General features: G+C 70.6%; 56 protein-coding genes, 1 tRNA gene and 2 pseudogenes (1 of these 59 only partly in view). 18 read left to right on the top strand and 41 right to left on the bottom strand.

Features of this window, described 5'->3' with window-relative positions; all coding sequences use genetic code 11:
• Positions 1-19: the end of a DUF475 domain-containing protein gene (locus ACZ7GJ_RS35145; protein WP_470757613.1), read on the top strand. The gene continues 1115 nt to the left of window position 1, outside the view; only the last 19 of its 1134 coding nucleotides appear in the window; its start codon lies beyond the left edge, outside the window; it ends in the stop codon at positions 17-19.
• 130 nt (positions 20-149) lie between these two features.
• A complete protein-coding gene (locus ACZ7GJ_RS35140) occupies positions 150-890 on the top strand; it encodes a TerD family protein (RefSeq protein ID WP_365927123.1) in 741 nt (246 codons plus the stop codon).
• A gap of 57 nt (positions 891-947) precedes the next feature.
• Here ACZ7GJ_RS35140 and ACZ7GJ_RS35135 read toward each other — a convergent pair whose 3' ends face one another.
• Positions 948-1700 (bottom strand): TerD family protein, encoded by a 753-nt coding sequence (locus ACZ7GJ_RS35135; RefSeq protein WP_470757630.1) that lies wholly within the window; start codon positions 1698-1700, stop codon positions 948-950.
• 194 nt (positions 1701-1894) lie between these two features.
• Between ACZ7GJ_RS35135 and ACZ7GJ_RS35130 the strand changes: the two genes are divergently transcribed.
• The 4 genes from ACZ7GJ_RS35130 to ACZ7GJ_RS35115 all read left to right on the top strand — a co-directional run bounded on the left by ACZ7GJ_RS35130 (position 1895) and on the right by ACZ7GJ_RS35115 (position 7066).
• Positions 1895-3061, top strand: a complete 1167-nt coding sequence (locus ACZ7GJ_RS35130) for an HpcH/HpaI aldolase/citrate lyase family protein (protein ID WP_470757610.1) — start codon at positions 1895-1897, stop codon at positions 3059-3061.
• Between the two features lie 68 nt (positions 3062-3129).
• Entirely contained in the window at positions 3130-5592 is a 2463-nt protein-coding gene (locus ACZ7GJ_RS35125) for a phosphoribosyltransferase (RefSeq protein WP_470757629.1), read from the top strand.
• Entirely contained in the window at positions 5589-6410 is an 822-nt protein-coding gene (locus ACZ7GJ_RS35120) for an HAD family hydrolase (protein ID WP_470757608.1), read from the top strand. Before ACZ7GJ_RS35125 ends, ACZ7GJ_RS35120 begins: the two co-directional genes overlap by 4 nt.
• Positions 6407-7066: an O-methyltransferase gene (locus tag ACZ7GJ_RS35115; protein WP_470757606.1), complete on the top strand. Its 660-nt coding sequence runs from the start codon at positions 6407-6409 to the stop codon at positions 7064-7066. Before ACZ7GJ_RS35120 ends, ACZ7GJ_RS35115 begins: the two co-directional genes overlap by 4 nt.
• 40 nt (positions 7067-7106) lie before the next feature.
• Here ACZ7GJ_RS35115 and ACZ7GJ_RS35110 read toward each other — a convergent pair whose 3' ends face one another.
• From ACZ7GJ_RS35110 to ACZ7GJ_RS35090, 5 genes are all read right to left on the bottom strand, one after another.
• The gene (locus ACZ7GJ_RS35110; RefSeq protein ID WP_470757604.1) at positions 7107-7325 is read right to left on the bottom strand and encodes an FmdB family zinc ribbon protein; all 219 of its coding nucleotides are present in this window, start codon (positions 7323-7325) and stop codon (positions 7107-7109) included.
• A 33-nt stretch (positions 7326-7358) separates the two neighbouring features.
• Entirely contained in the window at positions 7359-8366 is a 1008-nt protein-coding gene (locus ACZ7GJ_RS35105) for a sugar kinase (protein ID WP_470757602.1), read from the bottom strand.
• Positions 8363-8980 carry a bifunctional 4-hydroxy-2-oxoglutarate aldolase/2-dehydro-3-deoxy-phosphogluconate aldolase gene (locus ACZ7GJ_RS35100; RefSeq protein ID WP_470757627.1) on the bottom strand — a complete coding sequence of 206 codons (618 nt, stop codon included), beginning with the start codon at positions 8978-8980 and terminating at the stop codon, positions 8363-8365. Before ACZ7GJ_RS35100 ends, ACZ7GJ_RS35105 begins: the two co-directional genes overlap by 4 nt.
• A gap of 234 nt (positions 8981-9214) precedes the next feature.
• Complete coding sequence (locus ACZ7GJ_RS35095) at positions 9215-9754, bottom strand: DUF4383 domain-containing protein (protein WP_470757625.1); 540 nt, start codon at positions 9752-9754, stop codon at positions 9215-9217.
• Between the two features lie 1041 nt (positions 9755-10795).
• Positions 10796-12040, bottom strand: a complete 1245-nt coding sequence (locus ACZ7GJ_RS35090; protein WP_470757600.1) for a hypothetical protein — start codon at positions 12038-12040, stop codon at positions 10796-10798.
• A gap of 105 nt (positions 12041-12145) precedes the next feature.
• Between ACZ7GJ_RS35090 and ACZ7GJ_RS35085 the strand changes: the two genes are divergently transcribed.
• A tRNA-Val gene (locus tag ACZ7GJ_RS35085) sits at positions 12146-12220 on the top strand.
• A 63-nt stretch (positions 12221-12283) separates the two neighbouring features.
• Here the strand turns inward: ACZ7GJ_RS35085 and ACZ7GJ_RS35080 are convergent.
• The 19 genes from ACZ7GJ_RS35080 to ACZ7GJ_RS34990 form a co-directional block, all read right to left on the bottom strand.
• Complete coding sequence (locus ACZ7GJ_RS35080) at positions 12284-13432, bottom strand: site-specific integrase (protein ID WP_470757598.1); 1149 nt, start codon at positions 13430-13432, stop codon at positions 12284-12286.
• On the bottom strand, positions 13432-13629 hold the full coding sequence (locus tag ACZ7GJ_RS35075) for a helix-turn-helix domain-containing protein (RefSeq protein ID WP_470757596.1): 198 nt from the start codon (positions 13627-13629) through the stop codon (positions 13432-13434). Before ACZ7GJ_RS35075 ends, ACZ7GJ_RS35080 begins: the two co-directional genes overlap by 1 nt.
• Positions 13630-14089: 460 nt before the next feature.
• A complete protein-coding gene (locus tag ACZ7GJ_RS35070) occupies positions 14090-14722 on the bottom strand; it encodes an XF1762 family protein (RefSeq protein WP_470757595.1) in 633 nt (210 codons plus the stop codon).
• Between the two features lie 53 nt (positions 14723-14775).
• Entirely contained in the window at positions 14776-16248 is a 1473-nt protein-coding gene (locus tag ACZ7GJ_RS35065) for an ATP-binding protein (protein ID WP_470757593.1), read from the bottom strand.
• A gap of 1 nt (position 16249) precedes the next feature.
• Complete coding sequence (locus ACZ7GJ_RS35060; RefSeq protein ID WP_470757591.1) at positions 16250-17104, bottom strand: bifunctional DNA primase/polymerase; 855 nt, start codon at positions 17102-17104, stop codon at positions 16250-16252.
• A gap of 92 nt (positions 17105-17196) precedes the next feature.
• Positions 17197-17337: a hypothetical protein gene (locus ACZ7GJ_RS35055; RefSeq protein ID WP_470757589.1), complete on the bottom strand. Its 141-nt coding sequence runs from the start codon at positions 17335-17337 to the stop codon at positions 17197-17199.
• A gap of 113 nt (positions 17338-17450) precedes the next feature.
• Entirely contained in the window at positions 17451-17612 is a 162-nt protein-coding gene (locus ACZ7GJ_RS35050; protein ID WP_470757587.1) for a hypothetical protein, read from the bottom strand.
• A gap of 17 nt (positions 17613-17629) precedes the next feature.
• On the bottom strand, positions 17630-18079 hold the full coding sequence (locus ACZ7GJ_RS35045; protein ID WP_470757585.1) for a DUF6197 family protein: 450 nt from the start codon (positions 18077-18079) through the stop codon (positions 17630-17632).
• A complete protein-coding gene (locus ACZ7GJ_RS35040) occupies positions 18076-20244 on the bottom strand; it encodes a hypothetical protein (protein WP_470757583.1) in 2169 nt (722 codons plus the stop codon). The genes ACZ7GJ_RS35045 and ACZ7GJ_RS35040 overlap by 4 nt, the downstream gene beginning before the upstream one ends.
• 12 nt (positions 20245-20256) lie before the next feature.
• On the bottom strand, positions 20257-20649 hold the full coding sequence (locus tag ACZ7GJ_RS35035; protein ID WP_470757581.1) for a hypothetical protein: 393 nt from the start codon (positions 20647-20649) through the stop codon (positions 20257-20259).
• Between the two features lie 29 nt (positions 20650-20678).
• Positions 20679-21149: a hypothetical protein gene (locus tag ACZ7GJ_RS35030; RefSeq protein ID WP_470757579.1), complete on the bottom strand. Its 471-nt coding sequence runs from the start codon at positions 21147-21149 to the stop codon at positions 20679-20681.
• Positions 21150-21834: 685 nt separating this feature from the next.
• Entirely contained in the window at positions 21835-22050 is a 216-nt protein-coding gene (locus ACZ7GJ_RS35025) for a hypothetical protein (protein ID WP_470757577.1), read from the bottom strand.
• Position 22051: 1 nt separating this feature from the next.
• Positions 22052-22672: a hypothetical protein gene (locus tag ACZ7GJ_RS35020; RefSeq protein ID WP_470757575.1), complete on the bottom strand. Its 621-nt coding sequence runs from the start codon at positions 22670-22672 to the stop codon at positions 22052-22054.
• A 17-nt stretch (positions 22673-22689) separates the two neighbouring features.
• Entirely contained in the window at positions 22690-23139 is a 450-nt protein-coding gene (locus tag ACZ7GJ_RS35015; protein ID WP_470757573.1) for an NUDIX domain-containing protein, read from the bottom strand.
• 22 nt (positions 23140-23161) lie between these two features.
• The gene (locus ACZ7GJ_RS35010) at positions 23162-23500 is read right to left on the bottom strand and encodes an RRQRL motif-containing zinc-binding protein (RefSeq protein ID WP_470757571.1); all 339 of its coding nucleotides are present in this window, start codon (positions 23498-23500) and stop codon (positions 23162-23164) included.
• Positions 23497-24501, bottom strand: coding sequence for a hypothetical protein (locus tag ACZ7GJ_RS35005; protein WP_470757623.1), 1005 nt, complete (start codon positions 24499-24501; stop codon positions 23497-23499). Before ACZ7GJ_RS35005 ends, ACZ7GJ_RS35010 begins: the two co-directional genes overlap by 4 nt.
• A 62-nt stretch (positions 24502-24563) precedes the next feature.
• Entirely contained in the window at positions 24564-25067 is a 504-nt protein-coding gene (locus ACZ7GJ_RS35000; protein WP_470757569.1) for a hypothetical protein, read from the bottom strand.
• 98 nt (positions 25068-25165) lie between these two features.
• Positions 25166-25435 carry a DUF6284 family protein gene (locus tag ACZ7GJ_RS34995; RefSeq protein ID WP_470757567.1) on the bottom strand — a complete coding sequence of 90 codons (270 nt, stop codon included), beginning with the start codon at positions 25433-25435 and terminating at the stop codon, positions 25166-25168.
• Positions 25436-25530: 95 nt separating this feature from the next.
• The gene (locus ACZ7GJ_RS34990; protein ID WP_470757565.1) at positions 25531-25710 is read right to left on the bottom strand and encodes a hypothetical protein; all 180 of its coding nucleotides are present in this window, start codon (positions 25708-25710) and stop codon (positions 25531-25533) included.
• A gap of 782 nt (positions 25711-26492) precedes the next feature.
• Here ACZ7GJ_RS34990 and ACZ7GJ_RS34985 point away from each other — a divergent pair.
• The gene (locus ACZ7GJ_RS34985) at positions 26493-27623 is read left to right on the top strand and encodes an XRE family transcriptional regulator (protein ID WP_470757563.1); all 1131 of its coding nucleotides are present in this window, start codon (positions 26493-26495) and stop codon (positions 27621-27623) included.
• Here ACZ7GJ_RS34985 and ACZ7GJ_RS34980 read toward each other — a convergent pair.
• From ACZ7GJ_RS34980 to ACZ7GJ_RS34960, 5 genes and pseudogenes are all read right to left on the bottom strand, one after another.
• Positions 27607-28383 (bottom strand): NUDIX domain-containing protein, encoded by a 777-nt coding sequence (locus ACZ7GJ_RS34980; RefSeq protein WP_470757561.1) that lies wholly within the window; start codon positions 28381-28383, stop codon positions 27607-27609. The two genes, ACZ7GJ_RS34985 and ACZ7GJ_RS34980, sit on opposite strands and share 17 nt — an antisense overlap.
• Before the next feature lie 137 nt (positions 28384-28520).
• Positions 28521-29294 carry a hypothetical protein gene (locus ACZ7GJ_RS34975; protein WP_470757559.1) on the bottom strand — a complete coding sequence of 258 codons (774 nt, stop codon included), beginning with the start codon at positions 29292-29294 and terminating at the stop codon, positions 28521-28523.
• 1111 nt (positions 29295-30405) lie between these two features.
• Positions 30406-31110 carry a hypothetical protein gene (locus ACZ7GJ_RS34970; RefSeq protein ID WP_470757557.1) on the bottom strand — a complete coding sequence of 235 codons (705 nt, stop codon included), beginning with the start codon at positions 31108-31110 and terminating at the stop codon, positions 30406-30408.
• Positions 31111-31122: 12 nt separating this feature from the next.
• Complete coding sequence (locus ACZ7GJ_RS34965) at positions 31123-32295, bottom strand: GmrSD restriction endonuclease domain-containing protein (protein WP_470757555.1); 1173 nt, start codon at positions 32293-32295, stop codon at positions 31123-31125.
• An 806-nt stretch (positions 32296-33101) separates the two neighbouring features.
• Positions 33102-33509: pseudogene (locus ACZ7GJ_RS34960) on the bottom strand (tyrosine-type recombinase/integrase); the annotation flags it as partial.
• 1011 nt (positions 33510-34520) lie between these two features.
• Here ACZ7GJ_RS34960 and ACZ7GJ_RS34955 point away from each other — a divergent pair.
• From ACZ7GJ_RS34955 to ACZ7GJ_RS34940, 4 genes are all read left to right on the top strand, one after another.
• Positions 34521-34997, top strand: a complete 477-nt coding sequence (locus tag ACZ7GJ_RS34955; RefSeq protein ID WP_470757553.1) for a DUF4760 domain-containing protein — start codon at positions 34521-34523, stop codon at positions 34995-34997.
• A gap of 162 nt (positions 34998-35159) precedes the next feature.
• The gene (locus ACZ7GJ_RS34950) at positions 35160-35336 is read left to right on the top strand and encodes an HGGxSTG domain-containing protein (protein ID WP_470757551.1); all 177 of its coding nucleotides are present in this window, start codon (positions 35160-35162) and stop codon (positions 35334-35336) included.
• Positions 35337-35410: 74 nt separating this feature from the next.
• Entirely contained in the window at positions 35411-36043 is a 633-nt protein-coding gene (locus ACZ7GJ_RS34945; protein WP_470757549.1) for a TRADD-N-associated membrane domain-containing protein, read from the top strand.
• A 15-nt stretch (positions 36044-36058) separates the two neighbouring features.
• Entirely contained in the window at positions 36059-36289 is a 231-nt protein-coding gene (locus tag ACZ7GJ_RS34940; protein ID WP_365927143.1) for a DUF2277 domain-containing protein, read from the top strand.
• Between the two features lie 39 nt (positions 36290-36328).
• Here the strand turns inward: ACZ7GJ_RS34940 and ACZ7GJ_RS34935 are convergent, their stop codons facing one another.
• The 4 genes from ACZ7GJ_RS34935 to ACZ7GJ_RS34920 form a co-directional block, all read right to left on the bottom strand.
• Positions 36329-36835, bottom strand: coding sequence for a hypothetical protein (locus ACZ7GJ_RS34935; RefSeq protein WP_470757547.1), 507 nt, complete (start codon positions 36833-36835; stop codon positions 36329-36331).
• A 159-nt stretch (positions 36836-36994) separates the two neighbouring features.
• Positions 36995-37606: a DedA family protein gene (locus ACZ7GJ_RS34930; RefSeq protein ID WP_470757545.1), complete on the bottom strand. Its 612-nt coding sequence runs from the start codon at positions 37604-37606 to the stop codon at positions 36995-36997.
• Between the two features lie 171 nt (positions 37607-37777).
• Positions 37778-39451, bottom strand: a complete 1674-nt coding sequence (locus ACZ7GJ_RS34925; protein ID WP_470757543.1) for an alkaline phosphatase D family protein — start codon at positions 39449-39451, stop codon at positions 37778-37780.
• Positions 39452-39561: 110 nt separating this feature from the next.
• Positions 39562-40206 carry an HNH endonuclease family protein gene (locus ACZ7GJ_RS34920; protein ID WP_470757621.1) on the bottom strand — a complete coding sequence of 215 codons (645 nt, stop codon included), beginning with the start codon at positions 40204-40206 and terminating at the stop codon, positions 39562-39564.
• Positions 40207-40715: 509 nt separating this feature from the next.
• On the opposite strand from ACZ7GJ_RS34920, the gene ACZ7GJ_RS34915 reads away from it, so the two are divergent.
• Together ACZ7GJ_RS34915 and ACZ7GJ_RS34910 are read left to right on the top strand one after the other, a co-directional pair.
• Positions 40716-41297: a TMEM165/GDT1 family protein gene (locus ACZ7GJ_RS34915; RefSeq protein ID WP_470757541.1), complete on the top strand. Its 582-nt coding sequence runs from the start codon at positions 40716-40718 to the stop codon at positions 41295-41297.
• Positions 41298-41438: 141 nt separating this feature from the next.
• Positions 41439-41960: a DinB family protein gene (locus ACZ7GJ_RS34910; RefSeq protein ID WP_470757619.1), complete on the top strand. Its 522-nt coding sequence runs from the start codon at positions 41439-41441 to the stop codon at positions 41958-41960.
• A gap of 93 nt (positions 41961-42053) precedes the next feature.
• Here ACZ7GJ_RS34910 and ACZ7GJ_RS34905 read toward each other — a convergent pair whose 3' ends face one another.
• Together ACZ7GJ_RS34905 and ACZ7GJ_RS34900 are read right to left on the bottom strand one after the other, a co-directional pair.
• Entirely contained in the window at positions 42054-42731 is a 678-nt protein-coding gene (locus ACZ7GJ_RS34905) for an HAD-IA family hydrolase (protein ID WP_470757539.1), read from the bottom strand.
• Between the two features lie 133 nt (positions 42732-42864).
• Entirely contained in the window at positions 42865-43452 is a 588-nt protein-coding gene (locus tag ACZ7GJ_RS34900; protein ID WP_470757538.1) for a peptidoglycan-binding domain-containing protein, read from the bottom strand.
• Positions 43453-44332: 880 nt separating this feature from the next.
• On the opposite strand from ACZ7GJ_RS34900, the gene ACZ7GJ_RS34895 reads away from it, so the two are divergent.
• On the top strand, positions 44333-46390 hold the full coding sequence (locus tag ACZ7GJ_RS34895; protein ID WP_470757536.1) for an MDR family MFS transporter: 2058 nt from the start codon (positions 44333-44335) through the stop codon (positions 46388-46390).
• Positions 46391-46413: 23 nt separating this feature from the next.
• On the opposite strand, the gene ACZ7GJ_RS34890 is transcribed toward ACZ7GJ_RS34895, so the two are convergent.
• Complete coding sequence (locus ACZ7GJ_RS34890; RefSeq protein ID WP_470757534.1) at positions 46414-46923, bottom strand: GNAT family N-acetyltransferase; 510 nt, start codon at positions 46921-46923, stop codon at positions 46414-46416.
• Between the two features lie 107 nt (positions 46924-47030).
• Between ACZ7GJ_RS34890 and ACZ7GJ_RS34885 the strand changes: the two genes are divergently transcribed.
• Positions 47031-47426 carry a nuclear transport factor 2 family protein gene (locus ACZ7GJ_RS34885; RefSeq protein WP_470757532.1) on the top strand — a complete coding sequence of 132 codons (396 nt, stop codon included), beginning with the start codon at positions 47031-47033 and terminating at the stop codon, positions 47424-47426.
• A gap of 76 nt (positions 47427-47502) precedes the next feature.
• Here the strand turns inward: ACZ7GJ_RS34885 and ACZ7GJ_RS34880 are convergent, their stop codons facing one another.
• Positions 47503-47856 (bottom strand): antibiotic biosynthesis monooxygenase family protein, encoded by a 354-nt coding sequence (locus ACZ7GJ_RS34880; RefSeq protein WP_470757530.1) that lies wholly within the window; start codon positions 47854-47856, stop codon positions 47503-47505.
• Between the two features lie 121 nt (positions 47857-47977).
• On the opposite strand from ACZ7GJ_RS34880, the gene ACZ7GJ_RS34875 reads away from it, so the two are divergent.
• Positions 47978-50008, top strand: coding sequence for a bifunctional glycosyltransferase 87/phosphatase PAP2 family protein (locus ACZ7GJ_RS34875; RefSeq protein ID WP_470757528.1), 2031 nt, complete (start codon positions 47978-47980; stop codon positions 50006-50008).
• 42 nt (positions 50009-50050) lie between these two features.
• On the opposite strand, the gene ACZ7GJ_RS34870 is transcribed toward ACZ7GJ_RS34875, so the two are convergent.
• Entirely contained in the window at positions 50051-51418 is a 1368-nt protein-coding gene (locus tag ACZ7GJ_RS34870; protein WP_470757526.1) for an FAD-binding oxidoreductase, read from the bottom strand.
• A gap of 259 nt (positions 51419-51677) precedes the next feature.
• Positions 51678-52922: a cytochrome P450 gene (locus ACZ7GJ_RS34865; protein ID WP_470757525.1), complete on the bottom strand. Its 1245-nt coding sequence runs from the start codon at positions 52920-52922 to the stop codon at positions 51678-51680.
• A 258-nt stretch (positions 52923-53180) separates the two neighbouring features.
• On the opposite strand from ACZ7GJ_RS34865, the gene ACZ7GJ_RS34860 reads away from it, so the two are divergent.
• Positions 53181-54350, top strand: coding sequence for a steroid 3-ketoacyl-CoA thiolase (locus tag ACZ7GJ_RS34860; RefSeq protein ID WP_470757524.1), 1170 nt, complete (start codon positions 53181-53183; stop codon positions 54348-54350).
• 136 nt (positions 54351-54486) lie between these two features.
• Here the strand turns inward: ACZ7GJ_RS34860 and ACZ7GJ_RS34855 are convergent.
• A pseudogene (locus tag ACZ7GJ_RS34855) lies at positions 54487-54561 on the bottom strand (lytic transglycosylase domain-containing protein); the annotation flags it as partial.

Here is a 54561-nt window from a genome sequence, read left to right as displayed (position 1 = left end):
GGTCAAGGCCGGGGTGTGACCCGGCCCTGATTGCGGAACGCTTCACGCGGAATCATTTTCTGTGTGACGGGGCGGCCACGCGGATCCACGGGTCCGCGCGGCCGCCCCGCCGCACATCCGGGCACAGGACCGACCTGGGGGGTTGGGGCATGGGTTTCTTCGACGGGCTCAGGGGCGCGCGCGCCACGCAGTTCCAGTCGGGCAGCGCCTCGTCGAACGCGATCGAGCTGACCAAACGCCATCCGACGGTGTCGCTCACCAAACAGGGCGCGGTGCACGGCAATCTGCGCGTGAACCTCTCCTGGCGCATGCGCACCTCGGACATCGGCGGTCGCAGTGTCGGCCCGAGCGGTCAGCTCTTCCGGCATCCGTTCAAGCTGTTCAAACCCGACATGGTGCAGGCGCACACGCAGGGCATGGTCAATGTCGACCTCGACATCGGCTGCCTCTACGAGCTGACCGACGGCACCCGCGGCGTCGTACAGCCGCTGGGCAACCTCCACGGGGACATCAACAGCCCGCCGTACGTGAAGCTCAGCGGCGACGACCGGTTCGGGGCGCCCTCCGGCGAGACGGTCTTCGTCAACCTCGACCACATCGACAAGATCAAGCGGCTGCTCGTCTTCGTGTACATCTACGACCAGACCCCGGCCTTCGACCGGACGCACGCCCTGGTCACCCTCTACCCGATCACCGGACCGCGGATCGAGATCCCGCTGGAGGAGCGGCACCCGCAGGCCCGATCCTGCGCGGTGGTCTCCCTGGAGAACATCAAGGGCGAGCTGATCGTGCGGCGCGAGGTGAAGTTCGTGTACGGGTTCCAGGCCGAGCTGGACCGGCTCTACGGGTGGGGCCTGCAGTGGGGGCGGGGCTACAAGACCAAGGCCTGACGCCCCGGCGCCGCCCCGCCGCGCCCGCCCCGCCCCCGCCGCGGCCGGAGCCCGGGATCAGCGGCGGACGAACTGCGGGCCCTGGGCCGGCAGCCGGAAGGTGGGGTCGCCGCCCGGCCCCGGGAGCGGGGCCGGAGACACCGGCTGCGGGTACCCGTACGCGGGCTGCGCGGCCGGCGGAGCCTGCGTGGGCGGCGCCGGCGGGCGCATCGCGGCGGTCTGATCGGCCGTGGGGCCCGGCGCCGAGCCCGAGGCCTCCGGGGACCCCTCGTCCACGGAGATCCCGTGGTCGGTCGCCAGCCCCACCAGCCCGTTCGAGTAGCCCTCGCCCAGCGCCCGGAACTTCCACCCGTCGCCCCGCCGGTACAGCTCGCCGCAGATCAGCGCCGTCTCCGCGCCGGTCTCGGGCCGTACGTCGAAGTAGGCGAGCGGCTCGGAGCCGCCGGTGGCGGTGGCGTCGTAGAGCAGGATCCGCAGGTCGTGGACGCGCTGGAAGGGCACGTCCTCGGCGGAGGCGACGACGAGGATCCGGTCGACGGCCGGCGTGACGGCACGCAGGTCCGCCTGGACGGCGTCGGTGATCGAGTCGCCGACCTGTTTCTTGCCGAGCCGCCATACGGCACCGGAGGGGTGGCGGGGCTGGTTGTAGAAGACGAAGTCCTCGTCCGACCGCACCCGCCCGTCCGGGCCCACGAGCAGCGCGGACGCGTCCACGTCGGGAACCTCGCCGCCGCCGGTCCAGCGCAGCACCGCCCGGACGGCCACGGGGGCCACCGGGATGTTCGAGCCCTTCTGCATCGCGTGCGTCATGCCGGTCATCCTGCCCTCCCGGGCATGACCGGGACAATGCGGCCCCCCGTAGGGCCTTGTCCAGAACGGAAGACCTGGGCATGGTGCAAGAGGGTTACCTGGATTTCATGTGCTTGGGGAACTCTTGAATCTCATTCGTACGTACTATTACCGGCCACGCCAGTTGGGCCGCCGAGGCAGTACGGGGGAAGCACATGCGTCATTTCGGGCACATATCGCCCACCGTCCGCAAGGACCTCTTCCACCAGGAGCCGGCCGAGTTCACCGCTGCCTCACCCGCCCGCACCCTCGCGGCCGCGCTGGGAGCCACGCTCTACAGTCCTGCCACCCGCCCGAACCTCGCCGGCGACATCCGCAAGCAGGCCTCCCGCGGAGTGGTCTCCATGGTCCTCTGCCTGGAGGATTCCATCAGCGACGCCGATGTGGCGGACGGCGAGGACAACCTCGTCCGGCAGTTCGCGGCCCTCGACGAGGAGCCCGCGGAGCTGCCGCTCCTCTTCATCCGCGTCCGCACGCCCGAGCAGATACCCGATCTCGTGCGCCGCCTCGGCGGCTCCGCCTCGCGCCTGGCCGGATTCGTACTGCCCAAATTCACCGAAACCCGAGGAATCGCCTTCCTCGACGCCGTGGCACAGGCCGAGGCGGAGAGCGGACAGCCCCGGCTGTATGCCATGCCCGTCCTGGAGACCCCCGAGCTCCTGCACCTGGAGACCCGCGTCGAAGCCCTCGCCGGCATCTCCCGCACGGTCAACAAGTACCGCGAGAGCGTCCTGGCCCTGCGGCTCGGCGTGACCGACTTCTGCTCGGCGTACGGACTGCGCCGCACCCCCGACATGACCGCCTACGACGTCCAGATCGTCGCGGGGGTGATCGCTGACGTGGTCAACGTGCTCAGCCGCGCCGACGGCACCGGCTTCACGGTCACCGGGCCGGTGTGGGAGTACTTCCGCAGCCAGCAGCGCCTCTTCAAGCCCCAGCTGCGCCGCAGCCCCTTCCTGGAGGAAGGCGTGGAGGAGCTGCGCACCGCGCTGATCGAGCACGACCTGGACGGGCTGCTGCGCGAGATCGAACTCGACCGGGCCAACGGACTGCTGGGCAAGACCTGCATCCACCCAGCCCACGTCACCCCCGTCCACGCGCTGTCGGTGGTCTCCCACGAGGAGTTCAGCGACGCCCAGGACATCCTGCGCCCCGAGCGCGGCGGCGGCGGAGTCATGCGCTCCGCCTACACGAACAAGATGAACGAGGTGAAGCCCCACCGGGCCTGGGCCGAGCGCACCATGCTCCGCGCCGAGGTCTTCGGGGTCGCGAAGGAGGAGGTCGGCTTCGTCGATCTCCTCACGGCCGGGCTCCAGGTGTGAGCGGGCCGTCGCAGGGGGCCACGGGCAGTCATACAAGTACTCCGAGTGCTTTGAGGAAAGGCAAGACGATCGACGAGGTGTGGTCGGGAACCTGGGTCGCGGACCGGCTGGGCGTGAGCCTGGAGGAGGGGTCAGAACCGGGCGGGCCGCGGCTCGACGAGCTGCTCGGGCTGGCGCTGCGGCGCAACCCCAAGCGGGCGCACCTGCTGGTCTCGCAGGTGCTCGGCAAGCACGTCCCGCAGTCCCCGGCAGTCGTGTACGCCGCCGGGTACGGGCTCGGGGAGCGGGTCCGGGCACTGCTCGGCGAGACCGCGGCCGCCTCGGCCGTGGTCCTCGGGTACGCCGAGACCGCGACCGGGCTCGGCCACTGCGTCGCCGACGGCCTCGGACTCGCCCCGTACCTGCACTCCACCCGGCGCCCCGTCACGGGCGTGGAGCCCGCGGGCGGCTTCGAGGAGGCGCACTCGCACGCCACCTCGCACCTGCTGCTGCCGCAGGACCCCGCGCTGCTGGCGGGCGGTGGCCCGCTGGTCCTCGTGGACGACGAGTTCTCCACCGGCAACACCGTGCTGAACACCATCCGCGACCTGCACGCCCGCCACCCCCGGGCGCACTACGTGGTCGTCGCCCTGGTCGACATGCGCTCCCCGGCGGACCGCGAGCGGCTCACCGCCTTCGCCGCCGAGCTGGGCGCGCGGGTGGACCTGGTCGCGCTCGCCTCGGGCACCGTCTCCCTGCCGGAGGGGGTACTGGCCAAGGGCCAGGCCCTGGTCGCGGAGTACGAGGCCAAGGGCGCCGCCGCCTCTGCTCACGCCTCTGCCGCGGACCCGGCGCCGGCGAAGCTGGAGCTGGACTGGCCCGCCGGAGTCCCCGACGGGGGGCGGCACGGGTTCACCCCCGCGCACCGGGCAGCGCTCGACGCGGCCCTGCCGGACCTGGCCCGGCAGCTCGCGGCCGCGCTGGGCGAGCGGCCCGGGCGGGTCCTCGTACTCGGCAACGAGGAGCTGATGTACGCCCCGCTGCGCCTCGCGAAGGCCCTGGAGGAGGCGGGCGCGGCCGACGAGGTCCGCTTCTCCACCACCACCCGCTCGCCCGTGCTCGCCGTGGACGACCCCGGGTACGCCATCCGGACCCGGCTCGTCTTCCCGGCCCATGACGCCCCCGCCGACGGACCCGGCGACCGGTACGCCTACAACGTCCGCAACAGCACGCCGGGCGCCGGCTTCGACACCGTCGTCGCCGTGGTCGACTCGGCCGGGGACACCCCGGAGCTGCGTACGGGCCTGCTCGCCGCCCTCGCCCCGCACACCGGCCGGGTCCTGCCCGTCGTCATCCCTTCCTACGTACCCGACTCCTACGTACCCGACGTACCCGACCGGCTGGAGCCGATCATGACCGAGCCCCTGCGCGGCCCCGCCTTCTCCTCGTACGCCCCCGAGGACGTCGGCTGGCTGCTCCAGGACCTCTCCGACGTCGAACTGGAGGCCCCGACCGAGGAGCGCGAGGAGGCGATACAGGCCGGCGGCGCGCACTACGCCGAGTCGCTGCCCGTCGAGTACCAGCCGTCCCCCCAGTACCAGGAGCTCTACCAGAGCGCGCTGACCGCCTCCGCCGCCCGGGTCGCCCGCGCCGTGGGCACCGTCACCGAAACCGTCCTGGCCGAGCGTTCCCCCTCGCCCGTACTGGTCTCCCTGGCCCGCGCCGGGACCCCGGTGGGCGTACTGATGCGCCGCTGGGCCCGCGAGCGGCACGGCCTGGACCTGCCGCACTACGCCGTCTCCATCGTGCGCGGCCGGGGCATCGACGCCAACGCCCTGCGCTGGCTGGCCCGCCACCACGATCCGGCCGACGTGGTGTTCGTGGACGGCTGGACCGGCAAGGGCGCCATCACGCGGGAGCTGCGGGAGGCGCTGGCGGAGTTCGAGGGCTTCAACCCGGAGATCGTGGTCCTCGCCGACCCCGGTTCGTGCGTGGAGACCTACGGCACCCGCGAGGACTTCCTGATCCCCTCCGCCTGTCTCAATTCCACCGTCTCCGGGCTGGTCTCGCGTACGGTGCTGAGGTCCGACCTGGTGGGTCCCGCCGACTTCCACGGCGCGAAGTTCTACCGGGAGCTCGCCGCCGCCGACGTCTCCACCGACTTCGTCGACACCGTCGCCGCGCGCTTCGACGAGGTGGCCGACGCCGTCGACGCCGAGGTCAAGGAACTGCTCGCGGCGGACCGCACCCCCACCTGGGTGGGCTGGGCGGCGGTCGAGCGGATCAGCGAGGAGTACGGCATCCACGACGTGAACCTGGTCAAGCCGGGAGTCGGCGAGACCACCCGGGTACTGCTGCGCAGGGTCCCGTGGAAGATCCTCGCCCAGCGCGGCGCCGGCGCCGACCTGGACCACGTACGACTCCTCGCGGAGCAGCGGGGAGTGCCGGTGGAAGAGGTGGACGGGCTGCCCTACACCTGCGTGGGACTCATCCACCCCCGCTTCACGCGCGGCGCGACCGGCGCCGACGGAAAGGCTGTGGCCTCCAAGTGACTGTCCTGGTAGCCAGTGATCTCGACCGCACGCTCATCTACTCGTCGGCCGCGCTCGGCCTGACCATGCCCGACCCGGTGGCCCCGCGGCTGCTGTGCGTCGAGGTGCACGAGAGCAAGCCGCTCTCGTACATGACGGAGACGGCGGCCGGGCTGCTGGCCCAGCTGACCGCCGATCCGCGGGCGGTCTTCGTCCCGACCACCACCCGTACCCGCAAGCAGTACCAGCGGATCCGCTTCCCCGGACGCCCGGCCCCGTACGCGATCTGCGCCAACGGCGGCCAGCTGCTGGTGGACGGGGTGCCGGACAAGGACTGGCGGCGCGAGGTCGCGACGCGGCTGCAGCGGGAGTGCGCGCCGCTGGAGGAGGTGCACGGGCACCTGCTGGCGACGGCGGACCCGGCGTGGCTGCGCAAGGCGCGGGTGGCGGAGGACCTGTTCGCGTACCTGGTCGTCGAGCGGGACCTGGTGCCGCACGAATGGCTCAAGGCCCTGGCGGAGTGGGCGCAGTCGCGCGGCTGGTCGGTGTCGCTCCAGGGCCGGAAGATCTACGCCGTTCCGCGGCCGCTGACCAAGAGCGCCGCGATGCGCGAGGTGGCCCGCCGGACCGGGGCCACGGCCACGCTGGCGGCCGGTGACTCGCTGCTGGACGCGGACCTGCTGCTCGCGGCGGACGAGGGATGGCGCCCGGGGCACGGCGAACTGGCCGACGCGGACTGGACGGCGCCGACGGTGACGGCGCTCGGCACGGCCGGGGTGCTGGCGGGCGAGGAGATCGTGCGCGCGTTCGGCGGGGCGGTTGCGAGACTGAGCGCATGACCAAGGGCAACAGCACCAAGATCACGGATGAGCTCTACCAGTACATGCTCGCGCACAACCCCCCGCTGGACGCGGTCCAGCGGGGGCTGGTGGCGACGACGTACGAGAAGTTCCCGGACGTCGCCGGGATGCAGTCGGCGGAGGAGCAGGGGCCGCTGCTGGCCTTCCTCGTCCGGCTGACGGGCGCCCGCCACATCGTGGAGGTGGGCACCTTCACGGGCTTCTCGTCGCTGTCGATGGCCCAGGCCCTGCCGCCCGGCGGGACGCTGATCGCGTGCGACGTCTCGACGGAGTGGACGGCGTTCGGCCGCGAGGCCTGGGAGGCGGCGGGCGTCGCCGACCGCATCGACCTGCGGATCGCCCCGGCGCTGGACACGCTGCGCGCCATGCCGGCCGAGCCGCACATCGACATGGCCTATCTGGACGCGGACAAGGAGACCCAGATCGCCTACTGGGAGGAGCTCGTACCGAGGCTCCGGCCGGGCGGCCTGATCGTCACGGACAACACGCTGTACCACGGCACGGTCCTGGACGAGTCGGCCACGGGCTCGGCGGCGGGCGTCCGCGCGTTCAACGACCACGTCTCGGCGGACACCCGTATGGAGTCCGTCCTGCTGGCGATCTCGGACGGACTCACCCTGTCGCGCAAGCGCTAGGGGCGGGTTCGGGGTCTGGTTCGGGTTCGGCGGCGGGGGCTCAGCCGCAGCCACCGCCGCAGCAGCCCCCGCCGCCTCCGCCCGCGCGCATGGCGGGCGCGGGGGCGCTGCTGGTGCCGCCCACGGCCACGGCGGAGAGCAGCTTGACGGTGTCGGCGTGCCCGGCCGGGCAGTCGGCGGGTGCGGAGGATTCGGCCATCGGACGGCTGACCTCGAAGGTGTCTTCGCAGGTCCGGCAGCGGTATTCGTAGCGGGGCATGCGGTCAGGCTACGCAGGGCGCACCCCGGATCGTCAATCCCCGGTGCGGCGCTCGGCCCGGGCGGGGGCGGCCGGCAACCCGAGCTCCGAGCGGGTCGGCCCGCCCTCCCGGTTCCCGCGCGAGGCCGCCGCGAAGGCGTCCGCCGCGAGGGCCCGGTCGAGGCGTCCGGCGGTGTCGAGCCCGTCGAGCAGGGCCGACAGGTAGCCGGCGGCGAAGGCGTCCCCGGCGCCGGCCGGGTGCACGGCGTTCACAGGGTCCACCGCTCGGACGGGCCGCGCCGGGGCGTGCACGAGGGCGCCGTCCTCCCCGTACGCGGTCGTGCCGTACGCGGTCGTGCTGTCCGCGCCGGGTTTGACCACGACCTCGCCGACCCCGAGCCGCACGAGCTCCTTGGCCCGTACGCCCGGGTCGTCCGCGCCACCGGCCGGCAGGCACAGCGCGAGCTCGGCCTCCGTGGCGATCAGCACGTCCACGGACGGCGCCCACTCCCGCAGTACGGAAGCCGCCTCCTCGGCCCCCCACAGCCGCGCCCGATGGCTGACGTCCAGGCACACCAGCGCGGAGTGCTCCGCCGCGAGGCGCAGGGCGAGGGTGGCCGCCGAACGCGCGGTGCGCGACAGCGCCGGGGTGATGCCCGTCAGGTACAGGATCCTCGGCGGGCGCGCGGTGAAGGCCCGCTCCACCGCGCACGCCTTGAGCCGCGAACCGGCCGACCCCGCGCGGTAGTAGTGGTCGCGCGCCTGCTCCGGCGGCCCGGGCGCGGCCGGCGCGGCCAGTGTCAGTCCGGTCGGGGCCCCGCCGTCGTCCCGGGAGGCGCCGGACACGTCGACGCCTTCCGTCCGCAGGGTCCGCAGTACCAGATCGCCGGCCTCGTCGTCGCCGACCGCGCCCGCCCAGCGGACCTCGTGCCCGAGCCGGGTGAGGCCGACGGCCACGTTCGACTCGGGCCCGGTGACCGAGACGTCCAGCGCTCCGCCGAGGCGCAGCGGGCCGCTGCCGCGCAGGGCGAGCAGCGTCTCCCCGAAGGTGAACACGCTCACGCGCAGGCCGCCTTGAACTCGGCGGCCCGGCGCCGCAGGGCGTCCAGGTCCCCGCCGTCGGCGGCGTCGCCGACGAGCGGGGAGCCGACGCCCACCGCCACCGCCCCGGAGGCCAGGTACTCGCCCGCGGCGGCCGCGTCCACCCCGCCGACGGGCACGAACGGCAGGTCGGGGAAGGGTGCGCGCAGGGCGCGCAGGTACGCCGGCCCGCCGATCGAGCCGGGGAACAGCCGGAGCGCGGACGCACCCGCCGCGTCGGCCGCGATGACCTCGGTCGGGGAGATGACCCCGGCGAGCACGGGCAGCCCCTGGCGGACGGACTCGTCCACGCCGGCGCCGAGGCCCGGGGTGGCCATCAGGTTGGCCCCGGCATCGGCGGCCCGCTGGGCGTCCTCGGCGGTGAGGACCGTACCGGCCCCCAGCCACGCCGTGTCGCCGAGCTCCTTGCGGGCCCGTCCGATGACGTGCAGGGCGTCGGTCCCGCTGAGGGAGACCTCGACGAGCGGTACGCCCTCCTCCACGAGGGTCATGACGGTACGGAAGGAGGCCTCGGCATCCCTGCCGCGAACGATGGCGACGAGCCGCTCGGCGCGCAGGGCGGCGCCGAACTCCATGGGGCCGTCGTCGATTCTGATCTTCACGGCGGACCGTGTCCTCTCCAGGTCGGGTGGCAGGACCGGGATGCGGGGGTACTACGGGTATGGCGGAGCCAGATGGAAGGAGGCGTCGACCCGTTCCGGTCGACGCGCGGGCGCACGAAAGCGCGGCTTCCCCTTCTTTCGGTAAAGAATTGCACAAGCAATCGCCAATGAGCAAACACTTCTGCTAGAGGCACCCACCCTGCCTACCTACCAGCCGCGACCTCTGAGCACCGGTGCCCGCTGCTCCATGGCCGCCTGCTCGGGGTGGCGGGCACGCCAGTACGGATTGTCGTGCGGGAGGGCGCTGCCGACCCGCCCGTACATCCCGAACCACATCAGCATCACGCCGACGACGAAGCTGAACAGCACGTTCTGGATCCTGAAGGCCAGGAAGTTCATGCCGGTGTCGAGCAGCGCGAGGTTCACGAAGCCGCTCGCGATGAACAGCAGGCCCAGCACGATGTTGAGGGTCGAGGCGAAGGTGCCTCCGATCACCGTCCCGGCGAACAGCAGCCCCCCGATGCAGATCGACAGGACGCTCAGCGCGCCGTTCGTGTTCAGGGCGAGCACCTTGTCCCCGCCGGTGTCGAAGAACCCGATGCGGTCGATGAGCCCGAGGATGCCGAAGACGACCAGCAGCAGCCCCGTCAGACCGGCGCCGACCCGGTAGATCTTGCTGAGCTTGTGGTCGGTGGGCAGGTGCTCGTCGAGCTGGGCGTTGACGGGACGCAGGAGGCGTCGCAGCATCCCGTTCCCGGACGTCTGCGGCTCGTGGGACTCGTAGGGCTCGTGGGGCACGTACGGCGCGTAGGACTCGTGGGGTTCGTGGCACCCGTAGAGCGCGTGACGGCCGTAGGCCTCGTGCGGCGTGGGGGCGGGGGGTGCCTGCGGCATACGAGGCCTGTGGAACGTGTGGGCAGCCATACCGGCCTCCTCTGCTCCGTTCGTGACCCCTCCAGCATCCGCCGATGCCCACCCCCGGACAACTCCGGCCGCGCGCTCCCGCGGCTGTACGGTCCCGCGCCTGTGCGGCCCCGCGGTTGCGGGGCCCTTCGGCTGTACGGTCCCGCGGTCGCGGGGCTTCGACGCCGACGGGCCCCTCATGCCGCACGCGTCTCGCCGCCCCGGGGCCTCACGCTGTGCGGGCCTCGTAGTCGGCGGGGCCTCTTACCGTGCGGGGCTCGCTGCCGGTGGGGGCCGATGTGGCGCGGGCGGGCCTCGACGTCGGCGGGTGCTCATGCCGCGCGGGCCTTGGTACGCGGGTCTCGCTGCCGCGGCGCCCTTGTGCCGGGCGGGCCTCAACGCCGCGGGTTCCTCATGTCGTGCAGTTCTCGCCACCCGAGGGGCCCTATGCCGGGCGGGTCTTGCCGCCGAGGGGCCCTATACCGCGGGGGCCTCGACGCTGGTGGGGTCCTCATGCCGCGCGGGGCTTGCTCCTGGTGGGGTCCTCATGCCGCGCGGGGCTTGCTCCTGGTGGGTCCTCATGCCGCGCGGGGCTTGCTGCTGGTGGGTCCTCATGCCGCGCGGGGCTTGCTGCCGGAGCGGCTCCCGTGCCGCGCGGGTCTCGCTGCCGGTGGGGCCCCGTGCCGCGCGGGTCTCGCTGCCGGTGGGGCCCCGTGCCGCGCGGGGCTTGCTGCCGGTGGGGCCCCGTGCCGCGCGGATCTCGCCGCCCCGGGGCCCTCATGCCCTGCGGGCCTCGTAGCCGGCGGCCCCCCAAGCCGCGCGGGCCTCGACGCCGCAGGACTTGCTTCTGCCGGCGGCGGCCCGTCGGCCCGCGCGGGACCGGCCTCAGCCGGCGGCGCGTCGGCCCCGGATGTCCGCCACGACCCGGCCCACCGCCCCGCGGACCTCCTCCATCTCCCGCAGGAACGCCCAGTAGTCGGGGTGGCGCCCCTCCAGACCGGCCAGCGCACGCTCCACCCGAGCCACCGCCTCGTCCAGGGGCCGCGCGTGCTGCGGCTCGGGCACCGTGCGGCCCTCCATCGCCAGCCGCTGCGCGTCCCGGATCGCGAACCGCGTCCGCTGCACCTCCGCCTGCGGATCCCGCGCCACCGCCTCCAGCCGCGTCAGCCGGTCCTGCGCGGCCGACACCGCGTCGTCGGTGGCGTCCAGCGCCGTGCGGACCGCCTCGACCAGCGCCGCGACATCGGCCCAGCGCTGCTCGTCCCGCGCCCGCGAAGCCTCCTTGAGCCGCTCCTCGGCCTGCGCCACATCCCGTACCGCCTGGTCGGGCACCTGCTGAAGGTCCTGCCAGCACGCGGCACTGAACCGCCGGCGCAGCTCGCTGAGCACCGGATCCACCCGGTCCGCCCGGTTGCGCAGGGCCTGCGCCCGCGTCCGCAGGCTCACCAGCCGCCGGTCGATCTCCGCCGCCCGCTCGGGCAGCCGCGCGGCCTCGGCCCGTATCGCCTCCGCGTCCCGCAGGATCCGGTCGGCGCGCTGCACGGTCTCCTGTACGCCGTGCTGCGCCGCACCCTGGTTCAGCTTGGTCAGCTCCGGCCCGAGCGCCGCCAGCCGCGCCGCCAGGTCATCGGCCCGCATCCCCTTGCCGCGTACGTCGTCCAGCGCCGTGCTCGCCGCCAGCAGCGCGGCCCTGGCCCGCTCCCGGGCCGGCGCCACCCGGGCCAACTGGGTCTCGGCCTTGTCCAGCAGCGGCTGCAGCCCCTGCGCGAACCGGTCCAGCTCCGCCTTGACCCGTACGAGCTCGTCGCGCGCCCGGGTCAGCTCCTCGCGCGCCCGCGCGGCGACGGCGCCGTCCAGCTCGGGCCGGTCCAGGTCGTGCGCGTCCACGGCCTCGATGTACACCTGGCTGACCTGGTCGATGCGCTGCCCGAGCGCGGTGAACCCGGCGCCCGCCTGCCGCGCCGCGGGCGACCCGTCCGCCGCGGCGATGGTCTCCACGGAGATCCGCAGGTCCCGCTGCGCACTGTCCAGCTCGTAGAACGCGGCCGCGGCGGCATCCTTCGCCGCCTGCGCATCCGCCCGCCGACTCTCGTCCCGCCCGCCGAACCACCGCCGGGATGCCGTCGTCACAATCCCTCTCCCGTACCGCGTCCGCCATGCCCCGCTCCATTCTCCCCTACGGGAACGGGTTTGCGTGGGGGGTGTGCCCGCCATGTAGGCTGTCCACTCATCCACGGGTGCGTAGCTCAGGGGTAGAGCGCTGCTCTTACAAAGCAGATGTCGGCGGTTCGAAACCGTCCGCGCCCACCAGCTAAAAGACCCCCAACCGATCATGGTTGGGGGCCTTTGACGGCTAAAAGTGACGGCAGTCCTTCACACGCTCGGCCGCCGTCGGCGCAGCAGCCGGTCCATGTGCCCCATCGCCTCGCGCCGCCCGCCGTCGGCCACGTGGGTATAGATGTTCATTGTGACGGCGATCTGCGAGTGCCCCAGGATCTCCATCACCACCCGAGGCGCCACCCCGGCCGCGAACAGCAGCGTGGCGCACCCGTGCCGCGCGTCGTGCAGCCGAATCCGCGGCAGGCCGGCCCCCTCCCCGATGCGCTCGAACGACCGGCTGATGTTGCGCGGCTCGATCGGCCGACCGGTGCGGGTGGTGAACACGTAGTCGCTCTGCTCCCACTCCTTGTCCTTCGCCGCGGCCTGCAACGCAACTTGCCGCATGCGCTGCCAGCGCAGGGGCGCCACGCACATCCGGGGGAGAGGGATGACCCGGCTCCGCCGGTTCTTCGTGGAGTCCGCGTACAACTCCTTCTGCACGCGCTGGATCTGGTTCCGCACGGTCAGGGTCCGGCGGTCGAGGTCGATGTCGGACCAGCGCAGCCCGAGAATCTCGCCGCGACGCAGCCCCAGGGCGACCGCCAGCACGAACGCGGCGTACAGCGGGTCGCGCCGACTGGCCTCCAGGAACGTGAGCGTCTCGTCGAGGTCCCACGGCTTCAACTCGCGCTGCACCACACGTGGCGCCGGCACGAGCATCACCACGTTGCGGCTGATCAGCTCCTCGCGGTTCGCCGCGGTGAGCGCGCTGCGCAGCACTCGGTGCGACTCCTTCGCTGTCGCGGCGGAGGCCTGCGCCGTGACGGCAGCCAACATCCGCCGCACGTCCGGTACGCCGAGAGTCTCCAGACGCTTGGAGCCCAGGTGCGGGATGAGGTACAGGCGGACGTGCGTCTCGTACTTGGCATACGTCGTCTTCTTACGGTCCTGCCTGACGAACGTCTCCAGCCAGAACGGCAGCCACTCGGAGAGCTTGGCAGAGCGAGTGGGCGTCGGGATGCCCTGGCGGTCGCGCAGCACGAGTTCCTGCCGCTTCGCGTCGCACTCGGCCCAGGTCTTGCCGTACACGGTCTTCCGCCGTCGGGTGCCGTCGGGCTGCGGGACGTAGACGCGTGCCTCGTAACGCCCGTCGCTGCGCTGCCAGATGCTGCCGGCGCCGTTCGGATTCCTCTTGCGTGCCATCAGGCGGCTTCCTCCAACTTGGCTTCAAGGTAGACGCGAACGCTGTCTGCGGGGATCCGGCGCGAGCGGCCCTCGGTAAAGCTCGGGAGGGCGCGAGAGCGGATCAGGTTGTAGACGGTGAAGCGGCTGAGCCGCAGGGCGGCCATGACCTCGGGAACGGTCAGGGCCTGGTGCGTAGTGGGCAGGGGGGAGCTCACAGCGGCCTCCGTAGTGGTGGTCAGTGCGTGTGTGTCCGAGGTTGGGATTTCTGCGTCATCGCGTCATCTGCGTCATTCGGGGCTCTGACCTGCGGGTTTGGGTGACGCAGGGGGTTGGGGGCTGTGTCACCGGTGACACAGCCGTCCGTCACGGGGTGACGCAGGTGACGAACGGTGACGCAGGAAATTGGGCTCTGCGTCACCGCTGTTGGTGCAGGTCAGGGCCGGTTTTCGGGGCCGTCGTGACGCAGGTGACGCAGCGTCTTCCTACTTAGGAAAAAGGGAAGGGCTTGTGTCTGTTGTCTGTGCGCCTTCGGGCGAAATGCGGAGCCGCAAGCGGCACGCCCGTTGGGCGGCGGCGCGGCCGCCGAAGAACAAGAAGAGCACCGGCCGTCAGGGCGGGGGTGCTCCTCTTGCTTGTGCGGCCGGGACCGCCGGCGCGGGGTCTAGATGTGATGTCTCAGGACGTTGGTGTCGCCGCGCGGCGCTCGCGGTAGGCGCGTTGGCGGCAGGCTTGGGAGCAGAACCGGGCCGGGCGTCCGGTTGCTGTCGTGGCAACCAGCCGCCTGCAAGGACGAGCGGCGCAGCGGTGCCGCGCCAGTCGGGTTTCGTCACGGGTTTCGTCACGAGAGAACGGCACCAAGGGCAAGGGCGGCGCGTCCCTGGCGGTGACTTCCCACAGGGTGCGGGCTATTTGCTCCGTCCCGAGACTGTGCCGAGGGCGACTCGGGGCGTCCCAACCAGCTCGTGCAGGTCGGGCAGCTGCGCGACGCCAACCGGCCGCCCGCAGACTGGCGCCACTCTCGCCCTCTTGGGTGTAGGTGATGGCCCGTCGATACCCGCTGGCCTTGGCCGTTCGCCAGGCCGCCCCATAGAGCGCGGAGCAGGCGTTCGGACTGCCATCGGTAGCCAGTCGGGTCACTTCAACCGTGAAGCCGTCGTCATAGGCGCGAGCGACGGGCCGCCCGACGATGGCGACGCCGACCAGTCGACCGTCTGCCGTGATGGTTCCGAGCGAGAATTTGTGCCCCTGCGGGGCGGCGTGATGGCGGTGGACGCGATCGACGTACGCGCACGCGTCCCGGAAGGACATCGGCACTACGGTGATAGGCATCTGTGTGGCACCAATCTCCTGAGATGGCACATCTAGAAGAGGTCCTTCTGCTCGTCCTGCGGGGGCTGGGGCCGGGCCATCGCGATGTAGCGGGCGGCGCGGGTGCGGCCCCAGTCGACGAGGACACCGCGGGCGGCGAGGACGGGCTGGAGACGCTTGAGGCGGTCGGAGAGGACCTTGCCGGTGGTGGGCCAGCCCTTGGGCTGGGGCCGGAAGTCCTCTCCGGTGTAGAGCTGGGTCAGCGCGTGCAGCCACTCTGCCGACGTCATCCGGACCTCGGTGCCCGGCTCGGTGTCGGCGGCGTGCTTGAGGACGGTCTGGGCGAGGAGGTCACCCTCGATGACGTCGTCGTTGAGGTCGTCCAGGCTGGCCCGGTAGGCGTCCAGCGCGCCGAAGCTGCGGGCAGAGTCGATCTGCGCGCACAGGTGGGCGAAGTCGGCCATGCGCAGGTCGGTGGGGATGTCGGTCTGGGCCGCCCGGACGCTGACGGCGAGGTCGAGCACGGACCCGAGGATCACGGGCAAGTCCCGCGCGAACTCCGTCCACAGCTCCGCCTCGGTCCGACGCACGCGGGGGCGTTCCAGGCGGAGGGGGAGCAGGCGTTCGGCGAGGTCGGGGCGGATCACTCCGACGTCGATACCGGTCAGCAGCAGGGGGCGGCGGTAGCGGGAGCGGACGACGTCGCCGTCGGTGAACAGGGCGCGTTTGATGTTCTCGGCGCCGGTGACGATGCAGCACATGAGGTCGGAGAGGTCCGGGCCGAGGTGGGAGAGGTTGTCCAGGCCGGTGACCCACCCGGCGGCAACGGCGGTGATCAGGTTCTCTTCGTCCTTGGGCGGGCGGCGCAGGTCGCCGCTCATGCCCTCGATGATCCGGACGAGCATCTTGCCGGCAGTGGACTTGCCCGCGCCCTGGGGGCCGGTGAGGAACGGGGCGGGGACGGGGACGTCGGGGCCGAGGCAGCCGACGAGCCAGGCCAGGGCCAGGCCCTCGCTCTGGGCGCTGGCAAAGTTGACCAGGCGCATCAGCAGGTCGATGCCCTTGCCGTCGGTGTCCTTGACGGGCAGGGGGAGTTCGCCGGTGAGCTGGGTGCGGCGCCAGCAGACCTCGCGGGGGTCGGGAGTGAGGATGTCCCAGCCGCCCGGGTGGATGCGGACGGACTGGCCGTCGTCACGGCCCAGGTCCAGCCACGTCGCGCCGTCGAACCCGGGGGCTACTCGGATGTGGACGGGCTGGACGTCCTCGGTGAGCGCGAGTGCTTCGATCAAGTCGAGTGCCTCCTTCAAGGCGGTTCCGTTGAAGACCCCGACCCGCTCGCGGAACAGACCGACCATGAGTTCCTGGCGGTGGCTGCCGGTGGTGCCCTGGGAGCGGATCGGGCGGGCCACGGGGTGGCCGTTGCGCTGGGCGTAGACGGTGCCGTCGACGGTGCGGAAGTACCGGAAGTGGGCCTGCGCGTAGTCGGTGATGACCAAGCGGGCCGGGTTCTTCTCGTCCTCGGGCATGTCACATTCCCAGAGCGGAAGCGGCGTTGGACCAGGCGTCCTCGCAGTGCCGCAGGGATTCGCCCTTGCCCTGCGCGGCGGTGAACAGGCGCTTGATGTGCGCGTCGGTGAGGCACCCGCACCGGCCATGCGCGGACAGCACCGCGAGGAACGTCCGGTACACGGCCTTGTGGATGCCCTCCACCGCCCCGGTGATGCGCTGCTCCGCCATGGCGATGCCCCGCTCCAGGTAGACGGGTGAGCGGTGCCGGCACTCCCCGCCGCCGACCGGCGCAGCCGCAGTCATGGGGCGAGATGCCGGCCGGACCGCCGCGGGCTCCCTTACGGCAAGCGCTCGCACAGCGTCTGGGAGTGGCGCGATGGGGCCGGTGCCGGGGCCGAGCCACCGGGCGTAGGACATCAGGGACTTGATGTCCACGCCAGGGCGCACGGCGTTGGGGGAGGTCATGGTGCCCAGGTAAATCCAGTGTTCCCCGCGGGTGCTGGGCACAGTCCGTGTGGTGGGTAGGTTCTGTCGGGCCCAGACGATCGCATCGGCGTTGTCGAGGTCGACGACCGTCATCGCGGCGCCGCCGGGGTGGTAGGCGACGGCCGCGGCCTGCCGCCAGGCCGGGCCCCAAGCGGGCGAGGTGAGAACGGCCGGATCAGTGGTGGCGGCAGCCCAGGCGTGGCACGGGGCCGGGCACTCGCACGGGCCGGGGGTCTTCATGTTCGGCCGGCCACCGCAGGCGTTCTTCCGGCAGGTCCGGCAGTTGGCCATGGGGCCCTTGCCCTCCCGCAGCGGCAGGACGGGGATGCCCCGCTCCGCGAGGTCGAGAGCCGCGCGCAGCTGCGCGCAGGGGGCGGGTTGAGTCATGCTGGAGTCCTCCAGTTCAGTGGACTGCTGGATGAGGGCGGCCCGGCTTTGCCGAGACGGGGCCGCCCTCGCTCGTTCACCACCGCGTGCGATCAGTCGTCGTCGCAGTCGCAGTCCTCCGGGACCTGCTGGCAGTCGGGGCAGCGGGGGCAGTCACATCCGCAGGCGTGGCCGGCGTCGGTGCAGTAGCAGTGGCAGTGCCCCTCGCCGCAGGCGAAGTCGTCGTCGGACATGTCGGTCTCTTCCTCAGTGGCGGGCGTGGTCGGCGGCGCGTGCGGACATGGGTGAGGGCGGCCCGGACTCTGGTGAGAGGGGGCCGCCCTCGTTGTGTCTGCTGGGCGGGCGATCAGTTGTTGATCTGCCTGCGCACGTCGGCGACGAGGCGGATGATCTGGTGGGCCACGTCGGCGATCGCCTGCAGCTGCTCTTCGATGTCCGCCGGGTTCGGCTCGGTGAAGGAGAACGAGCGGTCGGTGCTCGGTTCGGGGTTGGTGAAGGAGAACGTCACGGGCGGCTCCTGCCGGTTCAGATGTTGAGGCGGTGTGCGCGGCGGATGGCGGCTTCCCACACGCTGCGGACCTGCGGGCCGGTGTGGGAGTCGTTCCAGGAGGGGATCGCCTCCCACTTCTTGCCGTGCTGGCGGCGGGCCTCGTCGAGGAGGAGGTTCCCGGCGTCCCGGTAGGCGGCGTTGCGGGCGCCGGCCGCTGCTCGCAGCGCGCCGATGGAGCAGCGGGCGCCCTCGGGGTGGATCAGGCGGTGTTTGGCCCAGCCGTGGGTGTCGAGGAGGGCGAGGGCGTCGGTGAGCGTCTTCTCGACCGGCCCGGCCAGGTGCACGGGCGGGGCGGCGAGGATGACGGAATCCGGCGCGGGAGCGGCCGGGGCGATGGGTTCCGGTGCGGGGTCGAGGAGCTGGAATGCCTTCGTGTACAGGTCTAGGTCGACGGGGGTGAATCCGGTTTCGGTACGGGTGTTCATGGGGCCCTCCACAGTCCGTTCTCGTTGGTGACCTCGTCCCGCTTCTTCAGCTCGGAGAGGCGGGGCTTGACGTGCTTCGCGGACGTGCCCAGCTTCCGGGCGATGGTCTCGGCGGTCATGGGGATGGACTCCTCTCGGAGGAGGTTGAGGATGCGCGGCTTGATCAGCTCCATTCCGTCCGAGGAATCGACCGGCCCAGCAGCGCCGACGGGGCCGTTCTGGACTCGCTGCTGGGGTACTGCCGGGCCGTGCTGGGCTTTGGTGAGGAGGTCGGTGAGGCTGCCGATGAGGTTCTTGCCGCGCTGGTCGACCACCGGCGTGCTCACGATGGCCTCCCGCAGGCGCCAGGCTTCGCAGTCCTCGACCGCGACGGGCGGCAGGGTTCCGGCGAGGGAGGCCGGCGGGACGTCGAGGTACAGGGAGCGGAACTGGACGGCTTGGGAGCCGGGGGTCAGGAGGTAGCCGAGGCCGAAGGTGCCGTCCTCGGGGTTGGCTACGGCTTCGGTGTCCAGACCGGACATGTCCCGGTCGCAGACCTTGGCGTACTGGCCCGGCCACTGCGGGGGGATCTTCGACAGGTCGATGCCCTCCGCGCCCTCGACCGCGTTCGCGCCGACCAGTGAACCCTGGCCCTTGGCACAGCGCAGGAAGACGGCGCCGCCGCCGATCAGGAGCTGGGAGCGGATGATCGAGGAGTTGCCGAGGTCTTCGGCGAGCGGGGTCTGGGTGGCCAGGACCACGCCGATCCCGCGCTTGAGGGAGCGGCGGGTCATCTGCTCGACGATGGCCTTGGCCTCCGCGTGGTACGGCGAGGAGGCCGACAGCAGCATGTGGGCTTCGTCGATGACGAACGCGATCAGCGGGTCGGTGAAGGGGAAGGCCGGGGATCGGTAGCGGGCTTCGCGGTCGAGCATCATCGAGTAGGCCAGGCGCAGGGCGCCCATCGCCTCGTCCAGGCCGTCCCCGCAGTACGCGGCCAGCCCTGCTCCGGCGATGGTTCCGGCCTGGGGGGAGGCCAGGATCACGGCGATGCGCGACTTGTGGGCGGAGAGCAGGATCTGTTCGAGGATTCCGGACTTTCCGGAGCGGGACCCGCCCACGAGGTAGAGGTGGCGGGCACCTGAGCCGGGCTGGGCCAGGGGGACCAGAGCGGCCTGGGTGTCGATGTAGGTGCCCAGGCGGACGTATCCGCGCGAGTCCATCGCCAGTTCGTCGGCCACGTCGGAGAGCATCGTGCCGTGCATCAGCGTGTGCTCCTTCATCACACGCACCCCCATCTGCGAGGGCTTGTCGGTGGGAGCGAGAGCGATCTGAATGCTGGAGAGGTCCAGGTTCCCGGCAAGGTCCTGGATGTTGACCGTCCCGATGGCCTTGCGCTCCCGGGTGGCGATGCCTTCCCAGTCCAAGGGCCCGTCGTAGCGGGTGAGGGTCAGGGTGGTGCCGGGCATCGCGCCGGCCGCGATGGCCACGTGCGCGGCCCACAGCTCTGGCGGAGTGGTAGGGGCGCCGGCCGCGATCTCGGGCTGGGCGGCCGCCTTCTTGAGGTGGACGGTGACCGGCAGAGCGTTCGGGGCGTAGTGCTTGGGGTCGCCCATCTCCACGTGGGAGACGGGGATCTCGTAGACGGACGCGATGTCCGCGGCCTTCACCCGCACCTGTTGGCCTTGGGGCAGCGTGATGACCCCGGAGAACGCCATGTGCGCGTCCCCGACATCCAGAGCCAGTTGGGCCAGGACGGCGCCGGGCTGGATGAGCTTGCGGCCCTCGGTCTGGGTCGGGCCGCAGATGAACTCCCCCCACCACGCCGTGATCATCTGCGCCGGAGAGCCCAGGCCCGCTGCAACCGGGGCGGGGAGTGCCGGGGAGAGTTCACCGGCCATGTTGCGGTGGTGGGCAAGAGCCGCTGCCCCGGCCGGGACCGCAAGGGCCAGCACGATGAGCGGGTTCGTGCCGGTGGCGAGGAGTTGGTGCGCGGTGATGCCGCAGCCGGCGGCCGTGATGCCGCAGGCGATCAGGGAGCGCAGGGCGGGCGCGGATGCGCCCACGGCCCACGCTCCCGCTCCGGCTGCTGCTGCGGCGAGCGCGGACCAGGGGCCGACCGTGAGCGCTCCTGCGGCCAGGGCGGCGGGTGCGTACTGGATGAACTGCGTGCGGGTCGGCCCCATGGTCCTGCCTCCTTACTGCTGGGTGTAGAAGACGCCTTCGGCCATCTCCACGGGCGAGGTCTCCACGGCGTCGGCGATGCCGCCGTGGTCGTTCTCGGTGGTGGTCTTGGCGTCGTCGGCGGCCGCGGCCGCGCTGTCCGCCGCGGAGGTGTACTCGCCCGCCGCCGTGCGGGCGCCGAGCATGACGAGGGCGGCATCCGCGAACTCGGCGGTCGTGGCGTCGTCGACGGCCAGCGCCTTCATCGTCTCGGAGGCGTCCTGCATCTGTTCCGCGGTCTCCTCCACGGTCGCGGCGAGGGTGGTGACGGTGTCGCCGTGGACGTGGACCTTGTGGGTGAGCCAGGCGAGCTTGGTGCGCAGAGCCGCGTAGGTCACGGCGTCCTGAAGGGAATCGATGACAGACATGCGGGCCTCTCCTCGTGCGGTAGCTGCGGCTATCGGGCGTTGTAGAACTCGCGCTCGGCGGGCCTGGTCAGCGGGGAGTCCGCAACAGCCCGGAAGATCTGGCCGTGGCGGACCTCGGCGTTCGCGGACGCGGTCCGGCAGGCCTCCTCGCCGCCCTGGAGCTGGCCGTGGAGCTTCTGGGCGGCCGCCGCCTGGAGGGCAAGCTGCTCTTGCAGGAACACGCACTTGGCGATGAGGCCCTCGCCGACCTCCTTCTCCGTGATGTCGGCGATGAGCCCCTCGCAGTCCGCAGCGAGCTGCGCGGACTCGTCCACCAGCTCCAGGCACGTCTCGGAGCTGGACTGGCACAGAGTGGCTGCGCCTTCGGCGAGGTCGATGACCTGGGTGAGGTTGATGACCTCGCCGCCGCTGTAGGTGCGGGACTTCCCGGCGGCGGTGGTGACGTGGATGCCCTTGTCGTCGACGGTCGCGGTGTGCGGAACGGGCGGGTTGGGCTGCATCGCGGGGTCCTTCCTGATGCGGTCGGGGAGCGTGACCCTCGGGGGCGGAGGGACGGTGCCGGGCGGCGGGATCGTCGGACCCGGCGCAGGTGTGCCAGGCGCGGCCGGCGGCGGTGTCGGGGCCGTGGTCGGCTGCTGCGGCGGCGTGGGGGCTGGGGCGGGCTTCGGCGGCGATGCCGAAGTCGTCGGCGGTGTGGTGGGCTGCGGCGGCACGGTGGCCCCCGAGGGGGGCGCGGAGGGTGCCGCAGGAGTGGTGGCGGACGGCGAACCGGAAGGCGTGGTGCCCGGTTTCCTGAGGTAGGCGGAGCGCCACCCGTCACGCACCCCACCGGCCCAGTGGGCGCCCGCGAGTAGCCCGTAATGTGCTTTCGCTGCCGCGTTGTATGAGGCGTTGCGGAAGGTTTCCGGCGCCCTTGTCGGCTCCCATTTGGATTTCGGTTGCGGCGGGGGCTTCTTGATTCCCGCCTTCTCGTATTTGTCGTGCGTGTTGTCGACACCGACGAGGTAGGTGATGGCCAGCAGGATGAGGAGTTCCACGAGCCTCCCTTCGTGACACTGTGCAGTTGTCGGAGGGTTACCGGTTACCGGTTACAGGCCCTGCGGGCGACGGTTCGGGCCTCCTGGGGGCGGTTCGGGGCGGCCCTGGGCCTGTAACCGGTAACCTGTAACCGGTGCGGATGCTTGCTCAGCGTGACGATCCGATGTTGCTGACGGTGTCGTTCGCGGTGTTGAAGACCGCCGCGAGGGTGCTGCGGATTTCCTCGCTGAACGGCGTGTACGGGAGGAAGATCCCGGAGACGATCAGCATCAGGCAGATCGCCATCTGCTTTCCCTTGGTCTTCTTGAAGGTGAAGAACAGCGCCCAGCAGAACAGGGCCAGGGCGAAGAACTGGAGCGTCATTTCACGCACCTTTCTCGAAAGCGAATCCCTTGTCGTTCGCGGGGGTGATGGCACTGGAACCGGAGGGCGCGGAGAGCTTCTTGTAGGCGATGAGGCCGCCGCCGCCGACGAGAGCGACCCACAGCCAGGGGCTGGCGGTGAGGGAGTCGCTGGCCCCGCTCTGCTCCTGCGCCTTGGGCGCCGGAGTGCCGAGGGTCGGGGCAGCGCACGCGGGGATCTTGGAGACGTCGTAGGAGGCGGCCTTGGCCACCGCCGCCGCCCGGATCTTCGAGCACTCCAGGTAGACGGCCATCTCCCGCTCGTAGAGGGTCTTGGCGGCGGCTTCCTCGGTCTGCGCCCGCTGTTTGTCGGCCTCGACTTCGACCAGGGCGTTCGCGGCCTTCTCCTGGGCCCGCGCACGGTCCTGGGCGGCCTGGTCGCCCTGCATGCTGGTGACGGCCACGACCGTTCCGCACACCGCGAGGACGATGATCGTGCCGCACACGGCGAGAGCGGCGGTGTTACGGCGGACCCCGCCGAGCTTGCCGATCGTGGCGGAGAACTTGGCCGACGTGTTGGGCTTCTGCGGGGCCGCGGTGTTCAGGCGGGTGAACTCCTCGTCCCAGTCGATTCCTCCGGACATGGGGGGCCTCTTCACGGTCAGTGGGGGGAGTGGGCGGGGTGACTGGCCGCGAGGTGCCGGCGCCACGCGGCGTAGACGATGTCTCCGTGGTCGAACGCCAGCTCACCCGGGGCGTCCAGCGGCACCCACCGCACCGCCGCAGCGTCATCGCCGGCGGTAGCGGTGGTGCCGTCGGGGACGATGGCCGCGTAGGCGGCGGTGACGTACCGGCCGCGCGGGTCGCGCTCCGGGCCGTCCCACACACCGACCAGCACCAGCGCGCCCGGCGCGACGCGGACACCGGTCTCCTCCAGCAGTTCGCGGGCGGCGGCCTGGCGGGAGGTCTCGCCCGGGTCCACGTGCCCGCCCGGCAGGGCCAGCTTGCCCTGGTGGGGCGGCCAGCCGCGCTCGATCGTCAGCACGTCGTTGCCGCGGATGCACACCACGTCGGCGGTGTACCGGATCGTCTCCGGCATGGTCTCAGTCATGGGGATGTCTCCTCGGAGAAGGTCAGACGGTGCGCTGGCCGTCGGGGTAGGCGCAGGGGGTGCACATGCCGAGCGAGGCCGGGATCACGTACCCGGCGTCACGGCGGCAGTTCGAGCACCACCGGCGGGCCGCGTTCGCCTTCGCCAGGGCCGAGGCCCGGCGGGCGGTCATCGGCCGGACCGGCCGGGCCAGGTCAATCCGGTAGAGGTAGGCCACCAGCGGCCCGCGCCGTCGGCGGGACCGCTCGACCTGAGCGACGACGTCCTGGCCACCCGGCCGCAGGCCGAGGGCCCGGAGTTGACGGCGGGTGGCGAGTCCGTCCGGGGCCAGGCGCCACCGGTAGACGGCCAAGGCGCTCACCGGGGGCTCTCTTCCTGGGCCATGAGGGTGGCCCAGGCGCTCCGGATGCGTGCTTCGCCGCCGGTGAATCCGGACTCACGGAACGCGGCGACCGTCTGCCGGTAGGACAGCGGCGGGTCGGCGGAGTAGCGCAGGAACCTCAGGACGACAACGATCTGCTCGTCCGTGAGCGGTTCACCGATCAGCGGCGTGGACACCCCGGCGATGGCCGCGACCTGGTCGAGCGTCACGGGCGTGACGGCAGGCGTGACGCCCTCCCCCTCAAACCCCGTCAGCAGGTCGTTGACCTGCGTGTCTTCCCCGTCACGCCCACCCATGACGGACCCCTGGGCGGGGCCGAGTTCGGGTGCTGGGGGGAGGGCGGGAGTCACGGCCGCCGTGACGGCGTCACGCTCTGCCGTGACGGGCCCTGGCGGGGGTGTGACGGTGATCGCGAACATGTCGCCGAGGGCGACGTCCGCGCCGGTGGCGATCCGCTCCCGCTGGACATCCAACAACCGCGCCCCGAGCGTGACGTCCGCGGTGCCGACCTTGCGGGCAAGGCGCCACGACGCCCTATCCGAACGCTCACGGATCTTCTTGTCGGGGTGGTTGGCGGCGCGGGCGCGGTGGTAGGCCAGGGCCTGGACCACGGCCGCCGCCCTGGCTTCCGCTTCTGCGTCGCGGCCGTCGACGTGGACCACGATCCGGCGGGCCAGGAACGCCATGCCCTCCGCTGAGACCGACATGCCCAGCGGGGTGATCGCGTAGATGACCGTGCGGGGCCCGTCCGGTGCGGCGACGGCGGACATGACCGACGCAGCGGCCGGTAGCGCCCACAGGCCCGCGCGGACCACGGCCGGGGAGGACTGTCCCAGCATGGTCAGGCCCAAGAGCACCAGGGCCAGGACTGCGGTGGCGCCTTCACCTGCGGCGACCGCGCCGAGCGCGGTACCGGAGTTGTAGGCGCCCTTGATGTTGGAGTACGTACCGTACCCGCCAGCCGCGCCCGTGACGAGCATCGGGGCGAACGCGGCGGTCAGTACGGTCTTCTGGGCCCGGCTCAAGGCCCTGCCTTGGATGCTCACGACACGCCCCCGATGGCGGGCGGGTTGCTCATGCCGATCAGGGCGGCGATCTCCTCGCCGGTGAGCAGGGGCCGTTCGTCCAGTGCACGAGCCACCGTTGCGACCTCGTGCCACAGGTGGGTGACCTTGCGGCGGGCGACCCCGCGCGCCATCCCCCAGGACTTCCCTCCCGGCGGGACGTGGTCCCGGCCGAGCCGGTACCCATAGCCGGCGAGGACGTCGATGGCGTGCTCGCGATCGTGGTCAGCGGCGCAGGACTTGGCCCGCTCCGGCGTCCACAACCCGTAGGTCATGAGGTAGTGGACCTGTGCGACCTGCCCGGCCGCGGCCTGCGCCGCGAACCGCCACGGGTGAATGTCCTCGGGCCGCGCCTGGAACGAGGTCCGCCCGGTCACGGTGGACTGGCCCGGTGCGCTCATCCAGGCGATGACCTCGGCATTCAGCACGTGCATGCCGTAGGCCATGGCCAGGACAGCGTGGCCGGCCTCGTGAAAGGCCATGCCCAGATGAGCCTGCTCATGGGTGAGGCCCGACGCCGACCGTGCGCGGAGGCGGCCCCGGTGGTCAAGCAGTTCTTCCGGGGCAGGTGCGACGGCCCTCATGCCGCGTCCCCCGAGACCTGCACACCGGCAGTGCGGTTGGCCGCATCCCGGCGGGCGGTCAGCACCCGGTTGTGAGCCCGGCGGATCCGCCGACCGTCGAACTCCGACGCCGACCGGTCCAGCAGGACGATCAGCGCATCCAGCAACTCGACCTCGGCCAGGACCACCTCCATCTCGGCCTCGATCGCGTCCAGCTCCGCGTCCGACGGCTCCAGGCCGTCGGACCACGGCGTAACAACGTTCTGAAGTGCAGCGATGGTCTTCATGAGTCGTGTTCTCCCTAGCAGGTGGACGGCTCGAAGCGGCCCCGGTGTTACAGCACCGGGGCCGCACGTCGTCGGGGGTGGAAAGTCAGGCAGGGCTACTTCGGAGTGACCGTGATGCATCCGGTCGCCTCGTATCCCCTGGAGCGCAAGCTCCTCTCGACCGCCTTCTTGGCGGCCTCTGCCGAGGGTGCGCTCAACGTGCCGCGCACGCTTGTGGTCTCGCCAGGGGTGAGGATGTCGGCGACCTCTTTGACGGTGAAGCTGTACTCCTGCATCAAGCTCTCCCTCGGGTCACGGTTCCGGGCTGTCCGGCTCCCCTCAGCCCCGCCCGTACGACACCCGGAAGGGCGCCCGACGGGCGGAGGAGGCAACCGGGCCGCACCGTGTGCGGCAGGTCAGGTGACTCGAAGGGCAACATCGCCGTGCCGGTCCAGCATGGCGGCGGCCAAGGGTCTTAAGCGGTCCACGAGGACTCCTCAACGTGGGGATGGATGGGGGTGGGGCTGCTCACCCGGCGCCGTCGCTCCAGAGGCGGTCCCTGTCTCTGGAGGTCGCGCGGCCAAATGTCGGCCGGGTGGTTCTTTAGAGCCGATGGCGTGTCCCCCCGATGGGGGTGTGGGGCCCGGGTGTGACGCGGGCCCGTTCTCGATCGGCTGGTCTCCACTCGCCTCGGCCGGTGCGGTCACGGCCGTAGTGATGCGGTGGATCACTCTGTGGAGTTCTCAAACAACGACGGCTCTCCGACGAGCGCGGTAACCCCGAAGGGCTCCCGTAAGAACGGGACACGCCGGACGCCAAGAGGTATTGCGTGCACACCGGAGTTGGGCCCTTGCGAGCCATCTGGTGCGCACCAGAAGCATGGCATCTGGTGCGCACCAGATGCAAGCGCCTGGTTCGATCGGGCCTGCCGGTGTTCTTCCGGTGTGACTTCAGGAAACGGCCCAGACGGGGGGTCTCGGTAGCCAACAGGGGTTAACCTCAAGGGTGTTAACCCGCTCCCACCTGCGGCGATTCGGTTAAGCCCTGGCAGGTGGCACGGCCATCGGAGGCGATGCACGTGGGCAAGGGATTACGAGGTGTTCGTACCGCGCGGGGATGGTCGCAGGAGCGACTGATCTTCGAGATTGAGCGCTACGCGCGGCAGCACATGCTGAACGTCGCATCGAGCGCGAGCTTGAAGACCTACGTGTCGGAGTGGGAGAACGGCCGGCGGGCCATCACGGAGCGGTACGCCGTGATCCTCCGGCCGCTGCTCGGGGTGACGGACGCAGAGCTGGGCGGGGAGCCTGCACGCCCAGTCCCCCAGCAAGTCGAAGGCTACGAGGATCTGTTGAGCCGGATCGACTCGGCGCGGAGCGTCAGCGATTCCATGGTGAGCACCTTCATGGACCAGACAGAGCTACTTCGAACCATGGACCGGCAGATGGGTGCATCGGGCCTGGTGGACCAGATGAACGGCCACCTGACGACGATGGAGGACGCGCTCACCTTCGCGGTTCTGCCCGGAACTCGTCGTCCCATTGCAATGGCGCTGGCCGGAGCGGCGACCTTGGCGGCATGGCAAGCGCTGGACGCGGGTTCTGTGGAGCGCGCCTGGAGGCACTACGAGCTGGCGAAACGAGCTGCGCAGGACGCTGACGCGCCGCAGTACTTGGCTCACGCAATGGGGGAGCAGGCGTACGTGCTGGGCGATGCCGGGCGCCCGGAGATGGCGGTTGAGCTCATCCGGGACGCGCAGCGCACCCACTCGGAGCGGCAGTCACCGCGCCTTCGGGCTTGGCTGAGCGCGGTGGAAGCGGAGCTGTGCGCCGCCGCCGGCCTGAACGAGGATGCCAGGCAGGCGCTCGACCGGGCGGCGGCGACACTGCCGGAAGGTGCCCATGCCCGCGACTCCGACATGTTGAGCATCTTCCTGAACGGGGACCACCTGGCGCGCTGGCGGGGGAATGTGCTGGCACTCCTGGGCGACAGCTCGGCCATGGGCGACCTCTACGCGTCGCTCCAGACGACGGACCCCACGTTCGTCCGCGCCAAGGCAGGCCTCCATAGCGACCTGACGCAGGCACACCTTGCCCGCGGGGAGTTCGACGAGGCCCGCTCGAACCTTCAGCAGGCGCGCCTGCTGGCGAACCGCACGGGGTCCGTGCGGCATCGCCGGCGTGTGGAACTGCTTACGGGGCGGCTGTAGCCCGCGACGAGAGGAGGTGAAGGAGGGCGACCAGGGTTCCTGACCCCATGAGTTTCCCTTCGGCCATGAGTCCGGGGATATCCGCCAGGGGCACCCAGGCGATTTGCCCGGCCTCCTCGATGTCTGTGGGTTCGCCCACCTTCACCGCACCGCGCGCCACGAAAATCTCGTGGGGCGAGTCGACCATTCCGATCATGGGCTGGTACGTCACGACGTGCTCGACGTTCGTCGGGCGCCAGCCGGTCTCTTCCTCGGTCTCGCGCGCCGCCGTGGTCGCCGCGTTCTCGCCTTCGTCCACGATCCCGCCGGGAAGTTCCCAGCCCCACTGCTGCGGGACGAAGCGATAGCGCCACAACATCAGGACGCGCTGCTGGTCGTCGATCACGGCCGTGATCGCCACATGGTGGAGGCGCACCACGTGGTGTTCGAACCGCTCAACCCCGGGCGGCTCGACGTCGACGAGGTCGAGGTTCACCCACCGGTTCTCGTAGACCGTCCTGCTGCCGTGGACCGTCCAGGGCTCCTGCTCCGCCGGCGTGGCGACGGTCTCGACCTCTACGACCCGGTAGGAGCTGCGGTCGTACGCCTTGATGAGCCGCTCGCTCGCCAGGCGCGCGAGTACCTGTCGGAGGGCGGTACGGCCGATCTCCAGCTCGGCGCTCATGGTCCGCTCGGAGGGAAGCTTCTCGCCGGGCCCGTACTTGCCCGACTCGATCCACGACCGGATCGTCTGGTAGACCCTCGTCGACTTCGGTCCCATCCTCAGAGCACTCTCCCCGTTCGTTGGCTGGTACGAGCCAGCGTAGTCGGGGACCATCACAGGCGACTCGGGCATACCGATCTCTCTTCCGATCTGGTGTGGGCGCCGAAGCCCAGGGCGCACCCCGCAAGTGGGCTCTAGGCTCGTTGACGCTTTTGAACCACCCCCGTGGCGAACCACTGAACGAGCAAGACCGCAAGGCTCACGGCAGCCTCGGCCGCTTCCTGGGTGATCGGTGCGCTTGAACTACCGCCCTCGTGTCGGTCGCGTTGTCCATGCCAAAGTGTGCTGACCATCTCGACAACTGTGCTGATGTCGGAGGCGTTGCCGACCTTGTCCGAGATGGCCAGCATGTATTTCGCCCGGCCCTGGTCAAGGTGGGCACGTACCTTTCCTAGGGATGCCCCAGGGTCTGCAGGAACGAAGAGTGGGATGGCCACTGCCTCCACTGCGGCGACGGCGTGACGGTACGCGGCCCCCGGGTCCGGGTGGAGGCCGTAGGCCGCAAACCATGCCTTGCTCAGGCGGTCCCGGGCTGCCTCCGCCCGCGTCAAGGCCATCTCGTAGGCGGAAACGGCCGTGTGGTCCACCCGCCGAATGAGGCCGGTGCGGTCCCGGCGTACACACCACGCGGACCCGGCGTCGGCCAGTAGCTCATCCAATGATTGCCATCGAGCTTGTGCACGTGGTTCCAGGTGGAGGGCGGCATCCACGGTGGCGAGCGCATATTCGGGACGCCGAGTGTGAACCAGCACCGTAGTCCGCCACTCCGCCCGTTGTTGGGCGTCGAGCCGCGGTGTCAGGCCCAGACGCAGAGCGACTCGCTGCCAGGGCACAACCTCATGTGTCCCAACGCGGCCACCCAGTGTCGTTCGAGTACCCAAAGACTTGATCGACGTGAGCCAGTCCACGAGGGCGTGGCTCAGGACAAGATCCGGGTGTTCCGCAAGCGGTGTCGGGGCTGCGCCGAGCTCTCGCACACTCAGCGGTTGCCACTCCCGTGTCGGGGCGACCTCTGGGCCGTCTGCAGGTATCTGAGCTGGCACGCCCGGTACGTCTGAATCCATGAGCACACGGTACGGAGGCGCGGGCCCATACGGTCTGAATTTCTGAAGTAGTCAGAGCAGATAGGGCGCGGCGCTCATGAGTAAGTGGAGGTACGTAGAACCGCGTCCCAGCCGTGCCCTTGGGCCATGTGTGGGCCAGGAGAGCTTGCGGCGCACTACACAGCGTGTCCATGTGCAGGTCAGGACCGCATAGGCACTGCTCTGCGGAGCGGTCTTGAAAGCCGTCGCGGTTCGCGTTGGTGAGAGTTTCCCTGCTACATCAAGGCTCGCTTCGCTCGCGGGTAGGTCCGCTCGTCCAGCACGGAAGAGCAACACACACTCTGACGACACGGGTCGTCATCATTCCCGGCCTCCTGAACTGCAAGAGCAGTCTGAAGCTGCGCTCAGAGGTGCCGCGCAAGCGCGGCGGCGCCGGTCGGGCGCCGGCCGCGCTGCCCCTCCTTGTCTCCGCCACCGGGGCCGCACGTCCGTCACCCGCCCGCGCCCACAAAGGGGGCGAAAAACCAGGCCGGGGTGGGGAAAAGGGCGGCACCAAGGCTCCATCCCCCCACCGACCCAACCCGCGAGCAACGAACGCAACCTGATCTGTCGGCTACCCGCCAAGACTCATGCCTCCGGCGGGGGCGCTCCGACTCCGGGATGCACGGGGCCCGTCTTGCGACTGTCGGCCGGTTCGTGGTTCGGGGTGGGGCTGTCATCCCGTCTGCCGTCGTCCCAGGGCAAGCCGTAGCAGACCAGCCGCCAGGGGCCCAGGTCGTTCGTCCAGCAGGGCGCTCCACCTGGGCCCCTGACGACTGCCCTGCTACCACTACGTGTTGGGACGACGGCAGACGGGATGACAGCAGGGCGAGCTGTGGCGTCAAGGGCTGCCAGGCTTTGCGGGCCCAGCGTAAGGACTCTTGATCGCGCTCGGTCCAGACTTGGGCAAGGATGACGGCCAATTTGCCGAGGATCGCTACCAGGCCGATAGTGCGATCTTTCTAGCCAAGTTCATTGTAAAGTTTGCTGCAGCCTCACCGCGCCTACCTACTTCTCCGGGGTTAGTAGTCCGCAGTCGGGTCGCAACAGCAGCTTGGCTTGCGTGCATCGCTACCCCCCTTAGCGAGACAAGCTCGCGGAGATCCGTGGAACCTATAGATGCCACATCGGCGATTTCCTCTATCCCCGCTCCCTCTTTTAGCTTCTTGAAGCGTTCTGCGTCGACAGCCACTCCTAGAGGGTGAAGCAATTTCTCCACGTACCGTTCCCCTGCCCCATTATTGCTAGTCAGAACACGCTCATAGTGCCCTTGCGCGTGATCCTCCCACAAGGCCACAGCGAGCCCGGAATTCCTTTCTAGGTCCTTTCGCTTCGGTATCAGTTTAAGGTCAGGGACAAGTGAACCGAGATGTCGCTTGTAGTGCATCAGTGCGTTCACTAGGACCCTGTGCGTTTGATAGCTCCTTGTTACCTGGACCGAGTTTTCAAGGGTTTTCACGACTATGAACTCAAGGGCCGATTCGGCCTCTGCGTGGAGCAGTCCGACGTAGGCGCTGGCGAAATCGAGACTGGCTGGGTCCCAGCGCGTTGCCCCGATGATGGGGTCGATGAATCTATCTCGGAGGTAGCGCTCCCTTACGAGCAATGCCTCGCCACGTCGCGTCAAAGTGCGAGCCTTCACCGGGCGGAGCTCCTAGTACTGAGGGCCGGCGTGGAGAGCAAGCAGCTCTGACCTCGATGACAGATCGTCGATCCCAATCAATGAACCCAAGGTGTGACCCCAGCGGCTGATCCTGCCGAGGACAGCGTCTCGATTCTTGGTCGTGGCCTCAGTCCAGCGATCGAACTCTCGATCCACTTCGAAAAGGTTTATAAACGCGTCGCGCACGGCTTCACTCTGCCGACGGGCACCTTCCCGGGCATCCTGAAAACGGAAGATCGCCACCATTACGTCGTAAACTGCCCTATTGAATCGACCTGTTGGCTGACCGTCATCGAAACGCTGGAAAGCCGAGTCGCCAAAGATTTCATAAGTGACCTTGATGGCCTCTTCGATCTCGTTAACGATCTTGTCTAGATCCACCTCTAGCGACGGAGTCCAGTTCGAGTTTAGGGAACGGGTGGTGGAGTCAAGGAATTTCTTCAAATTCCCTTTATAGCGAGGCAGGAACGCACAGATGGCGATGCTGCGCAGAAGGAGTTCAGCATCTCGGAGGCGATAGTCCGGTTCGTCAATTCCGAGAATTAGCCGGATTCCTTGAGATTGCGCTGACTGCACATCCAAGTATCGAGTAAAGCTGCCAGCCATGAGCGAACGGCGCAGTTCGTGAGTAGAGAGAGGGGTGACTTGACTGTTCAGTCGATGGAAAACGAACTGTAGAACCTCATCCTTCTGCCAGTTGCGCATGACAACAGTGCGGATTGGAAGGTTCTCAAACCGCTCAAATTCCCGAACGTCTGACACGTCGGCAAAGTAGAGGCCGTTAAGCTCCGGCAGTGTCTGCAGTCCCGTAAGCTTCAGTTTTCCGTCGACGGCGAATCTCTTCAGGGTGCTGAGTCGCTGCTTTCCGTCAATCACGATGTACTGAAAGTTACTCTTTTGGTTGCGCGGGATCTCTGCAAGCGTGATCGGCGGGACGGGGCAACCGAGCAGTAGGGACTCGATGTACAACGATGCCTTCTTGTCATCCCACGCAGACCGGCGCTGAAAAGGTGGCTCGACGTCGAACACACCTCGCCCCAGTTGTTCTTTCAGAGCGCCGGTGGTCCAGTCCGTCGTCCAAACGACGGTGTCGGGCAGGAACTGCCTCGTAGCCTCCCGGAGTTCATCGTCTATAGGCTCTTCTTCCCACTTAAGATCGGACATGTAAATCCCTTCGGATCGGATGAGTTAGGACGCAACTCGGGTCAAGCCCTGCAGTGCTGGCCGGTAACTACGGCCCGTGGGATCCCCTTAACGGTGCACTGCAGCAAGCATGATCCCTCTGAACCATACTCAGATGCTGCCGCCCCGGAAGGATGTCGTACGAGTCCGTTCAATGGCTTCAGGTTGGGTACGTGCGGAACAACGACCCCCTTCCGAGGCATCCTCCGTACCCCGACTACTCGATCCTGTGGTGTGGAGGGGCCGGCCGGTGGTGGTTGGCTTCTTGGTGGGTCGGGCGCAGTCGGGTAGACGCTCTTGCAAGCTGCCGCTGCATGACTACGGGCGCCCGCAGTACCGCGGCCATGGCTTCACACTGCTCTGTGGCCGACGCGGACTATGTCCGCATGTCGAGCGCCTTGGCTGCATCCCGGCGACATGGGGATGCTGGTGTCAGTTGGCGGCGCGGCGGCCTATTTGTGGACTGGTGGGACACGGCAGGGCGCTTCTAGGCTCTTGGCCTGGCGATACGTCTGAGACGCACGGGGCCTCCGGAGCCGTGCGCCAGCAGTCGTGCTCTGACGGCAACCGTTGACGGCAACGCCTGCGTACGCCAAGGGCTTACGGCTGATCATGAGATGAAGGTTGGAAAGTAGGCAGGCAGGGCATCCAAGGTTGCCTTCTTAGCTGGGCGAGCTTACAAAGCAGATGTCGGCGGTTCGAAACCGTCCGCGCCCACCAGCACGAAGACCCCCCGCCGATCACGGCGGGGGGTCTTTTGCATCCAGATCTGACATCAACGGGAGCGTTCAGAGACGGCCGGGCCGCTGCCTCAACAGCCGGTCCATATGCACGATGGCCTCCCGCTGCGTGTCCTGGACGACGTGCGCGTACACGTTCATCGTGACGGCGATCTGCGAGTGCCCAAGGATCTCCATCACAACCCGGGGTGGCACCCCGGCGGTCAACAGCGTCGCGGTCCCATGGCGCGCGTCGTGCAGCCGAATCACCCTGATCCCGGCGTCCTTGGCCACGCGGGTGAAGGACCGGTAGACGTTCCGCGGCTCGATGGGTCGCCCGGTCCGGGTGGTGAACACGTACCCGGTCTCCTCCCACTTCTCCCCGGCATCCGCCTTCGTGACGGCCTGTCTCATCCGCTGCCAGCGCAGGGGAGCGACGCAGATCCCGGGCATTGGCAGGGTCTGCCGACGGCGCCGCCTCCTGGGGGTCGTCCTCATAGGCGCAATCCGCCTCATGGATCCCCCGGGCAACTCAGGCCCCCACGTCCAACCAACGTGATGTGTATGCCGACCTTCTCGCAGCAGCCAATTGCTACACGAGTCAAACGATGTGGGGGACTGCTCAGTACAGGCTTGTACACGCCTAGGAATCGCCTGCCCTCCGCGGGAGAGGCGAGAAGAAGCCGACCAGCAAGCCTGTCGTATCCGAGCTGAGGTGTCGACCGAACCGCTGCAACTTGCAGCAGCTGTCGTCCAGCTTGAAGGACCCGAGCACATCGCAGAGATCGCGCAGCGGATGACGAACCATGCTTACAACGTGCATGTACGTGCGCTCCGGGGCGAGGCCCCTTCCACCCTGTTCGACGCGCCTGAGGGCCGCCCTCTACGCGAATGCCACAGCGACCATATGGACCTTATGAACGCAACTCACGCGTTCACCGAAGCTGCCCGGGCTCACCTGAATGCCGATACTAAGGCGAGGTGATCCTAGCCAGCGGCGCAGCCCGCACGGTCTGCCTTCCAGCCAGCCAGATGTTGTGCCCCGCATGTCTAATGGACCGCCTGTGCCCCCAACGCGGACAGTCGATGAGGACCTGCGGGATCGCCTTCTACCAGCGTGAGGAGGACGGTCTGTGGTTCTGTCGGGCACCTTGGCAACGTCCGGAAAGCCGATCTGGTGGCACTGGGCGGATCGGCCTGACGATCCGATGGAGCTGTGTCCGGCGCCGCAGCTCTTCAGCGGGTGACCCTGCCGGCGGCAGGTGGAGGCGTATCCCCGCGTGCCCGGTTGGGTGGGAGCAGGCGGGGGGCCGCAGGGAACTGCGAGGGTGCCGCTGGGGACGCGCAGGTCAGCGGGGCGCTGGTCAAGGATACGTGGGTACGCGATCTTCCAAACTAGCTACACAGGTTGGGTCGCGCGGTCTGGGCGGGAAGGCCGCCAAGTGCTGTACTGAGGGCATGGGGGAAATATGGGCTAGCGTGGCCGCCGTGAGCTCAGCGATCAGCGCCATCGTGGTGATTGTGGCGTCATTCTTCGCCTACTCGCAGATCCGGGAGGCTCGAAGTGCGCGGCACGTGAGTCTTCTCCTGTCGTTTCAGGAGAAATACCACTCTCCGATGGCACGCAGTTTTCGGTACCGATTGCTATCTGGAGAGTTCGGGTCACCGGAAGAGTTTGATCCGTCCCGCCTGAACGTTGATGACTTCCATAGCTTCTGGCAGCTCCACGATCAACTCGAAATGCTCGGTGTCCTCGTTGATCGCCGCTTGCTGGAGTTCGACCTTGTATTGGCGTGCTTCCATCGTTCGCCTCCCCAGGTATGGGCCGCGATCGAGCCCTACATCCTCACGCGGCGTACAGTTGCTTCCCCTCTTGAAGGGCAGAACTTCGAGAAGCTGGTCGGGCGTTACCGCGCGACCTCAGCCCTGCAAGCCCAGTACTGGGCCCGCAGCACCGTTCTGTAAGGCCGCTGCGCACACTCCGCAACCTATGCCAGGCGTCTGCATACGGAGTCGTGTGCCCGTGGCGCTCCTGTCCGCCTTGATTGCGCCTTCCCAGTGATTGTCCTTGGAGAGACAATCCCCCGGAGGGCAGATCGTCGGCGACGCTGGGAGCAGGTGGGGCAGATGAGTCAGCCCAGGTGTGGGGCGCAGACGGCCAAAGGGCGGCCTTGTGCCAAGCCCGCGATCATGAACAGTTCCCGGTGTCAGTTGCATCAGGGTGCGTGGTCGGGCTACGCGGTGGCGCAGCGGAAGAAGAAGGAAGCCGAAGCGAAGATGCGCAGGCTCCGGAAGGGGAAGTGACGCCCGGCCGGGCGTGAAGAGCGCTGCTGGTGTTGGGGGTTGGCGGCTGGGGTGGGGCGTGGGATGGTCGGGGGATGGGCGAGTGGCTCGCGTGGGGTGGGGCGGCCGTGGTCGTGGCCGTCGTGGCGGTGGTGCTGGAGCGGGTCGCGCGGGAGGGGTTCGACCGGCGGCGCGACGCGGAGCGGGAGCGGTTGCTCGCGGCGGCCGGCCGGGACGCGCCGATTGCGGAGGAGGGGGACCCGAAGTTCGCGGACGTCGGGGGGATCCGGCATCCGGCCGCGGAGGACGGTGACCGGCGGGACGGTTTCACGCCGGTCCTCATCGAGTACTACGCGTACGGGCTGACCCAGGCGCGGAGCAGCTTCGCGACCAGCCAGCGGTTCGCCGGGGCCGGGGCGGCGATCCTGCTCGTCGGGGTCGCGATCGCGGTGTGGAAGGCCGAGAGCAGCGGCGACCTGTACCTCGGGGTCGTGACCAGCTCCGTGGGGCTCGTGGTGACGCTGGTCGGGCAGTTGTTCCATCGACGGGCGGACATCGCGCTGAAGCACATGGCCGACCAGACTGCCTCGCTACGGGAGGACCGGCGGGCCGCCGAGACGATGCAGCAGGCGATCCTGCTGCTGGACGAGGTGGCCGACCAGGCGCTGCGGGCGCGGCTGCAAGCCGGTTTGATCATGAAACTGTCCGGCGCCGAGCTGCCCGGGTAGCGGGATAGTAGGGGTATGTGCCGTTCCATTAAGACCCTGCGCCCGCCCGCCATCCCCGAGAAGGCCACGGAGGAGGAGATCCGCGCCGCCGCGCTCCAGTACGTGCGCAAGGTGTCCGGCTTCCGGGCGCCCGCCGCGCACAACCGGGAAGTGTTCGAGGCCGCCGTCGACGCGATCGCCGAAGCGACGGCCGCGCTGCTCGACGGGGTGCACGTGCGGGGGCAGCAGGCCGTAGCCGCCGGCTGACCGCCCGCCACTCCCCGTGCTGTGCGGTCCGCGGGCCCGTCAGGCGGAGCGTCCCGAGCGGCGGCGCAGGAGCCAGATGCCGGCGCCGAGGCCGCCCGCGGCGAGGGCTCCGCCGATGGCGATCTCGCCCGGGGTCACGGAGTCGACGCTGCCGCCGAGCCCGCCGCGGGCGGCGCCCGGGCTGATGTTGAGGGCCACGGTGATGCGCTGGCCGCCGCACTCGAAGGTGACGGGGTGCGATCCGGCGCTGATGTTGCGGTAAGTGGTGGCGCCGCCGATGAGGTTGGTGGCCTCACGGTTGCCCGGGGTCAGCCATACGTCGCCGAAGGCGCGGGAGGAGGCCCTGCCGGTGTTGGTGCCGCAGCCGGCGATGTTCAGGCTGACCCGTTCGCCGGGGGCGACGGTGCCGGGGGAGACGGTGGCGGAAGGGGCGGCCTGGGCGAGTGTGGCGGGAACGGCGGCGCTGACGGCGAGGGCCGCGGCGGCGATCGCCATCAGCCGGGGCGGGTGGGTCACGCGGGGCGTGCGATTCGATGTGGCGGGCATGGAGAGAACTCCTCGGGCTCCTCGAAGCGGCGCGGATTCGGATCCGCACCGTGCTCAGGACGCTAGGAGCCCAACCCCGCCACGGCGATCGGTGCCGGGTGAACGGGTGAGCGACTGCTCCGCCCGGGGTACCCACGGCCGCCGCTGATCGGCGGGCCGTCAGGGGGTCGCCGGGGTGGGGGTGGGGCGGCGGATCAGGAACGCGGCCAGGGCGCCCGCGGCGAAGAGGGCGATCAGGGAGACCGCGGTGCCGAGCCAGGTGGTGCCGAGCCACTGGGTGCCGAAGTAGCCGAGGGACACGCTGTATCCCGCCCAGGCCGTGCCCGCCAGGACGGACCAGGGCAGGAACTCCTTGACCTTGCGCTGCATCTTCCCCGCGCCCAGGGAGACCACCGAGCGGCCGGCCGGGGCGAAACGGGCGATCACCACCAGGGCGCCGCCGCCGCGGGCCAGGGCGGTGCCGAGGTGTTCGTGCGCGCGGGTCAGCCGGCGGGAGCGGGCGATGGCGCGGTCGAGGCGGGCCCCGCCGTGCAGGGCCAGCCGGTACGCGGCCATGTCGCCCAGCACCGAGGCGGTGACGGCGGTCACCAGCAGCGCCAGGATGTCCGGTACCCCCGGTCCGGCGGCCCCGGCGGCGGCAGCGGCCGCCGCCGCGGTGATCACCAGTACCCCGCTCGGCAGCACCGGCAGGAAGACGTCGAGCACGACGGACAGCGCCACCAAGGCGTAGATCCATGGGCTCGAGGTCAGAGACCCCAGAGTCTCAAGCAAAGCGGGACTCCCCAGTCCGGTTGACGTGCTTCGGCAGTGGAAGCGCCGCGACGTCGCGGGGAGCGGCAGGGGCGGCTTGACAGCCATACAGCGTACGCCCGGCGTTCGCGCACCGGACGTCCGGGGGCGCTCAGCGGCCACCGGTGTGTCAAGCCTCGGTAACCGGCTGTGTCACTCCGGAGCGGTGAGATCCCGGTCGAGCACCTGCACCAGCCGGGCGCCCTGCCGTTCCCTGTGCGCCTGGTCGAGCCGGAGCCGGGCCGTCCGCCCGGACAGCGCGAGCGTCATCAGCTGGTTGCCGAACCACGGCCCGTCCGTACGCCGCCAGCTCAGCGGCGGGCGGCCGGTCCGCCCGTGCCGGGAGAATCCGCGGCCCAGCCACCGGCCCAGGCGCGACCAGCCCAGCCGGAACCCCCACTTCACGGCGGTGTGGATGGAGTTGTGCACCGGCGAGCACGTCAGCTGGAACACCCGGGCCGTGCTGGGTATTCGGGGCTCGGCCACATACGCGTGATGGACGTCCCCCGACAGCACGCACACCGTCGCCGGCGCCCGCGGGCCCGTCCCCACCTCCTCGATCAGATCGCTGAGCGCCGCGAAGGAGGCCGGGAAAGCCGCCCAGTGCTCCAGATCGCTGCGCCGCCGCAGGTTCTCCCCGATCCGTGCCCACCGGGGCCCCCGGTCCCCGCGGCACAGCGCGGCATTCCACACCTCGGCGTCGTGTATCAGCGGCGGCATCAGCCACGGCAGCGAGGCCCCGATGAGCAGGTGGTCATAACCGCCGTGCCCCTCCAGCGCGTTGTCCCGGAGCCACTGGTGCTCCGCCGGGTCGAGCATGGCCCGGCCGTCCTCGGCCAGGACCCGGGCGGCCCGGGTGTCCACCATCAGCAGCCGGTACCGGCCGAAGTCGCGCCGGTAGCTCCAGCGGGCCGTGGCCGGATCGGCGTCCGCCGCGGCGGCGAAGGCCCGTAGCGCGTCGGTGCCGTCGGGGGTTTCCCGTACCGCCCCGTACAGGGCGTCGGCCGCCAGTTCGGCGGGGGAGAGGTTGCCGAGGTGCTGGTACACCCAGTACGACATCAGCCCGCTGAGCACCCGCTCCTGCCACCAGGGGGTCGCGCGCATCTCCGCCACCCAGGCCGCGCTGGTGTTCCAGTCGTCGATGAGGTCGTGGTCGTCGAATATCTGCAGGCTCGGGACGGTCGACAGCAGCCAGCGGATCTCGGGGTCCAGCCAGGACTCGTAATAGAGCCGGGTGTACTCCTCGTAGTCCGCGACCTGGGCGCCCGGGGCCTCGCGCAGGTCCCGCCGCGCCGCGAGCCACTGCCGGGTCTCCCGGGACAGGTGGTCGGCATACACCTGGTCGCCGAGCAGCAGGAGGACATCGGGCCGCACCGCCTCCGGGTCGGCGGCCAGCCGCGCCGCCAGGGTGTCGAGCGCGTCCGGTCCATGCGGTCCGTGCCGGTCGGCGGGCGGGGCGGCCTGGCGGCAGGAGCCGAAGGTGAGGCGCAGGCCCGGACCGGAGGCGGAGCGGGCCGAGGGCGCGTGGCCGGGGACGGCGGGGGTGGTGATCGTGCTCGGCGGGAAGGGGCTGTCGGGCAGCGGCCAGACGCGGACGCCGTCGAGCAGCACCTCATACGCCGTGGTGGCGCCCGGCGTCAGGCCCGTCACCGGTACCAGCGCGTAGTGGTGCCCGGCGATCTGGAAGGTGCGCACACTGCCGCCGGCCCCGTCGGCGCAGCGCACCTCGGCCGTGCACGGGCGGTCCGCCTCGACCCATATGGTGGCGGAGCCGCCCGTGTCCCAGTCGATGTAGCGCAGCAGTGGTCCCAAGCGCATTCCGGCCATGCAACTCCCCCTCCTCGGTTGTCGCTTCGATCACGTTACGACGGGGAGGGGGCGCTCGGCCTCCCCCTGGTGGGGGAAAGATCCATGGCCAGGGGTCGGCTCCCGGGTTGTCAGCAGGCGTTGAGGATGTTGACCAGGGCGGTCTTCTCGTTGGAGTCCATGCTCAGGCCCCAGTACTGCTTCACGTGGACCCACATGCGGGCGTACGTGCAGCGGTAGGCGGTGCGCGGCGGCAGCCACTTGCCGGGGTCGAGGTCGCCCTTGGCCTGGTTGACGTTGTCGGTGACCGCTATGAGCTGGGGGCGGGTGAGGTCGTTGGCGAACTGCTGGCGCTTGGCCGTGGTCCAGGAGCCGGCGCCCGAGCGCCAGGCCTCGGCGAGGGCGACGACGTGGTCGATGTCGAGGTCGGAGGCGGCGGTCCAGGTGGCGCCGTCGTACTCGGAGTACCAGCTTCCGCTGACGGCGGCGCACGCGGAGTCCTGGACGACGTTCACGCCGTCGCGCTTGAGGACGGTCTCGCGGGTGTTGCAGGCGCCGGAGACGGTGCTCCAGTGCGGGAACAGGTCGCGGCTGTAGCCGCTGGTGGAGCCCTCGGCCCTGGGGGTCACCGTGGCGAGGTACGAGCGGGCGGCCGAGGCGCTCATGGGGGTGGGAGGGGCGGCGGCCGCGGTGGGGGCGTTGACGAGGGTGGTGAGGGCGGCGAGGGCAAGTGTTGCCGTGAGCATGCCAAGTCGACGCGCGTAGATGCCGGGCATGCGGGACGCGGAGGACGGTGTGGGGGACATGCGGGCTCCCTGGAGGTGGGGGTGGGTCCGGGCGCCCCGCGGACGGGGGCCTGGCCATGCTGGCGGCGCCGGGTTTCGCGGGGATGGGCGCCAGGTGACAGTGTGGAGACATGGGCATGTCATGGCGAGGTCTGCAACGGTCCGGAATTGAGCGGAAGTTGTGAATCCGGAGGTGCGGGCCGAGGTGCGGGCCGCAGAAGCAGGACCAATGGCCCATTTCGACTGCCGGAGTGTGTCGCGTACCCTTCATGGAGCAGAAGGGGAGTAGCTCTTCGCCGGACCGTCGACATACTGCTGGGTCACACCAGCCGGCGCCCGGAGGCAGGCCGCGCAAGCGGTCGGCCAGCGAGACCTTCGGCCGCAGTGTCCTGCCATGCGTTTACGCAACCGGGGCGCCGCCGAGCCGAAGCGACCCCTGACACACCCCAGGTCTCTCGGTACCGATGGCGTCCTGCCCGACCGATTGAGGTTCCGCCCCCGTGTTCAGCTTCACCGTTACGGCGATCGCCTTCGGCGTCGTCTTCCTCGCCGAACTCCCCGACAAGACGGCCCTCGCCGGTCTGATGCTCGGCACCCGCTACCGCGCCTCGTACGTCTTCGCGGGCGTCGCCGCCGCCTTCGCCGTGCACGTCGCACTCGCCATCGCGGCCGGCAGCGTGCTCACGCTGCTGCCGCACCGGCTCGTCCAGGCCGTCGTCGGCGTCCTGTTCCTCGCGGGCGCGGCGATGCTGCTCCTGAAGAAGAGCGACGGGGAGGAGGAGGTCGAGCCGCCCGCCGACCAGTCCTTCTGGAAGGTCTCGGGAGCCGGCTTCATGCTGATCCTGGTGGCCGAGTTCGGCGACCTCACGCAGATCATGACCGCCAACCTCGCCGCGCGGTACGACAATCCCCTCTCGGTCGGCATCGGCGCGGTGCTCGCGCTGTGGGCCGTCGCGGGCATCGGGATCCTGGGCGGGCGGACGCTGATGAAGTACGTGCCGCTGAGCCTGATCACCAAGGTCGCGGCCGGTGTGATGGCCGCGCTCGCGGCGTTCTCGCTGTACGAGGCGATCGTCGGCTGATATTCCGTTGCACGGGGCGTGCGGGTGGACCAGGGTCGCGGCGTGAACGACTTCGACGCCTCCGCGCACGCCTCCGTGCCTGCCTCCGCGCGCGCCTCCACGGCCGCATCCGACGGGGCCCGGGCCTTCGGCTGGGCCAACATGTTCGTCAGCCCCGAGGAGGACACCCGTGCCGACGGGGGGTTCCGGGGCGAGGTCGCCGTGCTCGCGGGCTACCTGCGCGACCAGCGGCTGACGCTGGAGCTGAAGTGCGCCGGACTGGACGCCGAGGCGCTCGCGCGGCGTTCGGTGGAGCCGTCGAACCTGTCCCTGCTCGGTCTCGTACGCCACCTCGCGGGCGTGGAGCAGAAGTGGTTCCGGGCGGTGATGGCGGGCGAGGAGATACGAAGGCACTACCGCACGGAGGCGGAGCCCGACGGGGAGTTCACCGGAGCGGTGGCCGATCCGGCCGTGGTCGCCGAGGCCTGGGCGACGTGGCGGGCCGAGGTGGCCTTCGCGGAGCGGTTCGTGGCGGCGGCGCCGGACCTGGACGTCACGGGCGACGTCGGCGGGGAGCCGATGGAGCTCCGTGAGGTCCTGGTCCACATGATCGAGGAGTACGCCCGCCACAACGGCCACGCGGACTTCCTGCGCGAGCGGATCGACGGCCGCGTCGGGCAGTAGCGGGTACGCCGGTACGCCTGAACGCCGAAGCTCCCCGTCCGGGTCGGGCGGGGAGCTTCGGCGTGTCCGTGGTGGGCGCGCGCCCGGGCGGGGTCAGGCCGCGTGGAGCGTGAGGCGGATGGACCCGTCCGGTGCGGCGGTGACGCCGACGGCCGTCAGGTCGAGCACGTGGGCCGTGGGTGCGTGGGCGGCGGCGCGGGGGCCGACGCCGATCACGCGCATGCCCGCGGCGCGGCCGGCCGTGATTCCGGCGGCGGAATCCTCGAAGACGATGCAGTCGGCCGGGTCCACGCCGAGGGCGGCGGCGCCCTTCAGGAAGCCCTCGGGGTGGGGCTTGCTGTCCTGGACGGATTCCGCGGTGACGCGGACCTCGGGCATCGGCAGGGCCGCGGCGGTCATCCGGGCCGTGGCCAGGGCGGCGTCGGCGGAGGTGACCAGGGCGTGCGGCAGGGCGGTGAGGGAGGCCATGAACTCCGCGGCGCCGCCGACCGGCACGACGCCGTCGGTGTCGGCGGTCTCGCGGGCGAGCATCACCGCGTTCTCGGCGCGGTTCTGCTCCATGGGGCGGTCCGGGAGCAGGATGGCCATGGTGGCGTAGCCCTGGCGGCCGTGGACGACCTTGAGGGCCTCCTCGGGGTCCAGGCCGTGGGAGACGGCCCAGTCGCGCCAGCAGCGTTCGACCACGGCGTCGGAGTTGACGATGGTGCCGTCCATGTCCAGGAGCAGGGCCTTGGCGGTCAGGACTACGGGGGCGGTGGTGCTGGCCGGCATCTTCGTGGCTCCAGACGGGGCGGGAAAAGAGAACAAGTGGTTCCGTCCACCGGTCAGGGAGTGAGGACGGAACCACTTTGTTCCTTCACGATACAAAACCCGAGGGGGTTCGCGCCATCCCGGGGGGTGTGACTCATCCCTCCAGGGCCGCGCGGGTGGCAGGGCCGTAGACGCCCCAGGGGTCCTCGTCGATGCCGTTGTCCCACTGGAAGGTGGAGACCGCCTCCTCGACGCGGTCGCCGAACCTGCCGTCGAACTTGCCGCGGTACAGGTGCTCGGCCGCCAGCAGGCGCTGGAGCTTCTCCACCTCCGGGCCCGAGTCCCCGTAGCGCAGGGTCGGGGTCTGCGCGGGTGGCGGCGGGGTGCTCGCGGAGCGGCTGGGGGTGGGCGACGGGCTGGGCGGCGGCGTGGTCGCGGTGCGGCTGGGGGACGGGGAGGGGGAGGGCGACGGGGAGCGGGAGGCGGAGGCGCTGGGCGAGGGGGAGCGCGGGGGCGACGGGGTCGCCGACTGCGCGGAGGGGGCCGCCGTGCTCACCGCCGGAGCGGAGGGTTTCGCGTCGGGCAGGGCGGTGGCGGGTCCGTCGGAACCGGGAAGCAGCGTCATCGCCAGCGCGCCCGTGCCGAGGGCGGCGACGGCTATCGCCCCGATCAGCACCGGCCCGATGCGCCGCCGCCGGGTCCCCTGGGGCGGACCCCCAGCCGGGACGGCCCGCAGCTGCATGGTCTCGCCAGCGTCTCCCGGGTACCCCGGGCCGGCCGCACCCGCGGGGTACGCGAAGCCCGCCGCGTCGGCCGGGTCGGCCGCGAACTCCGGGTACTCCGGGCCCGCTGGATCGGCCGGGAACTCCGGGCCGGCCGGGTAGCCCGGGCCAGCCGCGCCCGAGGGGTCGGCTCGATGAGCGGCCGTCGGGTGCTTCGGGCCCGCGGGGTCGGCCGCGAACCCCGGGGCAGCCGCGCCCGACGGGTAGCCCGGGCCTGCCGCGCCTGTGGGGTACTCGAAGGTCGCAGGGTCGACCGGGAATCCTGCGCCCGCCGCGCCCGACGGGTCGGCCCGATGAGCGGCCGTCGGGCGCTCCGCGCCTGCGGGGTGACTCGGTCCGGCCGGACCTGCCGGCCTTGTCAGGTGCCCGGGGGCCGCCGTACCCGCCGGGTACGCCGGACTCGCCGGGCCGGCCGGGTACCCCGGACCTGCCGCGCCCGACGGGTAGCCGGGGCCCGCGGTGCCCGACGGGGCGGCTCGATGGGCGGGGTCCCGTGGGTAGTCCGGGCCTGCGGGGTGGCTCGGAGTTGTTGCCGGGTTCGGGGTGGGGGTGACCACGTCGCGGACCGGGTGCGGGGGTGGGGGCTGGGGGCCGGGGTCGGAGAGGGTTACGTACGGGCGGACGCGCAGGGGTTCGAACCGTGCATCCGGCGCACACCTGCACTCGGCACCCACGGCATTGCATTCCGGACAGCGTTCAGCGCTCACTGGAACCCCTCCCTCCCTGGCTACTGCCAGGCATTATGCAGACCCGTATGGGGCAGCCCAACCCGCCCGAGAGGCCATAACCGGACACACCACTCAGGATGGAGATTGTTGATGCGGCCCTGAGGAGGAGCCGATGGTGCAGGACGTGACCACGGAGCCCGGCCCGCAGCGGTCCGGCCCCACCGCAGAGCACGCCGGCCGCGAGGTGCTCGTGTCCATCGGCGCTCTGCTGCTGGGGCTGCTGATCGCCGCGCTCGACCAGACGATCGTCTCGACCGCGCTGCCGACGATCGTCAGCGACCTGGGCGGGATGGCGCACCTCTCCTGGGTCGTCACCGCCTACATGCTGGCCTCGACGGCCGCCACGCCGCTCTGGGGCAAGCTCGGCGACCAGTACGGGCGCAAGAAGTTGTTCCAGTACGCCATCGTGCTGTTCCTGATCGGCTCCGCGCTGTGCGGTCTGGCGCAGAACATGCCGCAGCTCATCGGATTCCGGGCCCTGCAGGGCCTCGGCGGCGGCGGTCTGATCGTGCTGTCGATGGCGATCGTCGGCGACATCGTCCCGCCGCGCGAGCGCGGCAAGTACCAGGGCCTCTTCGGCGCCGTCTTCGGAGCGACCAGCGTGCTGGGTCCGCTGCTGGGCGGGCTGTTCGTGGACCACTTGTCCTGGCGCTGGGTCTTCTACATCAACCTCCCCATCGGCCTCGTCGCGCTCATCGTCATCGCGTCCTTCCTGCACATCCCGGTGCGCTCCGAGAAGCACACCATCGACTACCTCGGCACCTTCCTCATCGCCTCCGTCGCCACCTGTCTCGTGCTGGTCGCCTCCCTCGGCGGCACCACCTGGGGCTGGAGCTCGCCCCAGATCATCGGGCTGGCCGTGCTCGGTGCGGTGCTGCTGGTCGCCTTCCTCCTCGTCGAGCGGCGGGCCGCCGAACCGGTGCTCCCGCTCAAGCTGTTCCGGATCCGCACCTTCACCCTCTGCTCGCTGATCAGCTTCATCGTCGGCTTCGCGATGTTCGGGGCGATGGTGTACCTGCCGACCTTCCTCCAGGTCGTCCAGGGCGTCTCGCCCACCATGTCCGGGGTCCACATGCTGCCGATGGTGCTCGGCATGCTGATCACCTCCACCGGCTCCGGCCAGATCGTCAGCCGCACCGGTCGCTGGAAGGTCTTCCCGATCGCGGGCACGGCCCTGACCGCGCTCGGGCTGCTGCTCCTGCACCAGCTGCACCGCACCAGCTCCACCTTCGAGATGAGCGCGTACTTCTTCGTCTTCGGAGCCGGACTCGGCCTGGTCATGCAGGTACTCGTCCTGGTGGTGCAGAACGCGGTCAGCTACGCGGACCTCGGCGTCGCCACCTCCGGTGCCACCTTCTTCCGCTCCATCGGCGCCTCCTTCGGCGTGGCCATCTTCGGCACGATCTTCACCAACCGGCTCGACGACAAGCTGGCCGCCTCCCTCGCCGGGGTACCCCTGCCGCCCGGTACGGACATCGCGCGGCTGGAGGCGGACCCGCGGGCCATCGCCGGACTCCCCGTCGAGCTGCGCCCCCGCGTGCTCGACGCCTACTCCACCTCCATCACCGACGTCTTCCTCTACGCCGTCCCCGTGGTGCTGGTGGCCTTCGCGGTCGCCTGGTTCCTCAAGGAGGACAAGCTCCGCGGCTCGGTCACCGCCCCCGACGTCACGGAGACCCTGGCCTCCAACCCCGTCCAGCGCTCCTCCCGTGACGAGGTGGCCCGTGCGCTGTCGGTGCTGGGAACGCTCCAGGGCCGCCGCCACGTCTACGAGAAGATCACCAAGCGGGCGGGCTTCGACCTGCTGCCCGCGGCCAGCTGGCTCGTGCTGCGGATCAACAAGTACGGCTCCGCCGAGCCGGCGGTGCTCGCCGAGCGCACCATCGTGCCGCTGAGGGCCATCACGGACGCCGCCCGCCAGATCGAGGAACGCGGGCTCGCGGAACGCGACGGGCTCGCGCTGGTCCTGACCGAGAAGGGCCGCGAGAGCGCCGTGAAGCTCTCCGCCGCCCGGGAGGAGTCCCTGGCCGAGCTGCTCGGCGACTGGTGGGGCCCGGACCGGCCGACCGACCTGACCAAGCTCGTCGCGGAGATCAACCGGGAGCTGTGCGGATCCGACTCCGAGGAGCCCTACGACGCGGCGCCGCGCCGGGACCACTCGGCCGCCTGACCCCGACCCCCGACCCCCGACCGTCAGACCAGCGGCTTCTCGAACCAGTGCTCGGCATAGGGGCCGTGGTTGTAGGCGGGTATCTCGGCATACCCGTGACGCGCGTACAACGCTCGCGCCTCCACCAGGTCCGACCTGGTGTCCAGGCGCACCCGCTCGGCGCCGAGCACGCGACTTGCCTCCTCCAGGGCCGCCAGCAGTGCCGCCCCGCCGCCGGTGCCGCGGGCGCGCGGGTCGACGTACACCTTGGTGAGCTCGGCGGTTACGGGGTCGAGCAGGCGGATCCCGCCGCAGGCCAAGGGCTCGCCGCCCAGGCGGCCGACCACGAACTGACCCGTCGGCGGGAGGAGCCCGTCGTCCGGGAAGTCTTCGAGTCCCTCGTCGATCTCGGCTTCGGTGACGGACCGTTTCCAATACCGGCCGGCGACCTCGGCGTAGTACGCGCGGCGCAGGAGCGTGGCATCCGGGGCCGTGACGAGCTCCGGGGTGATTTCCCAGGCAGGGCCTGTGGCTGTGATCGAGTTCGTGTTCATGGCGTCATTGTGGAGTCCGACCGGGACCCCTTGCGTTGGAATATCCACAGGGGCGGGCCGATGATAGGAAAAAGGACAATCCGCCCACATGGAGGGTGTGAACCGTCATGTCGGAGCATCCCGACTGTGCCCTGATCCGCCGCGGCTACGAGGCCTTCGGCAAGGGCGACATGGAGACGCTGGGCTCGCTGTTCACGGCCGACGTCATCCACCACGTCCCGGGCAGCAACCCGCTCTCCGGGCACCACAAGGGGCGGGAGGCCGTCCTCGACCTCTACCGCCGGCTCGGGGAGGAAACGAAGGGCACCTTCCAGGTGCACCTGGAATCCGTCATGGTCGACGGCCGCGGCCACGCCATGAGCGTCCACACGGCGCGCGGCGACCGGGGCGACCGCGGCATCGAGATCCGCGGGGGCCTCTTCTTCACGATCGTCGGCCACAAGATCACCGACATCGACGAGTGCACCGCCGACATCGACGAGAGCGACGCCTTCTGGAGCTGAGCCGAGCCCGAGCCGAGCTGCGCTGAGCCCACCGCACGAGGACCCGGGACCGGCCACGGCCCCGGGCCCTCCCGCGTCACGCCTGCTTCGGCGCGGCCTGCTGCACGACCTCGAACGACCACACCGAGGACCCCGACGCCGCCGGCTTCGGACGCTCCCCGCCGGCCTCGCCGCCGGCCTGTCCGCCCGCCGCGGGGCCGCCCTGGTGAGCCGCCTTCATCGGGCCCTCCATCCACGCCTGGAAATCCTCCTCGGAACGCCACCGCGTGTACACGAGGTACTGGTCGGTGCCCTCGACCGGGCGCAGCAGCTCGAACCACTCGAACCCGTCGGAGCTCTCCACGGCGCCCGCCCGGGAGGCGAAACGCTGCTCCAGAACCTCCCGCTGCTCGGCCGGGACGGTCAGTGCGTTGATCTTCACGATGCTCATGAGCGCCATCCTAGGGATCCGGCGGAGGATATCGTCGTCCCCAGGTAATGGAGTGGTGCATGAAGCGCGGCAGCCAGGCGAAGTCAGGGTTGCGGTCAACACGGCGGGAGGCCGGCGAGGCGTGGCTAACGCGGCGGAGCACAGTGATGCGAACGGGCATGCCGGGGTCATAGGCGGTACCAGCAGGCTGGGGGCCGTGCGCCTCCTGCTCTGGGCGCTGGCGGGAGTGCTCGCCGTGAGACAGGCGGCCGTCGTGCTGCGCATGCCACCCGGGGAGTGGCTCAGCGACTTCCACCTCCCCGGCGCCCCCGGCGGACTGCCGGGGGCGCTCTACGAAACCGGCCAGTTCAACGGCACCCCCTTCGGGGGGCTGGTCCTGAAGCCGCTCGTCGGCTTCGCGGCGCCCCCGCTGGAGGTGGGCTGGACCTGCGTGACCCTGCTGTTCGTCGCCGCCGTCGGGCTGCTCGCCGCGCGCAGCCTGCCCGACCCCGTCCCGCGGCGCACCGCACTGCTCGCCGCGCCCGTGCTGGTGGCGCTGATGATGGTCTCGCTGCCGGTGCGCGAGGCCTCCTCGCCCGGCCAGACCGCCGTCATGCCGGTGCTGCTGGTGCTGCTGGCGGTGTTCCGGGTGCCCGGCGAGCGGCCCTCGGGCTTCCTGATCGGCCTCGCCGCCGCCCTCCAGCCCGCCCTGCTGCTCTTCGCCCCGCTGATGTGGCTGACCGGGCGCCGACCCGCCGCGCGCACCGCCGGGCTCACCTTCGCCGGGGCCACCGCGCTGTCCTTCGCGGCGCTGCCGCGCGACTCGTGGACGTACTGGGTGGAGCACCTGGCCGGCACCGGCCTCGGCGGCGCCCCCGACAGCCTCTCCAACCAGTCCGTGCACGGCGCCCTGCTGCGCCTCGGCCTCACCGGTCCCGGCGAGATCCTGCTCTACGTCGCCCTCGCCGGCGCGGTCGCCTGGTTCGCCCTGAGCCGGGCCGCCCGCTACGCCCGTGACGGCCAGCTGCTGCTCGCCGTCGCGATCACCGGCTGCGCCGCCGTCGCGGTGTCCCCGACCGGGTGGCGCCACCAGCTGCTGTGGGTGCTGCTCGCCGTCGCGGGCAAGGTCGGCAAGCGCGCCGCGGACCGGCCCGTGTGGCCCGTGGCCGTGGTGCTCGCCATGACCCTGCCCAGCGCGGTGCTGCTGCCCAACCTGGACGCGCTGGCCCCCGTACGGGACAACGTGCCGCTGCTCGCCGCGCTGGCAGCGGCCTGCGTGGTGCCGTTCCTGCCGCGCTCCTCGCCGTACTGGCGCGAGCCGGTCCCCACGGCCTACGGGCGGCCCGCGCCCGCGCGGTGGGCGCGGGTGCCGCTGCTGCCGTTGTGGCGGCGCGTGCTCTCGCGCCCCAACCTGCTGCTGGAACTGCTGCTGATACGGGTCGGCTACTCGCTCTACTCCCACATCCGGGCAGCCGCGCCCACCAGCCGCAGCCTCGCCGAGGCCAACGGCAGCCAGATCCACGGCATCGAGAAGGTGCTCGGCATCGACATCGAGCGCGCCGTGAACCACGCCGTGGTGAGAACACCCTGGCTGGAAGGGTTCTTCAACTTCTACTACACCTCCTTCCACTTCGTGGTCCCGCTGACGATCCTCGCGGTGCTGTACTGGCGCCGCCCGGGCGACTACCGCTGGGCGCGCGCCTCGCTGGGCCTGGCCACCGTCCTCGCGCTCATCGGCTTCTGGCTCTACCCGCTCGCGCCGCCGCGCCTGATGCCCGATCTCGGGTTCGTCGACACCGTGCACGGGGTGCAGGACCTCGCGAACCCCCAGTACGGGGCCATGACCGCGATCTCGAACCAGTACGCGGCGATGCCCTCGCTGCACTTCGGCTGGTCGCTGTGGTGCGGGATCGTGATCGTGACGCTCGCGCCGAAGGGGTGGCAGAAGCTCCTCGGGGCGCTGCACCCGCTGATCACGGTGTGCGCGATCGTGGCCACCGCCAACCACTGGGTCCTCGACGCGGTCGGCGGCGCGGTCGTCATCGGCGCCGGTTTCGGGCTCGTCCACGTGCTCTCCGGGCCGCGCCGCCTGAGCGTGAGCCTGCCCGCGCAGCGCAGGGCCGGCCGCGACGGGGAGCAGGAGCTCGTCGGGGCCCCGGCCCGGACGTCGTAGCGCGCCCCCGCCCGGATCCCGCCGGGTCCCGGCGGAGGCGCGCTACGCCGCCGGCGGGATGTTCTGGTTGAGGCGGAAGAGGTTGCCGGGGTCGTAGCGCCGTTTCAGCTCCCGCAGACGCCGGTACTTCTCCGCCCCGTACGCCTGCTCGACGCGCTCCTCGCCCTCCTCCATCAGGAAGTTCGTGTAGACCCCCGTCTGATGGGGCGCGAGCGCCGACCACAGGCCCCGCGCCCAGGTGCGCTCCTGCTCGAAGCCCTCGGCACCCTCGGTCGTGCCGTTGATGTTGAAGGTGTGCCCGGCGCCGCGTCCGCCGAAGGCCGTCTCGTCCTCCCCGACACGGGCGATGGCCCCGCCGAGCTGGAAGATCGGGAAGGCGGTGAGGGGCGAGACGATCCGCGACGCGTGCTCGGCCGTACGGTCGATGATCTCGTCGCTGAGCCGGGCGACGTCGCAGGACTTGAAGTAGTACCAGCGGCCGTGCGGGAAGGACGGGTCGAACATCGCCTGGTGCTCGGTGAACGGCTTGGGCGCGCACAGGTCCAGCACGGGCGCCGGCCCGCCCTCGCGCAGCGGCCGGAGCACCTGCGTGCCTCCCTCGACCGATCCCGCGTAGCAGCAGACCACCATCACGACCGGCTGGCCGTGCAGTTCGGGCGGTATGTACGCCACCGCCGGCGCCTTGCGGTGGACGACCGCCGTCGTCAGCTCGTCCGGGACGTCGGTGATCCACTCGCGGTAGAAGCGCAGCAGCCGCGCCGATTCGGCCATCGGCCACACGATCGGCCCGGCCAGCACCACCGGGCCGAGCGGGTTGAGCCGGAACTCGAACTCGGTGACGATGCCGAAGTTCCCGCCTCCGCCGCGCACGCCCCAGAAGAGGTCCGGGTTCTCGTCCGCGCTCGCCTTCACGAAGGTCCCGTCGGCGGTGACCAGGTCCACGGAGGCGAGCTGGTCGATGGTGAGCCCGTACTTGCGCATCAGCCAGCCGATCCCGCCGCCGAGCGTGAGCCCCGCCAGCCCGGTGTGCGTGACGATCCCGGCCGGTACGGCCAGCCCGAACGCCTGCGTCTCGCGGTCCAGCTCGCCGAGGAGCACGCCCGCCTGGGCCCTGACCGTACGGGCGCCGGGGTCCACCCGGATGCCGCGCATGGGCGAGAGGTCGATGACGATGCCGCCGTCGCACACGGACTGCCCGGGGAAGCTGTGCCCGCCGCTGCGGACGGCGAGGGGGAGGCCGGAGGTCGCGGCGAAGCGCACGGCGTCGATGACGTCCGCGACGCCTGTGCAGTAGGCGATGAGGGCGGGGGACCGGTCCACGGAGCCGTTCCACACCCGCCGGTCCTCGTCGTACGTGGCGTCCTCGGGCCGCACCAGCCGCCCCCGGAAGGCCTGGCTGAGCGTAGCCATGCCTCCAGTCTGGCACCGGGCGGTGACGGGCGCACTCGAAGCCCGCGCGCACCCGGGTGGCGGCCGCCCCCGAACAGGGTGATCCTTGACGGACGCGGCGATCCAACCGAAGGGGCGCCCGGGGCAGCGCTGCCCCGGGCGCCCCTTCGGGCGTCCCAGCACGGACCAGGAACCAGCGGGCGGGGAACCAGCGGACGGCAGGGGCCGGGCGTGGGTGGAACGGCCCCTGCCGCCCTGGAACCGGTACGGCCGCGGTTGCTCAACCGTGGCTGACCCGGAGCTCCTTGATGCCGTTGAGCCAGGCCGCGCGCAGTCGCCGCGGGGCCTCGCCGGCCAGGCGCAGGTCGGGCAGCGCGTCGGCCAGCGCGTTGAAGATCAGGTCGATCTCCATGATGGCCAGGGACTTGCCGAGGCAGAAGTGCGGGCCTCCGCCGCCGAAGCCGAGGTGCGGGTTGGGGTCGCGGGTGATGTCGAAGACGTCCGGGTTCTCGAAGACCTCGGGGTCGTGGTTGGCGGAGGAGTAGAACATCCCCACCCGGTCGCCCGCCTTGATCTTCTGGCCGCCCAGTTCGGTGTCCTGGGTGGCCGTGCGCTGGAAGGACACCACGGGGGTGGCCCAGCGCACGATCTCCTCGGCGGCCGTGGCCGGCCGGGTCGCCTTGTAGAGCTCCCACTGGTCGGGGTGGGTCAGGAAGGCGTGCATGCCGTGGCTGATGGCATTGCGCGTGGTCTCGTTGCCCGCGACCGCCAGCAGCAGCACGAAGAAGCCGAACTCGTCGGAGCCGAGGTTGCCCTGGCCCTCCGCCGCCACCAGCTGCGTGACGATGTCCTTGGCCGGGCACTCCTTGCGCTCGGCGGACAGGTTCATCGCGTAGCCGATGAGCTCCATCGCCGCCTCGGAGCCGACCTCCTCGGTGATGGCGTACTCCGGGTCGTCGTACGCGATCATCTTGTTCGACCAGTCGAAGATCTTGGCGCGGTCCTTCTGCGGTACGCCGATCAGCTCGGCGATGGCTTGCAGCGGGAGCTCGCAGGCCACCTGCGTGACGAAGTCGAAGCTGCCGTCGCCCGAGGCGGCCAGCGCCTCCGCGACGATCTTCCGCGCCCGGTCGCGCAGGGCGTCCTCCAGGCCGCGGATGGCCCGCGGGGTGAAGCCCCGCTGCACGATCTGGCGTACGCGGGTGTGTTCCGGCGGATCCATGTTCAGCATGATCAGGCGCTGGGCATCTATCTGCTCACGCTGGATGTGCTCGTTGAAGCGGATGATCGCCGTGTTGGTCGTGGAGGAGAACAGCTCCGGGTGCGTGGAGACGTACTTGACGTCCGCGTGCCGGGTGACGACCCAGTAGCCCTCGTCGTCGAAACCGGTGACGCCCCGCCGCTGCGGGCACCACCACACGGGCGACGTCTGTCGAAGCTGCGCGAACTCCGGGAAGGGGACCCGGTCTTGGAGCAGGTCGGGGTCGGTGGCGTCGAAGCCTTCGGGCAGCACGGGACAGGGCATCGGGCGACTCCAAAGTCTGACGGCCCATCAGATGGTGGCTTGAAGGTAGTAACGAGTTCTAGAAGTGACAAGGGTCCTCGCGCCAACTGTTGCGTGTGGAATCCGTGTAAGCCGCGTGCAAGACCCTTGCGTGCCGGGGCTTCTGGTCATAAGACTGCGGGGAGAACTAGAACGCGTACTAGTTCGGGCGGGGCGCCGGGACGGCCCGCCAGCCGAGGCGCGCTGTGCGCTACGCGCTACGCAGGAGAGGACGAGCTCATGGCCGCGGAACCCGTCATCGTCGAAGCCGTACGCACCCCCATCGGCAAGCGCGGGGGCGCACTCGCCAACCTTCACCCCGCCTACCTGCTCGGCGAGACCTACCGCGAGCTCCTCGCCCGTACGGGGATCCAGCCCGACTGCGTCGAGCAGATCGTCGGCGGCACCGTCACCCATGCCGGCGAGCAGTCGATGAACCCCGCCCGCAACGCCTGGCTCGCCATGGGACTCCCGTACGAGACCGCGGCGACGACCGTGGACTGCCAGTGCGGCAGCTCCCAGCAGGCCAACCACATGATCGCCAACATGATCTCCGGCGGCGTCATGGACATCGGCATCGCCTGCGGCGTCGAGGCCATGAGCCGGGTACCGCTGGGATCCGGCTCCAAGCACGGCCCCGGGAAGCCCTTCCCGGACGAGTGGAACGTCGACCTCCCCAACCAGTTCGAAGCCGCCGAGCGGATCGCCCGCCACCGGGGCCTGACCCGCGAGGACGTCGACAGGCTCGGCGTGCTGTCGCAGCAGCGGGCCGCCACCGCGTGGGCCGAGGAGCGGTTCAAGCGCGAGACCTTCGCCGTCCAGGTCCCGACGACGGAGGAGGAGCAGGCCGCCGGGCAGGGCATGTGGCGGCTCGTCGACCGGGACGAGGGCCTGCGCGACACCAGCATGGAGGCGCTGGCCCGCCTCAAGCCGGTCATGCCGACCGCCGTGCACACTGCCGGGAACTCCTCGCAGATATCCGACGGGGCCGCCGCCGTGATGTGGGCCTCGCGCAAGATGGCCCGGGCGCTGAAGCTGAAGCCGCGCGCCCGGATCGTCGCCCAGACGCTGGTCGGCTCCGACCCGCACTTCCACCTGGACGGCCCGATCGACGCGACGCGGGCGGTGCTCGGCAAGGCCGGGATGTCCCTCAAGGACATCGACCTCGTCGAGATCAACGAGGCCTTCGCCTCCGTCGTCCTCAGCTGGGCCCAGGTCTTCGACCAGGACCTGGAGAAGGTCAACGTCAACGGCGGCGGCATCGCACTGGGGCACCCCGTCGGCGCCACCGGCGCCCGGCTGATCACCACCGCGCTGCACGAGCTGGAGCGGCGCGACAAGGAATTCGCGCTGATCACCATGTGCGCGGGAGGCGCGCTGGCGACCGGCACGATCATCCAGCGCCTGTAGCGGTAGCGGCACTCGGGCGCTGCTCTCGGACCCAGTGGGATGGGAAGCAGAAGGCCCCGGTGGCCGACCTGGGGAGGTCGGCCACCGGGGCCTTCGCATGCCTGCATGCATGCCTGCTCTTCTACCGCTGGTCGGCTCAGTACCAGTGGTGGGACTGCCAGAAGTTCCAGGCGCCGACGGGGCTGCCGTAGCGGGAGTTCATGTAGTCCAG

This window comes from Streptomyces sp. NPDC037242 (genome assembly GCF_055604165.1).
The sequence above is the reverse complement of the archived record's forward strand: the minus strand, read 5'-3'. Positions and strand labels throughout refer to the sequence as shown.

What these genes read in the sequence shown, in the direction of transcription:
- ACZ7GJ_RS35140 (WP_365927123.1), top strand. Translation starts at nt 150, where the DNA reads ATGGGTTTCTTCGACGGGCTCAGGGGCGCGCGCGCCACGCAGTTCCAG.
- ACZ7GJ_RS34995 (WP_470757567.1), bottom strand. Translation starts at nt 25,435, where the DNA reads ATGAAGACCATCGCTGCACTTCAGAACGTTGTTACGCCGTGGTCCGAC.
- ACZ7GJ_RS34950 (WP_470757551.1), top strand. Translation starts at nt 35,160, where the DNA reads ATGAGTCAGCCCAGGTGTGGGGCGCAGACGGCCAAAGGGCGGCCTTGT.
- ACZ7GJ_RS34965 (WP_470757555.1), bottom strand. Translation starts at nt 32,295, where the DNA reads ATGTCCGATCTTAAGTGGGAAGAAGAGCCTATAGACGATGAACTCCGG.
- ACZ7GJ_RS34885 (WP_470757532.1), top strand. Translation starts at nt 47,031, where the DNA reads ATGTCGGAGCATCCCGACTGTGCCCTGATCCGCCGCGGCTACGAGGCC.
- ACZ7GJ_RS34910 (WP_470757619.1), top strand. Translation starts at nt 41,439, where the DNA reads ATGTTCGTCAGCCCCGAGGAGGACACCCGTGCCGACGGGGGGTTCCGG.
- ACZ7GJ_RS35005 (WP_470757623.1), bottom strand. Translation starts at nt 24,501, where the DNA reads ATGCTCGTCACGGGCGCGGCTGGCGGGTACGGTACGTACTCCAACATC.
- ACZ7GJ_RS35110 (WP_470757604.1), bottom strand. Translation starts at nt 7,325, where the DNA reads ATGCCCCGCTACGAATACCGCTGCCGGACCTGCGAAGACACCTTCGAG.
- ACZ7GJ_RS34990 (WP_470757565.1), bottom strand. Translation starts at nt 25,710, where the DNA reads ATGCAGGAGTACAGCTTCACCGTCAAAGAGGTCGCCGACATCCTCACC.
- ACZ7GJ_RS35015 (WP_470757573.1), bottom strand. Translation starts at nt 23,139, where the DNA reads ATGACTGAGACCATGCCGGAGACGATCCGGTACACCGCCGACGTGGTG.
- ACZ7GJ_RS34870 (WP_470757526.1), bottom strand. Translation starts at nt 51,418, where the DNA reads ATGGCTACGCTCAGCCAGGCCTTCCGGGGGCGGCTGGTGCGGCCCGAG.
- ACZ7GJ_RS34860 (WP_470757524.1), top strand. Translation starts at nt 53,181, where the DNA reads ATGGCCGCGGAACCCGTCATCGTCGAAGCCGTACGCACCCCCATCGGC.
- ACZ7GJ_RS35030 (WP_470757579.1), bottom strand. Translation starts at nt 21,149, where the DNA reads ATGCAGCCCAACCCGCCCGTTCCGCACACCGCGACCGTCGACGACAAG.
- ACZ7GJ_RS34900 (WP_470757538.1), bottom strand. Translation starts at nt 43,452, where the DNA reads ATGCAGCTGCGGGCCGTCCCGGCTGGGGGTCCGCCCCAGGGGACCCGG.
- ACZ7GJ_RS35095 (WP_470757625.1), bottom strand. Translation starts at nt 9,754, where the DNA reads ATGCTGCGACGCCTCCTGCGTCCCGTCAACGCCCAGCTCGACGAGCAC.
- ACZ7GJ_RS35000 (WP_470757569.1), bottom strand. Translation starts at nt 25,067, where the DNA reads ATGGCCTTTCACGAGGCCGGCCACGCTGTCCTGGCCATGGCCTACGGC.
- ACZ7GJ_RS35035 (WP_470757581.1), bottom strand. Translation starts at nt 20,649, where the DNA reads ATGTCTGTCATCGATTCCCTTCAGGACGCCGTGACCTACGCGGCTCTG.
- ACZ7GJ_RS35130 (WP_470757610.1), top strand. Translation starts at nt 1,895, where the DNA reads ATGCGTCATTTCGGGCACATATCGCCCACCGTCCGCAAGGACCTCTTC.
- ACZ7GJ_RS34945 (WP_470757549.1), top strand. Translation starts at nt 35,411, where the DNA reads ATGGGCGAGTGGCTCGCGTGGGGTGGGGCGGCCGTGGTCGTGGCCGTC.
- ACZ7GJ_RS35060 (WP_470757591.1), bottom strand. Translation starts at nt 17,104, where the DNA reads ATGACTCAACCCGCCCCCTGCGCGCAGCTGCGCGCGGCTCTCGACCTC.
- ACZ7GJ_RS35040 (WP_470757583.1), bottom strand. Translation starts at nt 20,244, where the DNA reads ATGGGGCCGACCCGCACGCAGTTCATCCAGTACGCACCCGCCGCCCTG.
- ACZ7GJ_RS34980 (WP_470757561.1), bottom strand. Translation starts at nt 28,383, where the DNA reads ATGGGACCGAAGTCGACGAGGGTCTACCAGACGATCCGGTCGTGGATC.
- ACZ7GJ_RS34890 (WP_470757534.1), bottom strand. Translation starts at nt 46,923, where the DNA reads ATGAACACGAACTCGATCACAGCCACAGGCCCTGCCTGGGAAATCACC.
- ACZ7GJ_RS34905 (WP_470757539.1), bottom strand. Translation starts at nt 42,731, where the DNA reads ATGCCGGCCAGCACCACCGCCCCCGTAGTCCTGACCGCCAAGGCCCTG.
- ACZ7GJ_RS34880 (WP_470757530.1), bottom strand. Translation starts at nt 47,856, where the DNA reads ATGAGCATCGTGAAGATCAACGCACTGACCGTCCCGGCCGAGCAGCGG.
- ACZ7GJ_RS34925 (WP_470757543.1), bottom strand. Translation starts at nt 39,451, where the DNA reads ATGGCCGGAATGCGCTTGGGACCACTGCTGCGCTACATCGACTGGGAC.
- ACZ7GJ_RS34865 (WP_470757525.1), bottom strand. Translation starts at nt 52,922, where the DNA reads ATGCCCTGTCCCGTGCTGCCCGAAGGCTTCGACGCCACCGACCCCGAC.
- ACZ7GJ_RS34935 (WP_470757547.1), bottom strand. Translation starts at nt 36,835, where the DNA reads ATGCCCGCCACATCGAATCGCACGCCCCGCGTGACCCACCCGCCCCGG.
- ACZ7GJ_RS35135 (WP_470757630.1), bottom strand. Translation starts at nt 1,700, where the DNA reads ATGACGCACGCGATGCAGAAGGGCTCGAACATCCCGGTGGCCCCCGTG.
- ACZ7GJ_RS35020 (WP_470757575.1), bottom strand. Translation starts at nt 22,672, where the DNA reads ATGTCCGGAGGAATCGACTGGGACGAGGAGTTCACCCGCCTGAACACC.
- ACZ7GJ_RS35055 (WP_470757589.1), bottom strand. Translation starts at nt 17,337, where the DNA reads ATGTCCGACGACGACTTCGCCTGCGGCGAGGGGCACTGCCACTGCTAC.
- ACZ7GJ_RS35045 (WP_470757585.1), bottom strand. Translation starts at nt 18,079, where the DNA reads ATGAACACCCGTACCGAAACCGGATTCACCCCCGTCGACCTAGACCTG.
- ACZ7GJ_RS35100 (WP_470757627.1), bottom strand. Translation starts at nt 8,980, where the DNA reads ATGGAGTTCGGCGCCGCCCTGCGCGCCGAGCGGCTCGTCGCCATCGTT.
- ACZ7GJ_RS34920 (WP_470757621.1), bottom strand. Translation starts at nt 40,206, where the DNA reads ATGCCCGGCATCTACGCGCGTCGACTTGGCATGCTCACGGCAACACTT.
- ACZ7GJ_RS35065 (WP_470757593.1), bottom strand. Translation starts at nt 16,248, where the DNA reads ATGCCCGAGGACGAGAAGAACCCGGCCCGCTTGGTCATCACCGACTAC.
- ACZ7GJ_RS34940 (WP_365927143.1), top strand. Translation starts at nt 36,059, where the DNA reads ATGTGCCGTTCCATTAAGACCCTGCGCCCGCCCGCCATCCCCGAGAAG.
- ACZ7GJ_RS35080 (WP_470757598.1), bottom strand. Translation starts at nt 13,432, where the DNA reads ATGGCACGCAAGAGGAATCCGAACGGCGCCGGCAGCATCTGGCAGCGC.
- ACZ7GJ_RS35025 (WP_470757577.1), bottom strand. Translation starts at nt 22,050, where the DNA reads ATGACGCTCCAGTTCTTCGCCCTGGCCCTGTTCTGCTGGGCGCTGTTC.
- ACZ7GJ_RS34895 (WP_470757536.1), top strand. Translation starts at nt 44,333, where the DNA reads ATGGTGCAGGACGTGACCACGGAGCCCGGCCCGCAGCGGTCCGGCCCC.
- ACZ7GJ_RS35070 (WP_470757595.1), bottom strand. Translation starts at nt 14,722, where the DNA reads ATGTCCTTCCGGGACGCGTGCGCGTACGTCGATCGCGTCCACCGCCAT.
- ACZ7GJ_RS35115 (WP_470757606.1), top strand. Translation starts at nt 6,407, where the DNA reads ATGACCAAGGGCAACAGCACCAAGATCACGGATGAGCTCTACCAGTAC.